Annotated in this window: 50 protein-coding genes and 1 pseudogene; 31 read left to right on the top strand and 20 right to left on the bottom strand. The window is 40.6% G+C overall.

What is annotated here, in order from left to right:
- Positions 1 to 330: 330 nt before the first annotated feature.
- Positions 331 to 558, top strand: coding sequence for a hypothetical protein (locus tag C5469_RS11210; protein WP_166306235.1), 228 nt, complete (start codon positions 331 to 333; stop codon positions 556 to 558).
- Positions 559 to 730: 172 nt separating this feature from the next.
- On the opposite strand, the gene degQ is transcribed toward C5469_RS11210, so the two are convergent.
- Entirely contained in the window at positions 731 to 2,107 is a 1,377-nt protein-coding gene (degQ, locus tag C5469_RS11205; RefSeq protein ID WP_166306232.1) for a serine endoprotease DegQ, read from the bottom strand.
- A 479-nt stretch (positions 2,108 to 2,586) separates the two neighbouring features.
- Positions 2,587 to 2,991 (bottom strand): Z-ring associated protein ZapG, encoded by a 405-nt coding sequence (gene zapG / locus C5469_RS11200; protein ID WP_166306229.1) that lies wholly within the window; start codon positions 2,989 to 2,991, stop codon positions 2,587 to 2,589.
- Between the two features lie 221 nt (positions 2,992 to 3,212).
- On the opposite strand from zapG, the gene zapE reads away from it, so the two are divergent.
- From zapE to sspB, 5 genes are all read left to right on the top strand, one after another.
- Positions 3,213 to 4,343 (top strand): cell division protein ZapE, encoded by a 1,131-nt coding sequence (zapE, locus tag C5469_RS11195; RefSeq protein WP_166306226.1) that lies wholly within the window; start codon positions 3,213 to 3,215, stop codon positions 4,341 to 4,343.
- A 260-nt stretch (positions 4,344 to 4,603) separates the two neighbouring features.
- A complete protein-coding gene (gene rplM / locus C5469_RS11190) occupies positions 4,604 to 5,032 on the top strand; it encodes a 50S ribosomal protein L13 (RefSeq protein WP_166306223.1) in 429 nt (142 codons plus the stop codon).
- 15 nt (positions 5,033 to 5,047) lie between these two features.
- The gene (gene rpsI / locus C5469_RS11185) at positions 5,048 to 5,440 is read left to right on the top strand and encodes a 30S ribosomal protein S9 (protein WP_015835738.1); all 393 of its coding nucleotides are present in this window, start codon (positions 5,048 to 5,050) and stop codon (positions 5,438 to 5,440) included.
- A gap of 295 nt (positions 5,441 to 5,735) precedes the next feature.
- On the top strand, positions 5,736 to 6,377 hold the full coding sequence (gene sspA / locus C5469_RS11180; RefSeq protein ID WP_166306220.1) for a stringent starvation protein SspA: 642 nt from the start codon (positions 5,736 to 5,738) through the stop codon (positions 6,375 to 6,377).
- Between the two features lie 4 nt (positions 6,378 to 6,381).
- Entirely contained in the window at positions 6,382 to 6,864 is a 483-nt protein-coding gene (gene sspB / locus C5469_RS11175; protein WP_166306217.1) for a ClpXP protease specificity-enhancing factor, read from the top strand.
- Between the two features lie 1,234 nt (positions 6,865 to 8,098).
- On the opposite strand, the gene C5469_RS11170 is transcribed toward sspB, so the two are convergent.
- Positions 8,099 to 8,707: a plasmid pRiA4b ORF-3 family protein gene (locus C5469_RS11170; RefSeq protein ID WP_166306214.1), complete on the bottom strand. Its 609-nt coding sequence runs from the start codon at positions 8,705 to 8,707 to the stop codon at positions 8,099 to 8,101.
- A 10-nt stretch (positions 8,708 to 8,717) separates the two neighbouring features.
- On the bottom strand, positions 8,718 to 8,906 hold the full coding sequence (locus tag C5469_RS11165; protein ID WP_166306211.1) for a hypothetical protein: 189 nt from the start codon (positions 8,904 to 8,906) through the stop codon (positions 8,718 to 8,720).
- A gap of 1,040 nt (positions 8,907 to 9,946) precedes the next feature.
- Here C5469_RS11165 and C5469_RS11160 point away from each other — a divergent pair.
- Entirely contained in the window at positions 9,947 to 11,521 is a 1,575-nt protein-coding gene (locus C5469_RS11160) for a sulfatase-like hydrolase/transferase (protein ID WP_166306207.1), read from the top strand.
- A gap of 560 nt (positions 11,522 to 12,081) precedes the next feature.
- On the opposite strand, the gene C5469_RS11155 is transcribed toward C5469_RS11160, so the two are convergent.
- Positions 12,082 to 12,657 carry a tyrosine-type DNA invertase gene (locus C5469_RS11155; RefSeq protein ID WP_166306204.1) on the bottom strand — a complete coding sequence of 192 codons (576 nt, stop codon included), beginning with the start codon at positions 12,655 to 12,657 and terminating at the stop codon, positions 12,082 to 12,084.
- Positions 12,658 to 13,342: 685 nt separating this feature from the next.
- Between C5469_RS11155 and C5469_RS11150 the strand changes: the two genes are divergently transcribed.
- The 10 genes from C5469_RS11150 (at position 13,343) to C5469_RS11105 (ending at position 21,337) form a co-directional block, all read left to right on the top strand.
- The gene (locus C5469_RS11150) at positions 13,343 to 13,882 is read left to right on the top strand and encodes a fimbrial protein (RefSeq protein WP_166306201.1); all 540 of its coding nucleotides are present in this window, start codon (positions 13,343 to 13,345) and stop codon (positions 13,880 to 13,882) included.
- Between the two features lie 77 nt (positions 13,883 to 13,959).
- Positions 13,960 to 14,511, top strand: coding sequence for a fimbrial protein (locus C5469_RS11145; RefSeq protein ID WP_166306198.1), 552 nt, complete (start codon positions 13,960 to 13,962; stop codon positions 14,509 to 14,511).
- A 19-nt stretch (positions 14,512 to 14,530) separates the two neighbouring features.
- On the top strand, positions 14,531 to 17,137 hold the full coding sequence (locus tag C5469_RS11140) for an outer membrane usher protein (protein ID WP_166306195.1): 2,607 nt from the start codon (positions 14,531 to 14,533) through the stop codon (positions 17,135 to 17,137).
- A gap of 37 nt (positions 17,138 to 17,174) precedes the next feature.
- Entirely contained in the window at positions 17,175 to 17,924 is a 750-nt protein-coding gene (locus C5469_RS11135) for a fimbria/pilus periplasmic chaperone (protein WP_166306192.1), read from the top strand.
- Between the two features lie 22 nt (positions 17,925 to 17,946).
- Positions 17,947 to 18,540, top strand: coding sequence for a fimbrial protein (locus C5469_RS11130; protein WP_166306189.1), 594 nt, complete (start codon positions 17,947 to 17,949; stop codon positions 18,538 to 18,540).
- Positions 18,533 to 19,099 (top strand): fimbrial protein, encoded by a 567-nt coding sequence (locus C5469_RS11125; RefSeq protein ID WP_166306186.1) that lies wholly within the window; start codon positions 18,533 to 18,535, stop codon positions 19,097 to 19,099. The genes C5469_RS11130 and C5469_RS11125 overlap by 8 nt, the downstream gene beginning before the upstream one ends.
- 13 nt (positions 19,100 to 19,112) lie before the next feature.
- Positions 19,113 to 19,604: a fimbrial protein gene (locus tag C5469_RS11120; RefSeq protein ID WP_166306184.1), complete on the top strand. Its 492-nt coding sequence runs from the start codon at positions 19,113 to 19,115 to the stop codon at positions 19,602 to 19,604.
- Positions 19,605 to 19,615: 11 nt separating this feature from the next.
- Positions 19,616 to 20,161: a fimbrial protein gene (locus tag C5469_RS11115; protein ID WP_166306181.1), complete on the top strand. Its 546-nt coding sequence runs from the start codon at positions 19,616 to 19,618 to the stop codon at positions 20,159 to 20,161.
- 24 nt (positions 20,162 to 20,185) lie between these two features.
- Positions 20,186 to 21,001, top strand: coding sequence for an MrpH family fimbial adhesin (locus C5469_RS11110; protein ID WP_166306178.1), 816 nt, complete (start codon positions 20,186 to 20,188; stop codon positions 20,999 to 21,001).
- 36 nt (positions 21,002 to 21,037) lie between these two features.
- Positions 21,038 to 21,337 carry a helix-turn-helix domain-containing protein gene (locus C5469_RS11105; RefSeq protein ID WP_235525384.1) on the top strand — a complete coding sequence of 100 codons (300 nt, stop codon included), beginning with the start codon at positions 21,038 to 21,040 and terminating at the stop codon, positions 21,335 to 21,337.
- Between the two features lie 866 nt (positions 21,338 to 22,203).
- Here C5469_RS11105 and C5469_RS11100 read toward each other — a convergent pair.
- The 4 genes from C5469_RS11100 to fdnG all read right to left on the bottom strand — a co-directional run bounded on the left by C5469_RS11100 (position 22,204) and on the right by fdnG (position 28,696).
- Positions 22,204 to 23,526 carry an SLC5/6 family protein gene (locus tag C5469_RS11100; protein WP_166306175.1) on the bottom strand — a complete coding sequence of 441 codons (1,323 nt, stop codon included), beginning with the start codon at positions 23,524 to 23,526 and terminating at the stop codon, positions 22,204 to 22,206.
- A 539-nt stretch (positions 23,527 to 24,065) separates the two neighbouring features.
- Complete coding sequence (fdoI, locus tag C5469_RS11095; RefSeq protein ID WP_166306172.1) at positions 24,066 to 24,710, bottom strand: formate dehydrogenase cytochrome b556 subunit; 645 nt, start codon at positions 24,708 to 24,710, stop codon at positions 24,066 to 24,068.
- Positions 24,707 to 25,630, bottom strand: a complete 924-nt coding sequence (gene fdxH, locus C5469_RS11090) for a formate dehydrogenase subunit beta (RefSeq protein ID WP_166306169.1) — start codon at positions 25,628 to 25,630, stop codon at positions 24,707 to 24,709. Before fdxH ends, fdoI begins: the two co-directional genes overlap by 4 nt.
- 18 nt (positions 25,631 to 25,648) lie before the next feature.
- Positions 25,649 to 28,696 (bottom strand): formate dehydrogenase-N subunit alpha, encoded by a 3,048-nt coding sequence (fdnG, locus tag C5469_RS11085; RefSeq protein ID WP_166306166.1) that lies wholly within the window; start codon positions 28,694 to 28,696, stop codon positions 25,649 to 25,651.
- Between the two features lie 794 nt (positions 28,697 to 29,490).
- On the opposite strand from fdnG, the gene C5469_RS24245 reads away from it, so the two are divergent.
- The 4 genes from C5469_RS24245 to C5469_RS11065 all read left to right on the top strand — a co-directional run bounded on the left by C5469_RS24245 (position 29,491) and on the right by C5469_RS11065 (position 33,214).
- Positions 29,491 to 30,966, top strand: a complete 1,476-nt coding sequence (locus C5469_RS24245; RefSeq protein WP_166306163.1) for a Fic family protein — start codon at positions 29,491 to 29,493, stop codon at positions 30,964 to 30,966.
- Between the two features lie 527 nt (positions 30,967 to 31,493).
- The gene (locus tag C5469_RS11075; RefSeq protein ID WP_166306160.1) at positions 31,494 to 32,165 is read left to right on the top strand and encodes a CsgG/HfaB family protein; all 672 of its coding nucleotides are present in this window, start codon (positions 31,494 to 31,496) and stop codon (positions 32,163 to 32,165) included.
- A gap of 21 nt (positions 32,166 to 32,186) precedes the next feature.
- On the top strand, positions 32,187 to 32,546 hold the full coding sequence (locus tag C5469_RS11070) for a DUF4810 domain-containing protein (RefSeq protein ID WP_166306157.1): 360 nt from the start codon (positions 32,187 to 32,189) through the stop codon (positions 32,544 to 32,546).
- Positions 32,543 to 33,214, top strand: coding sequence for a DUF799 domain-containing protein (locus tag C5469_RS11065; protein WP_166306154.1), 672 nt, complete (start codon positions 32,543 to 32,545; stop codon positions 33,212 to 33,214). Before C5469_RS11070 ends, C5469_RS11065 begins: the two co-directional genes overlap by 4 nt.
- Positions 33,215 to 33,305: 91 nt before the next feature.
- On the opposite strand, the gene C5469_RS11060 is transcribed toward C5469_RS11065, so the two are convergent.
- The gene (locus tag C5469_RS11060; protein ID WP_166306151.1) at positions 33,306 to 34,646 is read right to left on the bottom strand and encodes an MATE family efflux transporter; all 1,341 of its coding nucleotides are present in this window, start codon (positions 34,644 to 34,646) and stop codon (positions 33,306 to 33,308) included.
- Between the two features lie 965 nt (positions 34,647 to 35,611).
- On the opposite strand from C5469_RS11060, the gene C5469_RS11055 reads away from it, so the two are divergent.
- The 6 genes from C5469_RS11055 (at position 35,612) to C5469_RS23585 (ending at position 40,058) form a co-directional block, all read left to right on the top strand.
- The gene (locus tag C5469_RS11055; RefSeq protein WP_071823668.1) at positions 35,612 to 35,713 is read left to right on the top strand and encodes a pantocin A family RiPP; all 102 of its coding nucleotides are present in this window, start codon (positions 35,612 to 35,614) and stop codon (positions 35,711 to 35,713) included.
- Between the two features lie 46 nt (positions 35,714 to 35,759).
- Positions 35,760 to 36,881, top strand: coding sequence for a HesA/MoeB/ThiF family protein (locus C5469_RS11050; RefSeq protein ID WP_166306148.1), 1,122 nt, complete (start codon positions 35,760 to 35,762; stop codon positions 36,879 to 36,881).
- Positions 36,871 to 37,542 carry a 2OG-Fe(II) oxygenase family protein gene (locus C5469_RS11045; protein ID WP_166306145.1) on the top strand — a complete coding sequence of 224 codons (672 nt, stop codon included), beginning with the start codon at positions 36,871 to 36,873 and terminating at the stop codon, positions 37,540 to 37,542. Before C5469_RS11050 ends, C5469_RS11045 begins: the two co-directional genes overlap by 11 nt.
- Entirely contained in the window at positions 37,535 to 38,413 is an 879-nt protein-coding gene (locus tag C5469_RS11040) for a DMT family transporter (protein WP_166306142.1), read from the top strand. The genes C5469_RS11045 and C5469_RS11040 overlap by 8 nt, the downstream gene beginning before the upstream one ends.
- On the top strand, positions 38,410 to 39,846 hold the full coding sequence (locus C5469_RS11035; protein WP_166306139.1) for a carboxypeptidase M32: 1,437 nt from the start codon (positions 38,410 to 38,412) through the stop codon (positions 39,844 to 39,846). The genes C5469_RS11040 and C5469_RS11035 overlap by 4 nt, the downstream gene beginning before the upstream one ends.
- A 125-nt stretch (positions 39,847 to 39,971) precedes the next feature.
- The gene (locus tag C5469_RS23585) at positions 39,972 to 40,058 is read left to right on the top strand and encodes an aromatic amino acid transport family protein (RefSeq protein WP_339414215.1); all 87 of its coding nucleotides are present in this window, start codon (positions 39,972 to 39,974) and stop codon (positions 40,056 to 40,058) included.
- A gap of 131 nt (positions 40,059 to 40,189) precedes the next feature.
- On the opposite strand, the gene C5469_RS11025 is transcribed toward C5469_RS23585, so the two are convergent.
- Both C5469_RS11025 and C5469_RS11020 read right to left on the bottom strand, forming a co-directional pair.
- Positions 40,190 to 40,621, bottom strand: a complete 432-nt coding sequence (locus C5469_RS11025) for a bleomycin resistance protein (protein ID WP_166306136.1) — start codon at positions 40,619 to 40,621, stop codon at positions 40,190 to 40,192.
- Between the two features lie 480 nt (positions 40,622 to 41,101).
- Complete coding sequence (locus C5469_RS11020) at positions 41,102 to 42,322, bottom strand: Tm-1-like ATP-binding domain-containing protein (protein ID WP_166306133.1); 1,221 nt, start codon at positions 42,320 to 42,322, stop codon at positions 41,102 to 41,104.
- A gap of 235 nt (positions 42,323 to 42,557) precedes the next feature.
- Between C5469_RS11020 and C5469_RS11015 the strand changes: the two genes are divergently transcribed.
- From C5469_RS11015 to C5469_RS11000, 4 genes are all read left to right on the top strand, one after another.
- Positions 42,558 to 43,178: a TetR/AcrR family transcriptional regulator gene (locus C5469_RS11015; protein WP_166306130.1), complete on the top strand. Its 621-nt coding sequence runs from the start codon at positions 42,558 to 42,560 to the stop codon at positions 43,176 to 43,178.
- 100 nt (positions 43,179 to 43,278) lie between these two features.
- The gene (locus C5469_RS11010; RefSeq protein WP_166306127.1) at positions 43,279 to 44,163 is read left to right on the top strand and encodes a threonine/serine dehydratase; all 885 of its coding nucleotides are present in this window, start codon (positions 43,279 to 43,281) and stop codon (positions 44,161 to 44,163) included.
- A gap of 889 nt (positions 44,164 to 45,052) precedes the next feature.
- The gene (locus C5469_RS24240) at positions 45,053 to 47,863 is read left to right on the top strand and encodes an aldehyde dehydrogenase family protein (RefSeq protein ID WP_166306124.1); all 2,811 of its coding nucleotides are present in this window, start codon (positions 45,053 to 45,055) and stop codon (positions 47,861 to 47,863) included.
- 5 nt (positions 47,864 to 47,868) lie between these two features.
- The gene (locus tag C5469_RS11000; protein ID WP_166306121.1) at positions 47,869 to 48,045 is read left to right on the top strand and encodes a hypothetical protein; all 177 of its coding nucleotides are present in this window, start codon (positions 47,869 to 47,871) and stop codon (positions 48,043 to 48,045) included.
- Positions 48,046 to 48,212: 167 nt separating this feature from the next.
- Here C5469_RS11000 and C5469_RS24455 read toward each other — a convergent pair.
- The 8 genes and pseudogenes from C5469_RS24455 to C5469_RS10970 form a co-directional block, all read right to left on the bottom strand.
- Positions 48,213 to 48,390, bottom strand: a pseudogene (locus C5469_RS24455) (BrnA antitoxin family protein); the annotation flags it as partial.
- A gap of 68 nt (positions 48,391 to 48,458) precedes the next feature.
- The gene (locus C5469_RS23570; protein ID WP_423227323.1) at positions 48,459 to 48,581 is read right to left on the bottom strand and encodes a hypothetical protein; all 123 of its coding nucleotides are present in this window, start codon (positions 48,579 to 48,581) and stop codon (positions 48,459 to 48,461) included.
- 76 nt (positions 48,582 to 48,657) lie between these two features.
- On the bottom strand, positions 48,658 to 49,713 hold the full coding sequence (gene fbpC, locus C5469_RS10995) for a ferric ABC transporter ATP-binding protein (protein ID WP_166306118.1): 1,056 nt from the start codon (positions 49,711 to 49,713) through the stop codon (positions 48,658 to 48,660).
- Positions 49,714 to 49,728: 15 nt separating this feature from the next.
- Positions 49,729 to 51,807, bottom strand: a complete 2,079-nt coding sequence (locus C5469_RS10990) for an ABC transporter permease (protein ID WP_166306115.1) — start codon at positions 51,805 to 51,807, stop codon at positions 49,729 to 49,731.
- Positions 51,808 to 51,942: 135 nt separating this feature from the next.
- Complete coding sequence (locus tag C5469_RS10985; RefSeq protein WP_166306112.1) at positions 51,943 to 52,974, bottom strand: ABC transporter substrate-binding protein; 1,032 nt, start codon at positions 52,972 to 52,974, stop codon at positions 51,943 to 51,945.
- A gap of 17 nt (positions 52,975 to 52,991) precedes the next feature.
- Positions 52,992 to 54,323, bottom strand: a complete 1,332-nt coding sequence (gene uhpC, locus C5469_RS10980) for an MFS transporter family glucose-6-phosphate receptor UhpC (RefSeq protein ID WP_166306109.1) — start codon at positions 54,321 to 54,323, stop codon at positions 52,992 to 52,994.
- Between the two features lie 94 nt (positions 54,324 to 54,417).
- The gene (locus C5469_RS10975) at positions 54,418 to 55,956 is read right to left on the bottom strand and encodes an MASE1 domain-containing sensor histidine kinase (RefSeq protein WP_166306106.1); all 1,539 of its coding nucleotides are present in this window, start codon (positions 55,954 to 55,956) and stop codon (positions 54,418 to 54,420) included.
- The gene (locus C5469_RS10970; protein WP_166306103.1) at positions 55,953 to 56,585 is read right to left on the bottom strand and encodes a response regulator transcription factor; all 633 of its coding nucleotides are present in this window, start codon (positions 56,583 to 56,585) and stop codon (positions 55,953 to 55,955) included. Before C5469_RS10970 ends, C5469_RS10975 begins: the two co-directional genes overlap by 4 nt.
- Positions 56,586 to 57,671 lie beyond the last annotated feature (1,086 nt).

Raw genomic sequence — 57,671 nt, 5'->3', positions numbered from 1 at the left:
AACATAGAAATTAACAGATATAGCATTACACTGTATTTCGGATTACTGGCTTTTAGTGCTTCGATTATCACTGTTGAGTTTTCATCAATGATAAAACGAGAAACTTTGTACTGGTAGTTTACATGGTGATTAAATACCTTTGCATCGTATTTTTCTATCATTCATATGGGTTTTAACGCGGTTTTTACGGCCTTTAACCTTTATGGTTTAGTGCTTTTTATTTACCCCGTAGATCCCGACTGGCTCAGTTTAAATCATGTCTGAATGTGATAAATAGCCGCTAAGAAAAGCCGTTTATGGTCTATCAGTGTAGTTTTAAAATCTGGAAAAATGGCAAGCATATCGTTGATAAAAACTTTAATCATTAAAGGTCAAACCGAAATGATTAAGGATTTTTTGCAGAGGGTAAAAACTGTTAAAACTTTATGTCGATTAAAACCGGAAGTTAAAATAATGACTTTTAGTAATAGATTAAATCCTGCTCCTCATAAAGCTATCAATAAAAATGAAAAATTGGTTTTGTTAATGCTTATGTACCTCAAGAAAAAAGATAAATAAGAATAGGTTAATTTGTATTAGAGAAAGCTAATCAACCGCCAACATGTTATCTGAAATTTTCGATGATGCGAAAATACCCCCCATTTTTTAAATGGGTTTGTCAGCGGCATAAGACACAACATTACGCTGTGTCTTATGCTGGAACTAGATCGAATTTTTCAGCCTAAAAGTATTAATTTCTCAATAACAGATAGATACTTTCTTCACCGCGAAGAATATTCAGCGCTATTACTGGAGGTTTAGCATCAATGACTTTGCGTAGCTCATTAATATTCTGTACGCGTTCATTATTAATCCCAACAATCAGATCATTTTTCTGTAAACCAGACATTGCAGCAGGTGAATTTTGCATGACACTATCGATTTTCACACCGTAAGTACCTTTTACTTCACCATTGCTCAGGGTTGCACCTTGCAGGGCAAGAGTCAGGTTTCCTGCTTTGGTTGTTTGGCCTTCACTGTTTTCTAGAATAACAGAAACTTCCATTGGTTTACCTTTACGTAATAGGCCAATTTTAATTTCTTTACCTGGTACAGTCGTGCCAATTTTTGCCTTCAGCTCAGCAAAGCTATTGATCTTCTTACCATCAACGGAAACCAGGATATCGCCGGATTTAATACCCGCTTTCGCCGCTGAGGATTTTGGCAATACTTCACTGACAAATGCGCCGCGCTGAGCATCAATATTAAATGCCTTGGCGATATCGGAATTCATTTCGGTACCTTTAATACCAAGAATACCGCGTTTGACTTCACCATGAGCGATAAGTTGCTCACTTAGGGTTTTTACCATATTACTTGGGATAGCAAAGCCGATACCAATGTTACCACCGCCTGGGGCCAGAATTGCGGTGTTGATACCAATCAATTCGCCATTCAAATTAACCAGTGCACCACCGGAATTACCACGGTTAATAGACGCATCAGTTTGGATGAAATTCTCTAGTCCTTCCAGGTTCAGGCCGCTACGTCCTAACGCAGAGATAATTCCTGAAGTCGCGGTTTGACCAAGGCCGAATGGATTACCGACTGCGACAGCAAAATCACCCACTCGGAGTTTATCGGAATCGGCCATGGTAATTGCAGTTAAATTCTTAGCATCTTTCAGTTGCAGCAAGGCAATATCCGTCTGAGGATCGCGGCCTAACAATCTGGCTTCATATTCACGTCCATCGTTCAATTGCACACGGATTTTATCTGCATTATCAATAACATGATTATTGGTTAATATATAACCTTTAGCAGTGTCAATGATGACACCTGAGCCAAGCCCTTGAAATGGGCGGGTACTTTCACGGCCCATTGGCAAATTTGGACCGAAGAAGAACCTGAACTCTTCAGGTATACTCTGGTCCTGTTGTACCTGCGTACCGGAAACATGCACACTGACGACGGCAGGCAGTACTTTCTCAAGCATCGGTGCGAGGCTTGGCAACTCCTGACCAGCGATAACAGAGGGTAAAGCAGCGTTACTGACGGCAGGAACAGCCATGACAGACAACCCGATACTGATTGCTAACGCACTGAGGAATAAGTTTTTTCTTTTCATTTAATTTGGTTCTCTTGTATATCTAAGCCAGAAGGCTAACTGCCTATCCCAATAGGGCTATTTTATTTGCCCTTCTTTGTAATAACCGAGTGAATCTGGGCAGTGCTCAGACAAAAGCTTTAGCTTTTGAACGCACTTTAGCGCGGACCGAAGGGTGAGTGAAGCGAGTCATCCTCACGTACTACGTGTACACTTCGGTTTTTCCGCGCTGTCCGTGTTCGCTGTTCATTCATAAGAACGGCTTGCAACAATTACACCTATTAAGACAAGCTCTAAATAAGTTAATTTGGGTAAGTTGCCGCGATTACTCTATGACTCTTAATTATTAAGTAAAGTTCATCTGGTAAACAGAGTTCGTACATTTTTTTACAGGGATTTACATGATTGAGGAATAAAAAAACAAAACTTTTTGCAAGTGGGTAATAGATTTGGCATTTGGAGTTTCCACTGTGGCATACAATACGCCACAGCGGAGGTAGTTACTGGTTTTTTTCATTAATTGGACGGAATAAACCGGAAGCGCCATCAGAGTAATCTCTTGGTGGCATTTTAACCGGAGCTTGATCATTATCTGCTTCTGATTCAGTCAGTCGATAACTAAATGGGTTTTCTTGTACTGGCATATTAGGCATCAGTTCATGAGAACTTTTAACCATATGTTGATACAACTGGCGATAATCGCGGGCCATATTGTCGAGTAATTCTGCACTGTGGGCAAAATGGCTGACTAATTCTTTACGATATTCTTCCAGTTCTGATTTATTATTCTCCAGTTCAGTTTGTAAGGCTTCCTGCTGGCGCAGCTTAGTATTACCAAAGCGCATTACTAGCGCCCCGATAACAAAACCAACTACCAATCCAATCAGTGCATACTCCCAAGTCATAGCTACTCCTTCATCAACATCGTTGTTCAGCAGAATGTTTCACTTAATTATCGTCACTATAACCGTTAATCTAGTCAGAGTGGAATATTGATCATGATTTACATATTGTTTGTAGATCTTATTTTGACCCTATTGTAGACAATTGATCCGGTAATAAGGTCAATCTGAATCATAAAAACGACAAAAAACGGGCGATTATTTTTTTAAGGATTGTTATTGTCATGTCATCATCGATTACCCCTTCATCATTCTATCAAAAAGCCCTTGCTGAGGGTGAATACCAACCAGACGATGTCCAGCGTCTGGCCGTTGCTCAATTGGATGTCATTCACTATGCTCTGGCTAATGCTTTTTCCGGTAATCCAACCAAGCGACAAGGTCTGAAAGGGCGTCTGAGTAAGTTATTAGGGAAACAGATTCCAACAATTTGCACACCCGTTCAAGGTCTTTATATGTGGGGGGGCGTTGGCAGGGGAAAAACCTGGCTAATGGATATGTTTTATCAGAGTTTACCTGGTAAGAGGAAACTGCGGTTGCATTTTCATCGTTTTATGTTGAGAGTGCATGAAGAACTAAAAGAATTACAGGGACATGAAAATCCTCTGAATATTGTGGCTGATGGTTTTAAAACAGAAACAGACGTACTCTGTTTTGATGAATTTTTCGTTTCCGATATTACTGATGCCATGATTCTTGGAACATTATTGGAAGCTCTGTTTTTAAGAGGGATCACGTTGGTTGCGACATCCAATATTCATCCTGATGGGCTTTATCGCAATGGATTACAGCGGGCTCGTTTCTTACCGGCTATTGAACAGATTAAAAAATATTGTGATGTAATGAATGTAGATGCGGGTATTGATTACCGGCTGCGCACTTTAACACAGGCTCATCTCTATTTTACGCCGTTAAATGAAGATAACGAACGGGCTATGGATCAAATATTTATCCGTCTAGTGGGTAAAAACAGTGAACAAGCACCCGTGCTGGAAATTAACCACCGGCAAATGCCAGCAATTCGTAGCGCGGATGGTGTACTGGCAATTGGATTCAAAGTGTTGTGTGAAGATGCGCGTAGCCAGATGGATTATATTGTTTTATCAAAACTTTATCACACTGTTTTGTTATATCAGGTTCCGGTAATCCTGTCCGGTAATGAAAACGCAGCCCGTCGTTTTCTTGCTCTCGTTGATGAATTCTATGAACGTCGGGTAAAACTTATCATCAATGCTCAGGTGCCGATGGAGCAGATTTACCAGGGTGTTTTGCTAACTTTCGAATACCAGCGTTGCTTGTCCCGTTTACAGGAAATGCAAAGTGAAGAATATCTGAAATTACCTCATTTGCCTTAATCCTATGTTTACCCCGTATACGGGGGTACGGAATGAAAGCTGATTTTAAATATTTAAATTGGGGTCGATTTTTATTTATGACTTCTCTATAATCTCGCGACCCCACGTTACAGCAACGTTTTTTTTCCCAAAAAACTTGCATAGTGCCGGCATAGGCTATTCGAAGGGGTAGGTTTGCTGGACAAGAGTCGTGTGAACCTCGGCAGTTTCTGAACCTTGAGTGTTCACCAACGTGTAACTTATTTATTGGGTAAGCTTTAATGAAAACTTTTACAGCTAAACCAGAAACCGTAAAACGCGACTGGTATGTTGTTGACGCAGATGGCAAAACTTTAGGCCGTCTTGCAACTGAAGTGGCTCGTCGTCTACGCGGCAAGCATAAAGCGGAATACACTCCGCACGTTGATACAGGTGATTACATCATCATCGTTAACGCAGAAAAAGTTGCTGTAACTGGCAACAAGCGTTCTGATAAAATTTATTATCATCACACTGGTTACATCGGTGGTATCAAGCAAGCGACCTTTGAAGAGATGATTGCCCGCCGTCCTGAGCGTGTAATTGAAATCGCGGTTAAAGGCATGCTGCCAAAAGGGCCACTGGGCCGTGCAATGTACCGTAAGCTGAAAGTTTACGCAGGTAGCGAGCACAACCATGCGGCACAGCAACCGCAAGTTCTGGACATTTAATCGGGATCATAGGCAATGGCTGAAAATCAATACTACGGCACTGGTCGCCGCAAAAGCTCTTCCGCACGCGTCTTCATTAAGCCGGGTAGCGGTAACATCGTAATCAACAAACGCAGCCTCGAAGTTTACTTCGGCCGCGAGACAGCGCGCATGGTTGTTCGTCAGCCACTAGAGCTGGTTGATATGTTGAACAAACTGGATCTGTACATCACTGTTAAAGGTGGTGGTATTTCTGGTCAGGCGGGTGCAATCCGTCACGGCATCACCCGTGCACTGATGGCATACGACGAAACTCTGCGTTCTGATCTTCGTAAAGCTGGCTTCGTTACTCGCGATGCTCGTGAAGTTGAACGTAAGAAAGTGGGTCTGCGTAAAGCACGTCGCCGTCCACAGTTCTCCAAACGTTAATTTTTGGCCTTTATGGCAATGAGTTAATGTTCAAACCCGTCTTTATGGCGGGTTTTTTTACTTAATATTATCCATACACTTCCCCCAAAATGTACAAAATCTGGTAGACTAGTGCCAACTTTTGCCTCATCCATTTATCTGCCTACTATCCTGAACGATGATAATTGTGTTGAGTAGTGCATTCCGTATCTACAGTTGCGGCGCAGAAACATAAAGGGTGAGCATGAATGAGCAGGAATAGTCGTTAATAGAGTGGGGCTATTCGTTCTTTTTTTAGATAAACTTGGAGGTTTTCATGGCTGTCGCTGCCAACAAACGTTCGGTGATGACTCTGTTTTCAGGCCCGGCCGACATTTTTAGCCATCAAGTGCGAATTGTGCTGGCGGAGAAAGGTGTCAGTGTTGAAGTTGAGCAGGTTGAGGAAGGTAATCTGCCACAGGACCTTATCGATCTGAATCCTTATCAGACAGTTCCTACTTTGGTTGATCGTGAGCTGACGCTGTATGATTCCCGCATCATTATGGAATATCTGGACGAGCGTTTTCCTCACCCACCATTAATGCCAGTGTATCCGGTTGCCCGTGGCTCCAGCCGTTTGATGATGCACCGTATTGAAAGAGACTGGTATTCCTTGATGCACACTATTGAGAAAGGTAATTCTCAGGAAGTTAATGCTGCTCGTAAACGATTAGCAGAAGAATTGCTAGCAGTGGCGCCAATATTTAAAGAAATGCCATTCTTTATGAGTGAAGAATTCAGTTTGGTTGACTGCTATCTTGCCCCTTTATTGTGGCGTTTACCTGTACTAGGTATAGATTTGCCAAGTTCTGGCACTAAAGATTTACAGGTTTATATGCAGCGTGTTTTTGAACGTGATGCATTCTTGGCTTCATTAACAGAAGTTGAACGCGAAATGCGCCTGCAATCCAGGAATTGATTTTATGGAGTTGTCTCGAATGTCTCCCCGTCGCCCTTATTTGTTACGTGCTCATTACGAGTGGCTACTAGATAATAATATGACTCCATATCTGGTTGTAGACGTGACTTTACGTGGAGTTAATGTGCCAATGGAATATGCTCGTAATGGGCAGATTGTGCTGAATATAGCACCGAGAGCTGTTGGTAATCTTGAATTAGCTAATGATGAAGTGCGCTTCAATGCCCGTTTTGGCGGTGTTCCTCGTCAGGTTTATGTACCGATGGCGGCGGTTATTGCTATTTATAGCCGTGAAAATGGGGCGGGAATGATGTTTGAGCCTGAAGCAGCTTATAACGATGAGATTGGTACCTCTGCATCTGCGACAGATAACTTGGTACTCGTTACTGATACCCCTAGTGATGCTGAAGGTGATAGTGGAACTTCACCTGATGATGAGCCACCAAAACCGACAAGAGGACGCCCTGCTTTACGGGTAGTTAAATAATCAATTAAAAGGGGATAGGTGTGTTGCTTAATGGCGATACATTCATGACTGTCTCCACGAAAAGATCAAAATCCGGTGATGATTTATCATCGGATTTTTTTATGCATATTATTGCCTATATATCATATCACTGGACGGTTGTAGTTTGCTTTCCTTCTGACTTCGTATGGATAAAACTTGTTAGGGATTAGCCTGACATTTAATTTGAAAGACCTTGCCTAATAACTTGAATAAAGTAGAAGGTATCTATGATTGATGTTTAATATAAAATTGTAAAGAATGGGTATTTAAAGACTATAAACTATTTTGTTCAACCCCATTTTCTAATATCTTAGAAAACCATTTTATTTAATGTTCAAAATATATTGTTATTTAATAATATTATCATTGAATTAAATCAGATAATTAAAATAGGAGAAATTATCTAATAGAGAAATGGTTTCTGGTTCTAACATATATCTTTAGATGGTATTTTTGCTGCTTGCCAATTAAAGGCGGGTGCTAAAAACTATCTATTTTGAATAGTTATTTTCTTGGTGGATTTTGCGATTTGAGTATATTGATGTTTGAATATTTAAATCCACACCGGAATGATATTATTCTTGAAATGGGTTCAGGCTCTGGTTTTTTAGTGTTCCTATTGCTGATGCTCTGAGCGGCAGAGGTCATTTGTTTGCCACTGATCCTTCAGAGGAGTAATTGAAACCTATTTTGGAGAGTATTCGCCCTAACATGACAGAAGAGCTGAGAGAATTTCTCTTGGTAAAGATTAGACAATGACAAATAAAATTTTGCATATATCAGATTTTCATCATGCAATAATAAGGTGATATATTTTTTTAAGCTGATAAAGGGAGCGGGCATGATATGGAATTATCTGTTCCTGAATACCGAGATTAAGTTGTTATGGAAGGTATGATTGTCATGTAAAGTACAGGGTAGGATTCTACTTTGTACTAAAAACAATCAAAAACTGTTCTTTGATAGTTTTTTCCTTTCAATACTTCGTTATCAATAGAATCAAAGTGTGTTTTTTGAGTTTTATTTGGTTTTTTCACAACCAAATTAACCACGTAAAATGAGTTAGATCCCGCCTAGTGCAAAGACCTGTGCAGTTTGCCAGGGGTTAATTTGGAACACTAGCGAAACTGCACTCAATATATTATCTGCTCCATGAGAAAAAGCCGCTTAAATCAAGCACCAAGGTCCGTAATAGTAATTCATCTGAAATTTTTCAGTCCCACAAGGGTTGGTTACGATCGCGTGACCAACGATAATAAAGTGCTAAAAAGGCATTAATATAGTCTGGTGAGAATAGCTCAGGGTTGAAATGCCCACTTTCAGACAAATCAAGTAATTCACTTACCCATTGCAGTGTTTCTTCATATTCCTCGTGGGAAGGATCATTAAGTATTTCAATTAAATTCTCATATCCATAAACACCTCCGGTATCTTCAAGAGGGCAGGCGCGTGCGCCATCCAGACAATAGATAGGAAGAGGAAGATTATTCTCAGGATAATTACTGTTTTCTAAGATAATTTCATGCTCCCAATTATCGCCAAAATCATAAATATAGCTAAACGTTCTGCCTTTTTGTTTAATTAAATCCATCAGGCGATATAAACCTTCTTCCTTTCCATCAGATGGCTCTTCTGGCATTTCCGTTAGCCGTTGTTTGCCAATACGAAATTCATGTAAGTGGCTATCTTGCCATCCCATAACGATTTGTATCGCATCATGCAGTCTGTCGAGCGGGATCGAGGCAGGAACGACAAATCGTCGCCAGATAGCGGGTTGTGAATCTATGAGGGTAATTTTTAACTGATAGAATTTCTCGTTCATTACTTATCTCCTAAGGGTTTCGGAATGATTCTTTCAACGTGTTCCATCTGTTGTCAATATTTCGTTGAATCTTTTTAGTTAAAACTGTAGGAATACCGACATGTTTAGCTTCCTTATGAAAGTCTTTGGCGATGTCATAAATTTCAGTAGCTATATTGATAATTGCTTTTGCCCCAGATAATCCGGCTTGACCTGCCATTAATTCCATTATTTTTTTGTTATTTTTGAGCCGCAGCCGTTGAAGGCTGTCATATGTTCATTATAGCGCGGTGGGCTATATATAATGTCGTAGAAAGGAGAGATATTCCAGTTGTTATTGTCATCAGCCAGGAAAGATGGTCATCTTGGTTTACTATCAGATAGTTAATATAACATTTTGATTTATATATAAAATTAATCGTTGCTTTTAAAAAAGGTTTTTTCACTTTTTATTACTATAGCTCTTTAATAATCAGCGGGTTAACGTTAATATCTAACGTTGCACTGCCGTACAGGCAGCTTAGAAACCAACCCGCAAATGGCTATTTATCTGGGAAAATTGTACTGCCGTACAGGCAGTTTTATAAGTAGAAAAGTGCGATATATTGGAATTCGGCTATTGTTTCGGTCTTTTAGTGACTAATGATGTGATAAAAGGAGCTAAGGGTCTTTTTGGTTCCTTTTGTTTATCACTGGGTTACAATTTTTCTCTCTTCATTTCACCAAAGTAGATAAAGCATACTTTAAAGAATGACGTATTTCTTACTATAGTTAATATTGGTATTAACTTTGTAATCTGTGAATTACTTTGCTTTTCCTTTGATAGCGAGTGGCATGATTAATCGGGTATTCATTTCGGCTTTCATGATCGGGACTAGAATATCCCAATGTTCTTGCTATTAATAAAAAAATGCATATCATTTACATCCTGTTTACCAAATATTGAAGATTAATCATTGTAAATTTTATATCCTATTTAGGGTAATCATTAACAAAATTATAGGTAGATTTGTAAGGTGTTTTTATGTGTTCGTTTAACCTTTTCGTGTAGAAGTCTGAGTGACCTTGCTTAAGGTTATCTAAAGAATAGATGAAATTTTGAACATGATTTTTTGAATAAAGATATGAGTGGAATTGATCTCATGCAGGGTAATGGTTAATTAGCTAAAGGTATTCTCATTTTGCAAAATAACCCATCTTGATAAGATATAATCATTAATGCTTTAGTGTTTTCTCCGTAGATTAAGGAAACGAGTTAATATGCCGTTGAGTAAGAAAATTCGAGAAACTTTCATTTTAATGTGCCTATTTGGTTTTATTACGCTGGCTCATTTAAGCCTTGGCTATCAGTTAAAATTTATATATGTATTCAGTGCTTTTTCAATCTTAATATTGTTATCCAATTTTAGCTATTTAATATATTATACCTTTATATTTGCTATTGGATTAATTGGAGTGGTTTATTCTCCAGTAGGATTGACTTATGGTTATCCTGATATAAATTCAATAGGGTCTTTAATATATACTAATAAAAATGAGACTATTGAATTTATCAGTGGGCTGCCTTTGTTTACATATTTAGTAGTATTAGTAACCATTATTTTAATGCTTTTATCTTTAAAGGTAAAAGTAACATTGAAGAAGAGTTATATAGGATTTCTTTCCCTGTTTTTTATTTTGTCAGCTTTCTGGTCACCAGTAAGAGGATATATCCAGTCTGATTTCGATCCGGATTTTAATCTATTAGCATCTGGATTACCGGAAGTTAGGTTTTTTAGTGATATAGTTGAGAGCTATAATGAGGTTAATTCAGAAAGGGTCAGGTTTTCTGAAATAATAAAACAGAAAGACTCTTGGCAGCCTGTGGTAGAAGAAAATAAATATGAAACATATATCATGGTAATTGGGGAAAGCGTCAGAAAAGATTTTATGAGTACATATGGTTTCCCTTATAATAATACGCCGTGGCTGAATAAAGCCAATGCTAAAATATTTACAGATTATATCTCTTCAGCGGCATCGACTCAGCTATCTTTAACGAATTCACTTGCTTTAAGAAACGACAATAGCATCGATTTAAACAACAGTATCATAACGCTGGCAAAGAAAGCGGGTTTTTATACCTATTGGATATCTAACCAGGGTATAAAGAGTGCTTTTGACTCTCCGGTTGCTTTAATTGGGCAACAGGCAGATAGCTTTAATTTCCTTAAAAGTGGAAGTTCTGATGACCGGCGTTATTTACCTGATGATAAGTTAATGCCTTATATAAAAAAAGCGTTAACGTCAGAGAAAAAGAAAAAATTTATTGTTATTCATTTGATGGGTTCTCATCCTCAAGCGTGTGTCAGAACGAATGGGAAATATGATCTGTTTTTGCAGTCAGAAGAAATTTCCTGTTATGTAAAAAGTATCGTTAATACAGATAGTCTTCTCTCTGAAATTGCGTCAGAGGCTAATCATCATTCTAAATGGACTATGATGTATTTTTCAGATCACGGGCTTTCTTATATCGATAAAGGGACAGAACAGGAAAATCTGACGCATAATGATAGAAACAAACAGAGTTTTCAGGTGCCATTTTTTATCACCGGCAGCGATTACCATCACCGTGAAGAAATAACGGAACAGAGAAGTGGGTTACATTTTTTGACGTTATTTTCTCAATGGCTTGGAATAAAAGAAAAGAATATTCCTGGTGATTGTAATATGCTTTCTAATGAGAAATGTAGTGGGCAAGATAATATTATTACATTTAAAGGTGAAGTGAAAAATTATGATAAATTAGGTGAGGATTTCCTAGATGTACAATTCTCATCGAAAAAGACTCATTAGTCTATTTATAAATCACTTTTAATAGTCATGATAGTGATAGTTTTATCATTAATTATTTGACTGCTCGGTGAAATTGAATGGAATAAGAGCATCTTCTCCCTGAAGAAAATTCAGGGAGAGTAAATTCCCTTATAATCTCCCATGTTTTTTAATAACTAATCCACTTGTGCTGTTTTTTCTTGTTATCTCAGTACTTAGCCAATATCCATACTCAGGGCGAGAAAATGCACATTCCCTTTAGTTGCTTGTAGTGACTGTCATTATTGCGACCAACGATCTATCCACGCCCGGAGAGAATGTAGATTGATTATTAATTTAATTATATATATGCTAAATACACATTTTTATTTAATGACATCATCTATTAATTTCCAAAAAATTTATTTTAAAATTATTTATAAGAAATAAAAATAGCACATTCATAATGTTAATAATCATCTTGGAAAATAGAAAAATCCTCATCAATGTATGGACGAGGATTTTTAATAATTAAATGATATTTTGGGGTTTTAAGATGAATAACCGCTTATATTACAATGTCTTTTATCAAAATAGATATTTTAATCGAGTAGCCTTTTTGCAGGAACTTCCCATATTCTGGAGAACCGTTTTACATTGCTTGCTGTATAAATAACGGTATGGGATATATTGCGGTGACCGAGATAATCTTGAATAAGGCGTGTATCCCTTCCCAGATCAGCGAGAGCATAACCGCAGGCATGTCTTAACATATGTGGATGAGGTGAAATACTGATTAATGCTTGCCTGCCATAGCGCTTTAATAAACCATAAACTTGTTGGCGTGAAATAGCGCCTGATTTTTGTGATAAAAAGACCCACGATGTATCTGATTCTCGCCAGCTCTTTCTGATATTAAGCCATTGATTTAATGCATTAAGTTCTTCGGGTACTAATGGGTGTGTTGTTGATAATCCCCCTTTTAATCGCCTGACATGAATAATTTCCGAGCTAAGATCAAGATCGGATAGTGTTAGATTGCATAGCTCACTGACTCTAAACCCATGAATGAAGCACATGAGTAACATGCAGTAATCCCGTTCAGCATGACGACCCTGACGTGCTTTTTCTAAAATCGCATCAATTTCATGTCTGGTTAAGAATTTACGCTTCTTCATGAAAATAGTTCCTGTGAAATTTGAGCAGATAGTTATGGGTAGAAAATAATATTAATCTACCGGAATATATCAGTTGATAGAACTTTTATAAAATTATTGGCTGGTAATTCTATTTATTTTGGACAAAATCTATAAATACCGTTTTCAGATAGTCATAAATAGTCATTTTGTAATAGAAAATATCAGCTTGTAAGCTTTGTAATTATATATTTGGAAACTATTGGGTAATAAAAAGAAACTAAACAGAATGCACCAAACTGTAAATATGTTCCTACAAAACCACCTCTTAAGTCAAATTTTGTGTAATGCCAGATTGCCAATATTTAACTATTTATAATATAGATAGTTTTTTCAGTATTTTTTACTATTTTTCATATTTTATGATTTATTGATTGTAAAAAAATAGTTGGTTCATCTGAATTCAATCAGATATTAGTTAATGACTCAGATTATAAATTCAAAATTTAATTAAATTTTGGATAATTATTTTTAATTATTATTAATGTTTAGTATTTTTAACCAAATAAAACAGTTTGGTGCATTTTGTTTGGTTTTAAAAAATATTAATCCGAGATTTTGAAACCCTATTTTGCGCTGGATATCTGGTGCATGGAGTTGAAATCCTGCACTGCTATTTTTTTATGGTTATGGGTGTTTTATCCTTAAATTCAAGGAATTAACTTACATGAAATTGAATAAATTGGTTATGGCTCTGGGATTGGGTGTGGCTTTAGCTGCGGGTTCTGTTAACGCAGCTAACCCTAGTCAAGGTCATGGAACTGTGACTTTTACTGGTTCTATCATTGATGCACCTTGTTCTATCACACCGGAAACGGTTGATCAGGTTGTACCAATGGGCGCTATTTCTAACGCATCTTTGAAAAACGGTGGCCGTTCTCCCTCTAAGTTATTCAAAATTTCTTTAGAGAACTGTACTACCGACACGATAAGTACAGTGACAACGACATTTGTTGGTGCCAAATCCAATATAGTTGGCGGTGATGGTCTGTTGGGTATCGAAGGGACTGCTAAAGGTGCCGGCATTGCGATTACTGATGCGGGTGGTAATAAGATCAAACTGGGTACGCCTTCTCCAGCTGTAGCGCTGCATGATGGTAATAATGATCTAAACTTTGCTGCTTATCTTCAGGGCGATACAACACCTGATGCAATTGTTCCGGGTGAATTCACTGGCATTGCCAATTTCCAACTGGCTTACCAATAACTCTTTTCATGCATGGAAACGTTTAAGGGAGTAGGCGTTTCCTAATCAAAGGTATTGGGTTTAGCTGGAGGAATATCATGAGCCGATATGTTGCCGTTGTTATGGTGCCCTGCCTGCTAATGTTTTCCTGCATTGTTGGTGCTGTTGAAGTGACTGCTCCACGAGGAACACAAGGGTATGGCCGCGTTAGCATGCAAGGAGCCATCATTGATACGGCCTGTGCTATTGACGCAGGTAGTCGTGACCAGACGATTGAGTTGGTCACTATTCCTGTAAACCGGGTGATACGTGACGGACAGGGGCCGGAGCGTCCCTTTTCCATCCGTTTGATTAACTGTGTACTTACCCCTGCTACATCGGGTAAACCGGATTTGCGCCACTTTCAGGTGACGTTTGATGGTGTGCCGGATGGCAACAATTTCCTGTTATACGGTGTGACACAAGGTGTAGCGTTGCAAATTACTGACATACAGGGCAATCAGGCTTATCCCGGAACCCCACTACCGGTTGGAGTTTTACAGGAAGGGCACATGACTCTTAATTACGCGATGCGTTTGGTGGGTAATCACCAGTTATTGCAGGCGGGGCAGTATCGAACCACCGTTCGGTTCAGGCTGGATTATTACTAATCACCGATCAGAGAATGTTATGGCTTTGTTTTTGGATTTGACCGCTGAATATGACAGGGTGGTCTCGGTTCGGTATGTCCTGAAATCTCTTACTGTTTTGGTATTGTTCGCTTTGATGGGTACGCATGTTGCGTATGCGGAAGAAGAAATTGAATTTAATACGGATGTATTAGATGTTCAGGATCGTTCGCGAATTGACTTAAAAGAATTTTCCCGTGCTGGTTATATCATGCCAGGGGATTACCAGATGATGGTACGTCTGAATAAAAGTGAATTGTCGGAGATGCCGGTGACTTTTATGGCCCCACCAGATGATCTGAGGGGAAGTGTGGCATGTCTATCGCCTGATTTGGTGAAACAACTGGGGCTGCGGGCGGAATGGGAATCAAAGATCACTTGGTGGAATAACGAACAATGTCTGGAGGTTAAAACGCTACCCGGCATGGTGGTGCGTGGAGATTTGGGCAGCGATACGTTATATCTGAGCGTACCGCAGGCTTATCTTGAATATAGCTCGCCAGATTGGGACCCGCCGTCGCGTTGGGATGAGGGAATATTGGGGATGTTGTTTGATTACAACGTCAACGCCCAAGTATCCAAACTGGCTAAGGGAAACAAAAATCAGAATGTTAGCGCCAATGGTACAACCGGAATAAACCTTGGGGCATGGCGTCTACGGGCGGACTGGCAGGCACAATATAACCACGTCACTGGCCGGGCAGGTAGCACAGAGAAGAATTGGGACTGGAGCCGTTACTACATGTACCGGGCGATACCCCATTTGCAGGCCAAGCTGATGCTGGGTGAGGATTATCTCAATTCAGGTATCTTTGACAGCTTCCGTTTTACCGGGGTGAGTTTGGTAACTGATGACAATATGTTGCCACCGAATCTTCGGGGTTATGCGCCGGAGGTGACAGGTGTGGCGAAAACGAATGCTAAAGTAACCATTCGTCAACAAGGGCGGGTGTTGTATGAGACTCAGGTTGCGCCGGGTCCATTCCGTATTCAGGATATTAATGATGCGGTCAGTGGCAAACTGGATGTGCGAGTGGAAGAGCAGGATGGTGGTGTACAAGAGTTTCAAATTGATACCGCAAGTATTCCTTACCTGACCCGTCCTGGCCGTGTGCAGTACAAACTGGCAGCGGGTAAGCCGACCAATTGGAAGCATCACAGTGAGGGCAAAGGTTTTGGTGTCGGGGAGTTCTCCTGGGGGATAAATAACGGTTGGTCACTCTATGGCGGGATATTGGGTGCTGGAGATTATAACGCATTGTCGCTGGGGCTAGGGCGTGATCTGATGGCCTTCGGTGCACTTTCCTTTGACGTCACCGAATCCCGTGCTCATTTACCGGATGAGGATCAAACCCTGATAGGAGGGTCTTATCGCCTGAGTTATTCCAAACGTTTTGAGGAGTATGACAGCCAGGTGACTTTTGCTGGTTATCGCTTCTCGGAGCGTGATTTCATGAGCATGAGTCAATATCTGGATCGCCGTTATCACGATGGTGATGCAGAGAGTGGAAAAGAACTTTATAACATCATGCTGAATAAACAGTTCACGACTTTGGATATCAGCACCTACCTGAACTACAGCCATCAGACTTACTGGAATCGGCCGAATAATGATCGCTATAACTTATCTGTATCGCGTTATTTTGATATTGGAACCTTTAAGAATATTAACCTGAATCTGTCGGCTTATCGTAATAAATATGAAGGTAAGAATGACGATGGCATGTATTTGACGTTGTCCTTGCCGTGGGGACATTCAGGAACTATCAGCTATAACGCAATGGTCAATCGGAGAGGTAATTCCAACACAGTTGGTTATTACGGGCGGATTAATGAGAACAATAACTATCGTTTAGCGGCCGGTACCAGTATTGACGGCAAGGCGGCGGCTAACGGTTACTTCACTCATTACGGTGACCGCGCCCAATTGACGACAAGTGCGAGTTATCAGGATGGACGTTACACCACGGCAGCACTTTCTGTTCAGGGAGGAGTGACCGCTACAACGGAAGGAGCGGCACTGCACCGCATCAATATGCCGGGGACGACTCGCTTAATGGTGGATACTGAGGGTGTGGGGGGTGTACCGGTGAAAGGTTTTGGCGCGATAGCCCATACCAATATGTTCGGTAAGGCGGTGATTCCTGACGTGAATAACTACTACCGCAACAGTGCGAGCATTGATTTGAACAAACTGCCCGACAATGTGGAGGCAATACGTTCAGTACAACAGGCAACACTGACGGAAGGCGCAATTGGTTACCGTAAATTCCAGGTGATATCTGGGGAGAAGGCAATGGGATTGATCCGTCTGTCAGATGGGAGTACGCCACCGTTTGGTGCGACAGTGCTGAATAAGGATAAACGGGAAATTGGTATCGTCAATGATGGTGGGAGTACCTACCTGAGCGGGATAAATCCGGGTGAGAAGCTGGATGTGCGTTGGGATGGTGAAGTGCAGTGTGTGATTGAGTTGCCACATAAGTTACCGGCAGTAGAAGAGATGGCTTCGTTGTTGCTGCTGTGCCAGTTGACCAGCAGTAATAACGACCACAGTACGAATACCGTGTCGTCGTCGTCAGAACTGATGGCGGCGACCCTTAACTAATTCTGAAATGACATATTCTGAGAATGAGTACTTGAGCATGAAATTGAAGAACATGATAAATGCAGCAACGATCGCGGCTCTGAGTCTATCAGTGGTCAGTGAAGCAATGGCAGCCATTGCGCTGGATCGTACCAGGATAGTGTTCAATGGTGAGGACAAATCCACCAGTATGGACATCAGCAACCAGAACAAGGAGTTGCCGTATTTGGCTCAGGGTTGGATAGAGGATGAACAGGGCAACAAAATCAATGGTCCGTTAGTGGTGACACCGCCAGTACAGCGGGTTGAACCGGGAGCGAGGAGCCAGGTGAAAATACAGTCATTGCCAACAACGGTGCAGTTACCACAGGATCGGGAGAGTCTGTTCTATTTTAACCTGCGTGAGATTCCGCCACGTAGCAAGAAACCGAACACATTACAGATTGCGTTGCAAACCCGGATAAAACTGTTCTACCGACCAAAAGCGATTTTTGCTAACCGCGTCGATCTGGGTAACCCATGGCAGGAGAAAATGACACTAACGCGGCAGGGTGACCAGTATCAGGTAAATAACCCGACACCGTATTACATCACCGTAGTGGATGCGTCGAACCAACTTAAGGGACAGACTGTGACAGGTTTTCAGCCATTGATGGTGGCACCCAAAAGCAGTGCGGTGTTGAGCGGTAGTGCGAGGGCACTGGGGAGTGCGCCAGTGTTAACGTATATCAATGATTATGGAGGCCGACCACAACTGACTTTTAGTTGTGCAGGGGACCATTGTCAGGTGGCTAAGCGTTCGTCGTGATGGGCGAAGCGAGGGAGAGACCATGAATATAACACGGACTGGCTGTGTGCTGGTGTTGGCAATTCTGCTGATACCCGTGACGGTGAGTCAAGCGGTGGATAAGCGGGCAGTGGATCTAAATGGTCACCATGGTGAATTACATGTGTTTGGTATGCTGACTGAGGCAGCATGTCATCTGGAGATGACCTCTGAATGGCAGGAAGTGAATCTGGGGATGACGCCGAATAGTGATTTACGCCGACCAGGGGATAAAGGCACATCGATACCATTTACATTGAAGTTCCGTGACTGTCTGAGGACTAAAGGAGCAGTACGTGATACACGGACAGGTAATCTGACGTGGAGTCATTTGCAGCCGGTGGTGACGGTGAGTTTTGTGGCACCAGCGGATCGGGATTATCCTCATCTGGTACGAGTGATGGGGATTTCCGGGCTGGGGTTACAGATAACGGATACTGAGAATAATGATATCCGGTTGGGGGAACGAGGGCGTCCGCATTTTGTCGCGGTGGGACAGGATAGTCTGGAATATTACGTGACGCCGGTACGGACGCCGAGAGCTCTGGGAACCGGGCAATACCGGGCAGTTGTCGATTTCAGGGTGAATTATGATTAGGTCCCCGCTAATAAAAAGACCGTATTGCCGGCACAAAAAACTGAGCATATTACTGCTTGGTGGTTTGCTAAGTGTCAGTGCTCTGGCTGATTTACCGACAAAAAGGATAAATGTAGCGGCAATACCGATAAACGATCCTTCAGGTAAAACACCGGTCAACATTTATGGGGTTGTTATCGCTCCCCCACCTTGTGAGATTAATAATGGTAATACCATTGATGTGGATTTTGGTGAAGTGATGATTACCCAGATTGATGGGGTCAATTACATGAAGCCAGTTAAATACACGGTGACGTGCGAAAAGATGCCGGCCAATGCCATGAAAATGATGATATCGGGCAACACTGCCAGTTTTGATCGGACAGCATTAAAAACTAATCATGCTGGGCTTGGGGTTGCTGTTATTCATAACGGACGGAAATTACCCGTGAATGACTGGATGAAATTCACTTATCCCAATTTTCCTGAACTCCATGCGGTGCCAGTAAAAGAGATGACTGCGGTATTGAAAGGCGGCAGTTTTGGCGCTGGAGCCACGATGATGGTTGAGTACCAGTGAACAGGAGATACGGATGAATCACTTGATTTATCGTGCTTTTTGGACTGTTTGCCTGGGTTTGATCAGTGTAATGCCGGGGCAGGCAGCAGATAATATGTGGTTTCACGGCACATTACTTGAACCACCCCCTTGCGTTATTAATGACGGCAATATGATTGATGTTTATTTTGGTCACAATGTTGGAATACATAAGGTGGATGGGGTGAATTATACCCAGCCAGTGAATTATCAATTGGTATGTGTGCCTAATACCTCCGGCTGGAGTTTAGGATTGACCGTGATTGGACCACAAACCTCATTTGATGATGCCGCCTTGAAAACCAATATCACTAATTTGGGCATCCGTCTGACTTTGGATGGCAAAGCATTCACGCTTAACAAGCGAATTCCAGTTACATCACAGAAACAGCCGGTAATACAGGCTGTACCCGTGAAAAGGCCGGGAAGTACATTGCCGGAAGGGGAGTTTGAAGTAACGGCGACATTACTGGCGGAATACCAGTGAAAGGGAACCCAATGAAATATTTTAAGTTATTCGTGTTGCGTGTTGGTTTTATGGTTATTGCTACCACGGTCTACTGCAATCAGGTGGTACAGGCGGAGGATAATATGCGTTTTTATGGTGCATTAGTTGAAGAACCTTGCACGATTCAAGCGGGTGACGAAGACATCAAACTCGATTTTGGAACCATTGCCGAAAAATACTTGTACCAGCATGGCCGGACTAATAGCGAGCCTTTTCAGCTAAGGCTATCTGGATGCGATATCAGTGTAGGGAAATCTATTAAGCTGACATTCAGTGGCACAGAGAATACACAATTACCGGGTCTATTAGCGTTAGGAGCGGGTAGTCAGGCTTCCGGGATTGCTATTGGTATGGAAACGGCTGAAGGCAAACGGTTGCTGCTGAATAAAGAAGGGGATACATATCCGCTAAAAGAGGGTGAAACCTTGATTGTATTGAAAGCGTATGTGCAGGCTGAACCGGCGGCAATCGCCAATCAGACGATTAAGCGTGGTGCATTTCATGCTGTTGCAACGTTTAATCTGGATTATGACTAATTGCACTATTATTAGGTAACTTAAATGAAAAAGTTATTCCCTGTTTGTTTGGTGCTTTTATCGCTGTTCTCATCAGAGGCTGTGGCGTCAATATTTTCGTATATCACTAAATCTGAAGGTATTCCGACGAATGCATATTATACCTTTGTCATTGAACGCTGGGATGAAGAAGACGATTTTACGCCAAATCCTTGTTATGGCTATTCTGCCTGTTGGATATCGATTAACCATCGTCATAATGTAAATGGTTATTCAGGGCAACCATTTAGGCTATTCAATATTCGTGTAGAAAGATACCGGACAATGAAACAAGTTCAGAAGGAGATATTGAAACAAACAAGTTTTCCGATCACTGGGATTGCAAAACATGTTGGTCCGGCGATTCAGTCTCACCAAGAATGTGTCGGGCTATTTTATGAAACAGATCGCAATGGTTTTAGGGGAGGGCTGTTGCCTGGTTCTTTATGTGGTATTGCACCCCCGCCGATTGGTTTTTGTCAGGTCAGCGAAGGATCAGTTGAACTTAACTACGGCAACATTGATGAAGCAAAATTGGAAGGTGCAACCAGATCTGAAAATATCAATGTCACTTGTAATCGGGATATGAATATTGTCGTGACCGCGACTGGGCCAGATAGGGGAGTTGTACCTTTGAGAGGTGATGGGAGCTTGAAAGCTCAATTATTATTAAATGACCGAAAAGGCGAACAAGGTGTTCCTATTTTTGTACCGGCTGGAGGAAATGTACCCGTTACAGTGAAATCGATTTTACAGAAAAACGGCAGAGTGGAAGCCGGACCATTCTCAGGATCAGGAGCAATTATTTTGGCAATGCCATAAATGGGGTGTTTTTTTAAGCTAAAGGCTAGGTTGAAAATGAAACAAGATCATCTATTAGTAGGGAAGCGTATTCAGAAAAGAAGGAAAGAATTAGGTATGACCGCAGTAAAATTGGCGGGACAAATTGGTATTAGCCAACAACAACTCTCACGTTATGAGAGGGGGATAAACCGAATTAATTTGTCCCATTTGGTGCAGATAGCTTCAATATTGGATACACCGATAAACTGGTTTTTCCTTGATTGTTGTTCCCCTGTAACCAAGATTAATATTAATAAATTAACAGACCAATATATCCCGATTGCGGAAGCAACATTGGGTAAATTTGGTTGTTAATTAATTACGGCTTAAATAGAAGGATATATAAACGGGTTTACGGCTGAGTTGCGTGACCGATGGAGCGGTCACTTTCATGGTTTATTTATTAATTAGCGATGTCATCTCTGGAAATAAATAGTTCGTTCTTATCTATTAATATTATCTTTATTGCTTATCATTCAGTCCCTTGAGTATGGCTTCTACGGAGTGATAACGATGCTCTGCTTTTATTTCTAGTTCCTTGGCTTCTTGTAAGGCTGTCAGTGTGTGTACGATTAATGATATAACTGAAAGATTTATCGAGAACGTAGGTGAATGAAAAAATGAAGTATCTTATTAACTTAATTTTTGAATTTATAGAGACAATTATTGGTTTTTTTATTGGCGTTTCTATTTTTTTCTTCTGTTTTTCTTTCTTTATTTTTTCATCAATTAACAGGTTGATAATCTTTAATGTGACAATGGTTGTTATTTTATGTGTTGGTTTAATATTGCTAAAATTCCACGATAAAATTAGAGCGTTTTTAGTTTATAAAGGTTTTTTGGATAAATGATATTTTTATGCATTTATCTAAATTTCCTTTATAACGGCTTTGCGGATATTTTAATTCCTGATGATAGATGCATCTTTAAAATACAGATGCTTCCGTATTGATAAAATACTCATCACGTAAAGTATTAGTTATACCCGTTATCTTTCAAGCCCTATGGCATAAGGCGCTGAAAATATCGACAGGAAGTTAAATAATCGCAATCAAACCAATTTAGGATTGATCCTTATTTTTAACTGAAATATAAATATGAAAATTCAATAATGGGTTAAGTTTAGAAAGCGCAGCTTGTTATCAGACTGCGCTTTGCTTAATCAATATCTTTATTTCAATTCAGGAAAATGCCAGCAATGGTGAGATGCATAATAGGAATCCGGTGAAAATAATCAGGATCAGAGAAACACCTTTATATTTATGCAACATTGGCACTTTGTAGACCAAATAAGCCGGGATCAAGCAACCGACCATACCGAAGATTGGGCTACAGATGGAGGTAAAACTCAGTACCGGTGCATTGAGGATGATTGCTCCCCAAGCCAGCAGAATAGCGAAAACCATGATGCCTTTTTGTACCCAGTTTTCATTGATTTTTTCTGTCGGCATGAGACGTGCCAGAATATTCATAACGATGCCTTGGGTCGCTTCGCGGAAACCAAGGTAGACACCAAAGAAGGCGGTCATCACCGCAAAGATGTTCAATAAGACACTGATAACCGTTACCCAGCCACCGGGGAGGAATTTTGCGGCAATCGCCAGAGCGGAGATATTTTGCTCATAAGCTTGAACGGCTTCATCATGTCCCATTGCTAAGGTGAATGAAACTGCATAGAAGAAGACCGTACAGAACAGGACGCCAAAGGCGATATTCATCGCTCTTAATGCCTTGTAACGGGCGACTTCATGATTTTTCTCGTGATGGCGGTAAGAGATAACCATTGGGCTTAAGGTCTGAATAAACAGAATGGAAGTCAGGGTAAATGGCAGTGTAATGATCGCCTGTTTTATCAGCGTTCCTGGCGGTGGCAGCGCGCCGACATTATATAAGTGCCACATACCGATCATGGATAAGCCCAACGCCGCGACTACAAATAGTTTGGACAGCACCATAACGCTGGATAATTTGAACAGCAGTCGTTCACCAAGGGATGAGAGTGCGACCAGAATACAAATCAATACCAGCCCGTAGAGTGGGTTGTCAGACAACAAACCTTCCGTGACACCAAAAGTCTGTAGATAGGAAGCGCTGTCATTGGTGATGGCTGTTGAGTAAACGAACATCCAAATCACCAACATCACGAAGTAGAGTGCGCCTAGCAGAATACCCCAGTTTTTACCGAGATAACCACTGATAACACTAGGATAATCTTTACATTCAGGGGATTCCGCCAGCGTATTGATAAACAGCCGTTGGAACAGATACATTGCCGGATAACCAATCACTGATGACAACAGGAAAACCCATAATCCCATCAAACCGACTTGAACTGGCAGGAACACAATACCTGCACCAATTGCCATACCGATGCTCATAATGACCCAGCCAACATCAATATTGTCGAACTTGATGGCTGTTCGCCATTCACTTTCGGTCATGTTTGCCCGCTTTGCTGCGGGAGAATCTGAGATAATGGCATGATTATTTTTTGCCGTTTCCATAATGGCTCTCGCTTATTATTTCCGTTAAAAATGTAGGTGTTATGGGGAAGAGATGCTGCACGATGTGATGCAGCAACCTTATTTTTTGCAGGTTTTTCATTATATATGGATGGTAGTCCACTATGCAGATAAATCTCTTTCTTATTTGGCATTGTTAAGAAGATAGATGGAAATAATTTTACCTTTACAGAGTAATTGACCAGCTATGTGCGGAAAATAGAAATCGTTTTTTAATAGCATATATTGCATAGTGAAGTACTGTAATTAATTGATTTTCATTTCTTTTCATTGTCTGATAAACAGCGAAAAGGAAAATTTAAGTGAAAAAAACAAGCAATTGTAAAAGAATAATGGTGAAGTTATTACATTAAATAGGCGAGACAGGAATATAACAGAATAAAATAATTATTTATATTGATTAAATGTAAAATATTGAAGCTTTTCACTACCTTTTTCTTTACAGATAAAAGAACCATGCTGGAATATCGCTATTGGTTATTCAAATAGCATGGTTCAGGTAAATTCAGCAGGAACATGCGTTAAGGATTTTTCTCTTCCTGTTGTTCTTTCTGACGGATTTCTCTATACCAGCGAGGATGATGTTTTTTCGCCCAGCCGCGAGTTACCCAGCCTTCAACCATTGCCCTGATAGAGCCTTTCACCCAAAACGCAGCATAGGCATGTATCAGAATAAGCAGGATCAGGCCAACGCCAGCCAGAGAGTGTACCAGAAGCGCAAGCCGGATCACCGGGATAGAGAAGAAATCAGTAAAGTAGGGACGCCAGATAATCACTCCGCTAATTGCCAGTAAGATTAGGCAGATGCTAATAGACCAGTAGATCCCTTTCTGACCCAGATTGTACTGACCGATATCACCGGCTTCTTGGTTTCTTAGGACTTTATGGATGTTTTTCAGCCAAACAATATCCTCTTTGTCGATAAAGTTATGTTTGAAGTATCTGAAAAACATAAAGGTAAATAAGAAAAACATGACTGAGCCGATGAACGGATGCAGTATCCGAGCTAACTGGGGCGTACCGAAGATATTCATCAACCAGTTAAAAGATGGGAAAAAGAATCCTAACCCACTGATCCCAGTAAATAGAAAACAGAGCACTACCGCCCAGTGATTCACTCGCTCAATGGGTGAGTGGCGGAGAATAACATTCTGCCTCTTTTTCATCTCTGTTCCTCCCCATGAGTGTATTTCTCAGACACTTCATCATCCTGACGAGCACGTTCTTCGTCTTCTTCGCTGGTGCGGTTTGGGCCAATACCAACATAGTGGAAAATGCTGGCGGCGAAGGTGGCGGCAAAACCCACGGCGGCCAGTGGTTTCCAGATTCCTTTCCAGAAAGTCACGGTTGGGCTGATGGTTGGATTATCAGGCAGGCCGTGATAAAGCTGTGGTTTATCTGCATGATGTAAAACATACATCACATGCGTTCCACCAACGCCAGCAGGATCGTATAAACCTGCATTTTGATAACCACGACCTTTCAACTCAGTAACCCGTTCGGACGCCAGATTTTTCATATCTTCTTTAGTGCCAAAATGGATGGCCCCAGTTGGACAGGTTTTCACACAGGCAGGTTCCTGACCAACACCAACCCGGTCAACACATAAGGTACATTTGTACGCTCGGTTATCCTCTTTATTGATTCGCGGCACGTTGAACGGACAGCCTGCGATACAATAACCACAGCCAATACAGTGCTCTGATTGGAAATCCACAATGCCGTTAGCATATTGAATAATAGCACCTTCTGACGGGCAGGCTTTTAAACAACCCGGATCAGCGCAGTGCATACAGCCATCTTTACGGATCAGCCATTCCAGTTTGCCGTGTTCTTCTACTTCGGAGAAGCGCATCACGGTCCAGGATTTAGCCGTCAGATCAGTAGGATTATCATAAACACCGACGTTAAAACCCACTTCATCACGGATATCGTTCCATTCTGAACAGGCCACCTGACAGGCTTTACAGCCAATGCAGGTGGTGACATCGATCAGTTTTGCCACTTGTTCCTGATGATCGCGGACACGAGGGGCCGGAGTAAAGGAATGGGTGGCGGATTTACGAATAATGTCTTGAGATTGCATGGTTAATTTTCGCTCCTGTTATACCTTTTCCACATTCACTAAAAACGCTTTGTATTCCGGTGTATGTGCATTGGCATCACCCACGGAAGGTGTAAGCGTATTGGCTAGAAAACCTTTGCGGGTTGCCCCGGCAAAACCCCAGTGGCAAGGAATACCAATGGTTTCAACTGGCTTACCGTTAATGGTCAGTTGCTGAATTCGCTTGGTGACAACGGCTTTGGCTTTGATAAAACCGCGTTTGGAAGACACTTTGACTTCATCACCCTGAATAATGCCTTTTTCTGCCGCCAGCTTTTCACCGATTTCAATAAACTGTTCTGGCTGAACTACGGCATTAAGCTGGGCATGTTTTGTCCAGTGACGGAACAATTCGGTAATGGAATAAGTAGTTGCAACATAAGGAAATTCATTGGCTTCTCCCATATAAGCGACATCAGAATCAAAGATCCGCGCAACTGGGTTAGAGATAACATTTGGATGAAGTGGATTTGTGCCGATAGGTGATTCAATGGGTTCGTAATGTTCAGGAAAAGGGCCATCAGCCATTTTGTCAATGGAGAATAAACGAGCGACCCCTTCTGGATGCATGATAAACGGGCCGACATGAGTTCCCGGTGCGGCATTGCTGTAATCAACAACGTCAAAGCCACTCCATTTATTACCATCCCATTTGATTAACTGACGGTTTGGGTCCCACGGTTTGCCTTGTGGATCAACCGATGCACGATTGTAGAGCACTCTGCGGTTTTGCGGCCATGCCCAGGCCCAACCCGGAGTACAACCCAGCCCGGAGGGATCTGAATTATCGCGGCGTGCCATTTGGTTGCCTTCTTCGGTCCAGCAACCAGTGTAGACCCAGCAGAAGCTGGCTGTGGTGCCATCATTTTTTAGTTGAGAGAAACTGGAAAGTTGCTGGCCTTTTTTCAGCATGATATTGCCGTTTTCATCTTTAATATCGGCTAAGGTTTTACCATTGGCTTCACGGGCAACTTCTTCTGGTTTTGGATCTTCAGGATCTTGATAATCCCATGACAGATTCATGATAGGTTCAGGGTAAGCGCCACCTTCTGCTTGGTAAAATTCACGCAGACGTAGCAACAACTTGCCAAGAATTTTACCGTCGTGCAGCGCTTCTCCCGGTGGTTGTGCTCCTGCCCAGTGCCATTGTAGCCAGCGACCTGAGTTAGCAATTGATCCGTTTTCTTCTGCAAAACAGGAGGAGGGCAGACGGAAAACTTCGGTCTGAATATCAGCCGGATTGACATCATTCATTTCGCCGTGATTCTGCCAGAAGTTAGATGACTCCGTGACCAACGGATCGATCACTACCAGATATTTCAGTTTTGATAGTGCCTTACTGGACTTGTTTTTATCCGGAAATGCCGCTAGCGGGTTAAAGCCTTGGACAATGTAGCCATTCATTTTACCCTGAGCCATTAACTCAGCTTGTGTCATGATATCGTAGCTTCTGTCCCATTTTGGCAGCCAGTCATAACCCCAGTCATTTTCTGCTGTGGCGTGCTCCCCCCAGAAGCTTTTCAACAAACTGATAAAGAAATTCGGTGTATTTTTCCAGTAATTAACTTGGTTTGGCACAATGGTTTTCGGCGTTGTTTGCGCCAGATAGGTTGTGAGATTCTCCTGTTTTTCATTTGGTAAAGGCAGATAGCCGGGCAAGTTAAGAGACAATAAACCAAGGTCACTGTAGCCCTGAATATTGGAGTGACCACGTAATGCGTTAACACCGCCGCCCGGCATGCCCACGTTACCTAACAGTAATTGCACCATAGCAGCTGCGCGGATAATTTGAGCACCGCCAGTATGGTGAGTCCAGCCGAGTGCGTAGAGAATGGTTGCGGTACGGTTGGTGACTGCGGTACTTGCCAGTTGGGAACAGATGTAGAGGAAATCTTTTTTTGAAGTCCCACATAGGCTGGAAACCTGTTCTGGGGTATAACGTTCAACGTGATTTCTTAGTAAGTTCCATACACAGCGTGGATGAGACAGTGTGTCATCTCGTTTTGCATAGCCTTGCTCATCGGTTTCGTAATGCCATGAGGATTTGTCATAGCTTTTGGTGGCTTGATCAAAGCCACTGAATAGGCCATCTTCGAATTGATAATCTTGACGAACGATTAAACCGGCGTTGGTGTAAGCTTTAACATACTCAGATTGGATAGCATTATTCTCTATCAAATAGCGGATCATGCCCAGTAAGAAAGCGGTATCTGAACCGGCACGAATTGGCGCGTAGAAATCCGCTACCGCAGCGCTGCGATTGAAACGTGGATCAACCACAATCACTTGGGCGTTGTTTTTAATTTTAGCTTCAATAACCCACTTGAACCCGACTGGATGCGCTTCAGCCGCGTTTCCGCCCATGATCAGGACAACATTAGCGTTTTTAATATCGACCCAGTTATTGGTCATGGCACCACGGCCAAATGTTGGCGCTAGCGCAGATACCGTCGGGCCATGGCAAAGACGTGCCTGACAATCAATGGCGATCATGCCCATCGCGCGGGTGAATTTCTGATCGAGAATACCGGTTTCATTGCTGGCGGCAGAGGAGCAGAGCATACCGGTTGTCAGCCAGCGGTTGACGGTGACATTATTTTCGTTTTTCTCAACAAAATTGGCGTCACGGTCATCTTTCATCAGACGAGCAATTTGTTCAATGGCTTCATCCCAACTGATACGTTGCCATTTATCAGAACCTGGAGCACGGTATTCAGGGTATTGCAGGCGGTTTTTACTGCGAATATAGTCAAGCACCCCGGCACCTTTCGGACACAGAGAGCCACGGCTGACGGGGTGATCCGGATCACCTTCGATGTGAAAAATGCTTTCTTTGGCGTTTTTTGCACCATCACCCAGGCTGTACATTAGAATGCCACAGCCAACAGAGCAATAAGTGCAGTTATTACGAATTTCACGTGAGCGCAGTAGTTTGTACTGGCGAGTTTCAGCCAGCGCAATGGATGGAGCAAATCCCAGCGCGGCGGCTGTTGTTCCCGCCATACCACCTGCGCAGATCTTGAAGAAACTTCTTCTGCTGACCTGCATCGGTCTTCTCCTTTATTTTTTGAATGACGACATTGCTTTACTTTTGATGCAATAACACCTTGAGGAATAAGGCGAAATTGTTTTCATAGCCCGGCTCGTTTTTCATTCAAAACATTCCTGGGTATCAGGAGAACCCACTGCATTGATGAGTTATAAACTACCTGAGGTTATTATTATCCATATTATCATAAAGAGTATTTTGTTGCTAAATATGGGTAATTTTGTTTCAAAATCAAAAATGATATTAAAATTTTTTTATTATTATGTTATGGAATAATTGATAATAAGATGGTGATATATTTGCATCGGATTAATTTTTCCTTAATTAATATTTGATTTGGCAGAAATTAAACCGCGATAATTTATTTGTGCCCGTATTTGTAATATTCAAAATTATTCGTTGATTTCGTTCAGGATAGATATTAATAAGCTGACTGATTGATATGAAATGGCAAAATAGCCCCCGATTTCTTATCTATTCTATCTCTTGATCGGAAGCTCGCGTTCAGCGCACATCCTTTGCAAATTCTGATCGGATACTTTCATCAGTTCGGTTACCCGTATACTCAATAAATCCTTTGTTTACTTGAGGTTGTCGCAACAGATAGAAATGCAAGTTCATAAAAGCTAGAAATGCAAGAGCGTAAAAGCTATAAATATAATCGCGTAAAAACTAATTTTGCATTCTCATAAAAACTAATTATTGATTATCTGACGGGGGAAATATGGCAAAAACTGGAAACGAAAGGTTAGCAGAAGCCCTGAAAGCTGCGAGTGATGCAGCTGTAGGCAATGTGCTCAGCTCCAAATCAATCACTGATAAGCAACGTACTCTTCTCGTCAAGAAAGGCTATTTCAAGCAAATTATCAGGGGATGGTATCTCCTCGATGCGGACCTCACGACTGAAAAAGTTGGCGATTCAGTACTTTGGTATGAATCCATCTGGTCGTTTGTAGGGCAGTACGTTGAAAGCATCTTCGGGGATGATTATTGGCTGAGTCCAGAAGCTTCTCTCGACTTACATACGGCAAACAACGCCTTACCAAACCAAGTGATTGTCTACACCACAGATACGACGCCGCGCGTGCTTAACTTGACTAATAACATGAGCATGATGATCATCAAGGGAAAAATGCCCTGTAAGACTGTCAAGGTGAATGGTATTAATGCTCATTCATTGGAAAGTGCACTAGTTGAAACTGGTCCACAAACCTTCAGAGCTAACCCCTTAAATATTCAGTTGGCTCTCCAAAATGCTGATCTGAGTTTGCTTTCAGAGGCGTTGCTGACCACCAAGAACCTTGCATCGGGAAACCGGTTAATTGGCGCTTATGAACAGTTAAAGATGAAAGCCGAAAGCCGGAAATTACAAACCATCATGGAGGGGGCCGGTTTTGAAGGCGTTAAGCGGGTTAACCCATTTGACCATGCTCCGATAATTGTAGGTGCTAGTCGAGGAGAATCTCCAGGCGCAGTTCGTGTGCGGATTTTGTGGCAGGAGATGAGACAGGACGTCATTGAAGTGTTTGATGACTTCCCACCCCGTTTTGACTTCTTTGAACGCTCAATCGAAGAGATACATGCGATGATGAGCAGTCTCTACGTGAGTGATGCCTACAACTCGTTATCTATTGAAGGTTATAAGGTTACGCCAGAGTTAATTGAGCGTTTATCTCATGGTGACTGGTCGCCAGATACAATTCAAAGGGATAAGGAGCAAAAGGACGCACTGGCTGCCAGAGGTTATTATGATGCGTTTAATAAGGTTAAGGAGCTGCTACGTGAGGCTCATGGGGATAGAGAGAGCCTGGACATCCGCTATCTGGTCGATGTTGGCTTGACTGACTGGTTCACGGCATTGTTTAACCCCTGTGTGGATGCTGGAATTATCAACAGATTGGATTTAGCAGGATTCCGCAAAGGACCGATCTATATCCGTACTTCAATGCATGTACCGCCAGCCAGTGAGCAGCTGATGGACTGTATGGAAGCACTGAAAGAGTTGATCGCGAATGAAGAGTATTTTGTGGTAAAGGCTATCTTGGGCCATCTTTTTCTGGGTTATATTCACCCGTTCCCTGATGGTAATGGCCGTACTGCCAGATTCTTAATGAATTTCTTGCTGGTAATCGGTGGATACCCCTGGACGGTGATTAAGCTTAAAAATAGAACTCAGTATCTATCGGCATTGGAATCGGCCTCGGTAGGAAAGAATGCAAAGCCATTTGCGGAATTCGTGAAGCAATCTATGCAAGAGGTAGCCGGGTAACTAGCAAAAATAATGTATTAGACGGCGGAGAGAAAGGAAGTTTAAAAAAATTCTAAGCCTCTGGCGATTTTTCATAAGTGGAGATAGTGAAATCAAATTGGATAACGATTTTCCTTTATTCATATTTGTCTCGATTATGTTATTACATGTTGAAAAATGCTTTTTTACGTGTTTGACTTAATTAACTGGTTATTTTTGAATGATATTTATTCATTAATAAACAGATACTTATGGCATTGGATGCGAAAATTTTAATTAACGATATAAACATTGATGAAATATTTAAATGCCAATTTAAGTTAATGTGACTTTATACACTAGGTGAATAAAAGTAATTAATACGGATGTGATATAACAGATGTTTTTTTACTGTTTTGGCATAAAGTGCTGGTCACATAACACAGGCTTATTCATAATAATTTCTGATGTAAACGAATTTTAGTGGAAATGTTATCTGCCAGTTTTTGCATCTTATCGTTGAGATCAGGCAGGTAAACGAATAATTTTTTATGCAGGAATAGGTTTTTATGCAAGGTAAATTGGTTTTATCTTCAATTTGTTTGGCTTCAGCAATATTAACCGGATGTGCAACTGAATCTTCCAATACCGTTCAGGTACAGAAAGTTAATTCTTATAACACGGTATATCAAGGCGTTCGTAGCCCAATAGCTATTGGTAAGTTTGAAAATCGTTCCAGTTATCAAAACGGGATTTTTTCTGATGGCGTTGATCGTCTGGGTAATCAATCTAAAACGATTTTAATCACGCATTTACAGCAGACCGGACGCTTTACGGTTCTGGAACGTACCAATATGGCGGAATTGAGAGCTGAAGCGGGCTTACAAGGCAAGTCGCAGAAGCTGAAAGGGGCTAACTACGTTATTACCGGCGATGTGACTGAATTTGGCCGCAAAGAAGTTGGTGATCATCAGTTATGGGGCCTGCTCGGACGGGGTAAATCCCAAGTGGCTTATTCAAAAGTCATGCTGAATGTGGTTAATGTGGAAACTTCCGAAGTAGTTTTCTCTGTAGCGGGTGCAGGTGAATATAAATTATCCAACCGTGAAATTATCGGTTTCGGTGGTACTGCCAGCTATGATTCTACGCTAAATGGTAAAGTGCTGGATCTGGCAATTCGTGAAGCGGTGAACCGCTTGGTTGAAAGTATTGAAACCGGTGCATGGAAGCCATCTAACTAAGAAATATAGGGATATATTCTCATGGTATTAATGAAAAAAGCGGGCTTATTACTGGCAGCGACGGTCCTGGCGGGTTGTGTCAATCAACCAAAAACGATTTATGAGTGGGGTCAATACGAACCTACAATTTATCAGTATTATCAGCAGGATAAGATGGGATTTGAGGAGCAGCTCCAGGCTTTGCAGCAAGTGATTGAAAAAGCAAAAGCGAAAGCTAAACCTGTACCACCTGGGTTGCATGCGCAGATGGGGCTGCTCTATAGCAAGACCGGTCGTGTTTCGGACGCGTTTCATCAGTTTGAAGCAGAGAAAAAATTGTTTCCTGAATCAGCGCCGTTTATGGACTTCTTATTAAGTAAAAATAAAGGACCTATGCAATGAACCGTATTCTTGTGGCGTTAAGTTTATTGGCTGCATTTGTGCTAACAGGGTGTAGTAAATCTGTCCCTTATGATTACACTGCATTTAAAGAGAGCAAACCAAAATCCATTCTGGTGTTGCCGGCGGTAAATAAATCTCTGGAAGTTAAGGCAGGACACAGCCTGATTTCTCAAGTGACTTATCCACTGGCAGAATCTGGCTACTATGTTTTACCGGTTGCTGTTGTGGAAGAAACATTGCAGCAAAATGGCGTGACAGTGGGGCAGGATGCTCAAAATATCAGTTATAAAAAACTGCATGAAATTTTTGGTGCAGATTCAGCGCTCTATCTGGATATTGAAGAATACGGTACGCAATATCAGATTATTAACAGTGATACCCGGGTAACCGCTTCAGCCAGGTTGGTGGACCTGCGTAGTGGCAAGCAACTGTGGAGTGGCCGGGCTGTCGCTTCATCGACTGAAAATCAAAACAATTCAAATAGTAGTCTTGTTGGAATATTAGTGTCAGCGGTAATTTCACAAATCGCGAATACCATTACAGATAAAGGTCATGAAATTGCGGGTATTACAAGTTATCGCCTACTGACAGCGGGTGGTAACCGAGGTCTACTCTATGGACCACATTCTGAACATTACGGTAAAGAAAAGCATTTAACCGCTAATTAAATGTATGAATGGTGATAATGAGCAGTTAGCAACATCCTGCTTCTTATCACCATTATTTTTTTATTGTTTTTTGATGATTAGTGATTATTGATTAAATATCTAATCGTTTGGTTTGCCATTTCTTAGATTTCCAACGCCATGTATTAATGAGCCCACGGAGCCATTCATCACAGAAGAAACCGATCCAAATACCTAAAATACCCATTTCCATCTTGATCCCAAGAAAATATCCCACCGGAATAGCAACACACCACATAAAGAACATGGCAGTATATAACGGGAAACGGGCATCACCGGATGCGCGCAATGCGTTCACCATAACGATATTTGCAGTACGGATAGGTTCCATAAATACAGACAGTAAGAATAATGGCAATAAAAGTTTGATAATGGATTTGTCTTGCGTTAGAAAATGCAAGATCGGTATTCTGAACAGCCAGAAAGCGGTGACAACACCAACGGTCACGATACAGCCAATTTTCAGGCTGTTGAAGCCACGAATATAAGCGTCTTCAAACCGTTTGGCACCGACCAGATGGCCGACCATGATTTCATTACCAATGCTGATGGAGATACCAAACAACATAACAAACAGCGATAGCTGGAAGTAGAGCGTTTGGGCTGCCAGTGCGGTTTCACCCATCAAGCCAATAAAGGCTATGGCAGCCATATATTGTAAGATCCACACTACGTTTTCCCCCGCAGCGGGTAAACCGATATGTAAGATTTTGCCCAACATACCCTTTGACCAGAGCAGGAAACCCGACAGCGTAAATTTAATCCGCAGGCCGTAACTGAGCAGACAGAATAACAGGATTACAGCAACAATCCGGCCAAAAACCGTAGACCAGGCGACACCTTCCAGACCATATTTAGGCAACCCGAAGAAGCCATACAGGACAATCATATTACCCAGTATAGTCAGCAAGTTAGCAATTAACGTGACATACATTGCTGCTTTGGATTTCCCATAAACGCGCAGACAAGCTGCCAGAATAATCGAGATCGCTTCAGGGATCAGACAAATACCCAGAATGTGCAGATAGCTAAAACCATCTTTCATTAGATGCTCTGGCATGTTCATGATATGCAAGATCTTATAGCCGAAGAAGATAGTAATCAGTGCACAACTGAACCCAAGTAAAAAGTTAAATGCAATAGAAATATGGATCGCCTGACTTGCTTTATCTCGTTTGCCGGCACCAATGTACTGAGCAATAACGACACTGCAACCGACGCTGATAAAATTGAAGATAGTGATAAACAGGTCAAATACTTGATTACCGACTGCCATAGCGGCTAGGTAAGAAGTAGAAACATGGCTCACCATGTAGGTGTTAATTAATAAAGTGACCAGATGGAGAAGAATATCAATAAAAATCGGCCAGCTTAATGAAAAGAGCGAACGCTCAGTAACATCGGTTTGATGCATTTGAAAAACCTGCTGATTGAAAAAGGTAAAATTAATTGTTTCTTGAGATGCGGCGTACTCAGAAAATATTCATCTATTCTACATGGTTTATTCAATGGTTAACAGTGAGGGAATAAAGATAATGTGTTTGTAGCCATAAAACAGTTTGCTGATGTGTATACTTATGATTGAGATACCGCCACTATTTACTTGCAAGGAGATTTAAGTCAGATGATAGTTGAATATTTAGTTCCATATTATAGTGTTAAATACTTAAATGAATGTCTCAATTAATAGAGAAGTCGAATTTTTTCATTATAAAATATCATTTATATAATTTTTTTAATCAATTTATAATGTTTGGGGATATGTATGTCAGATGGATTTATTCAATCTGCGATTGAATTATTATCTTGTTATCTCTTTTGATGTTGTTATGTTTGACCGTTTTATTAAATTTTATTCGAATGGTATTTAAGGGTGTTTTTTTAAACTAAGTCAATCCTAAAATCAGCGTAATTGTTGCGGCCAGTTCGATTATCTTTGATGATAAAGAAGGGTAAATAAAAAATACCTAATAGGATAGGCAGTAAGTTTCAGATATATTTTAAAAAAGCTATAAAGCGATTTATTATTTCTGTATTGAAGTCATAAGGAGATATATTTCGATTATTAATATCTTGTTTTTAATATTAAATGGGAATAGCTTATTTAATAAGATTATGTTAGATGAAAAACTATTTACCATCATGATGATTGGCATTTGTAATTATTAGGATAATTTAAAGAGTTAAGTGTTAGATAACTAATTATAAATTATCATGTTTTTTTGAAAAGAAACTATCATGACTTAATATTTTTTCTAGAGTTTAAGAAAAATTCTTGACTTTAATTATTTTTATATTATTAATTTATTTGTTAGCTAATTGTAATTAAATGGTTAACTCTGGGAAACATAACGTAATAATCTAATTGAGGTATATACCATGAATCAAGAAATGTCTTTCGTAGAACTCGAAGAACGTATCTCTTCTATCAGTGAAGAAAAAGCTATGTACACTGAAGAAGAATCTATTGAACTTGAATAAGAACTAGACAAAAGCCGCCGTTAGGCGGCTTTTGTGGGAAATGAATATGAGAATTACTAAGCCGTTAATTAAGCGCTCTCATCACATCATCCTTTCCGATGATGGTGATATTTGTATTGGTGAAATACCTAAAAAATCTCGAATAATTAAAAATCCGCCAGAATGGGTGAAAGTTGTTTTATCTAAACTTGATGGTTTTCATACGATCCCAAGAATAATAAAAGAAATTTCACATATGGGGTATGAAATAAATGAGAATGAAATCGTTAATTTTATTGAAAAATTAAATTCATTTGGGCTTGTGGAAGATAATGCAATATTTTCCGATGTCCTTACATCTCAAGAAATTGAATTATACGATAGGCAACTTCTTCAATATTCTTTAATAGATAACGAAAATATAAATTCGATAAAATATCAAGAAAAATTAAAAAAAAGCAGAGTTTTAGTTCTTGGTATGGGAGGATGGGGAACGTGGTGTTCATTACAATTGGCATTAGCAGGTGTGGGAACATTAAGAATTGTTGATGGTGATGATGTTGAATTATCTAACCTGAACAGGCAAGTTCTTTATACTTTTGATGATATTGGAAAAAATAAAGTCGATGCTGCTGAGGAAGGGATAAAAAGGCACAATAAATACACGAATGTAGAAAAATATTTTGAGTTTGCTACAACAGATGAAAATAGACTTAAAGAGATGTTGGATGGTGTTGATTTGGTCTTACTTGCATGGGCCAGCCTGGGTTATTTCAGGAAAAATACGGTTGAAGGAATAGTTCATGAATTGGCTTGTAATAAAAATATACCCGTCATAGAACTGGGAGGTGATCCTTTCGAAATATCCGTTGGGCCAATTTATTTAAATAATGGGCAAGAGAAGACTTATTTTGATGCCAAGAAAAGCATTAAAAAGCAATTTTATAGTGAAAATAGTGATGTAAAGAAATTCCAGGAGGCGAGGATGAAACAACAATTCTTAGACGGTAACAGAAAGGTTAATGCGTGGCAAAGTGCACCATCATTAGCTGCAATGTCTGGGTTGGTTGCTGATCAGGTAGTAAAAATAATCACGGGATATGACGAACCTGCTCTTGTCGGTAAAAAGCTTTATATCTCGCTTAGAGATTTTAAAACCAGAGAGGAGCACATATTTGATGAAAATTAAAGATCTGCACTCAGCATTTAAGAATAAAGGCTATGTGAGTTTTCTAATAGATGAATTTTTTCCTGAGTTTGCTTTTTTTTCAGATAATTTTAATTCAATTAGTGACAGTGAGTGGTCTTATATTATAAAGAATAGGTATGGAGAGTATGATTTTTATTTGAGTGAGAATAGTATAGAGGAAATTGAAAGGGAAAAATCAATTTCAATTGAAGATTATAACAATGGTATTTTTTCATTCTCTTTCAGGCGACTTCCTGATAATGACAGGAGTGAAAGAATAACCTATTTTTCTGAGATAAAAAACATAGTAGATAGCGAAAAATTTAAGTCATTTCTTACATCAATAACAGGCAGAGAGATAAAGAAAATGGCTTTATTATATTTAAACAGATTTGATAAAGGAGATTTTTTAACGACGCATTGTGACCCGGGAGAAAGTTTTGGCATAGTAATAAATTTGACTGATAATTGGAATCCAAACCATGGAGGATTAACGGTTATTCTGGATAATGAGCGTAAATTTATCACGGATACGTTAGTTCCATATAATTTGACGACATTGATTTTCGATACCAGTGAAAAGGAAATACCTCATTTTGTATCTATGGTGACCGCTGAGAGTAAAAAAAGGAGAATGGCTTTGGTGGTTAGATATGACTAGAAATAAAAAAGTACTTTCTTCCGCAATCCTAATAGCAATGTTATGGGGAGGCGGATTCCCTATTTCAAAAATAGCTATTGAGCAAATTGGGGTATGGCCTTTTCGTTTTTACTCAACGATTACATCCGTATTAATATTAATCTTTCTGGTTTTGATTTTATATAAAAATAAACCGAGTTTTTATGATCTGTTATTTTGTATACCACTGGGTATTTTAAATGTTTTCTTGGTGCCTGTTTTAAATAACATATCACTAAAATATACAGATTCTGTGAAAGCATCTGTGCTTATATACACAATGCCTGCTATTACCTCTTTTCTGACAATGATAAGTAGCAAAAGGATCAGTTTTAGATCAATTACTGTGTCTATACTTTGTATATCCGGAGTTTTGATATTCATATCCTTAAAAGAAATAAGCTTTGGTGAGTGTGTCATATTAGTCAGTGCCTTCGTATGGGCATTAGGAACCTTTTTATCAGAAAAAATACCTACTCAGTTAGATATATTTTCCAAGGTTTTATATCAAAATATTGTTTCATTTTTATTAATGATAATTATAACGCCATTTTTATCTACAAACCTTAATATATTTAACTTTAATGGTGAGTTTTTTCAGGCAGTTACCCATATTTTTATACCTATTCTATATATGGGGATAGCGAGTGGTGTTCTTGTCTATATTTTATGGTTTTACATGATAGAACGTGGTGGAGCAGAGTTAACCGCTTATTCTGCACTTATATCGCCTATATTTAGTGTGTTGATATCTTATTATTTTCTAAATGAATCAATAACTAGCAATATGTTTATTGGCATGTTGTTTATATTTTCCAGTGTCATAATAGCATTTATAGGGAGAAAGAAATGAAGGAATTGTCTGATATAAAAGAATACTATCGTTCAATATATAATATCGAACATTTGATGGATATATGTTATTGGGATCAAACTACTATGATGCCTGAGAATAGCTTCTTAGCAAGGGCAGAAGCGCTTTCAGAGGCAGAATTAATTATTCATGAAAAAAAGACATCACAAGCTATTTTTGATGCCGTAGAAAAATCACTCTTAGATAATAGTCTGGATAATATCACAATAATGGCTCTTCTCTCGGCTAAAAAAGAAATTGAACAAAAACGACTACTTCCTATTTCATTAGTAAAGGAGATAAAGAAGGTTACCTGTCAGTGTGAATATTCATGGGTTAAAAATAAAGAAATAAATAATTGGCAGGGGTTTTCAAAAGATTTGACACAATTAGTTGAATTAGTAAGAGAGAAAGCCAATATTTTATCTGAAGCTTCAGGTGTCAGCCCCTATGAATCATTATTGAATGAGTATGAGCCAATGATGAAGACGGATATGTTAGATAATCTTTTTGAAGAGATTCAGATATGGCTACCTGGTTTAACAGAACGGTTTAAATCAAACTCATTAAATAGGAATATAAATCAGAAAATTCCAATTAGAACGCAAATAAAGATAAATAAAGAGATGCTTTCTGAACTAGGATTTGATTTTTCCAGAGGGAGATTAGATGTCAGCGCTCATCCTTTTTGTGGTGGAACCAGAGATGATATAAGAATCACGAATAGATATTCAGATTCTAATTTTATGGGTGGAATCTATGCTTCTTTACATGAATTTGGACATTCTTTATATGAAAGGAATCTTCCTAATGAATTTTTAGGCATGCCTGTATCTTATCCTTGTTCTATTGGAATACATGAAAGTCAGAGTTTATTCTTTGAAATGTGTTATGGTTATTCTGATTCTTTTATTAATTATTTATCAAAAAAAACAGTGAAATACGGACTAAATATATCAGCTGGCAGTATAAGAAAACACTTGCTGAAATTAAAACCTAATGAAACCAGGATAAATACAGATGAAATACATTACTTGCAGCATATTTATCTGCGTTATTTAATTGAGAAAGATTTGATTAATAAAAATATAGCGGTTAATGATATACCTGAATTATGGGATGAACTTTCTCTTAAATTATTAGGTATAAGTTCAGGGAAAGATCATAAAAATGGATGTATGCAGGATATCCATTGGGCAGCCGGTTTTTTTGGTTATTTCCCATGCTATATGCTCGGTTATATATATGCATCACAGATACATAAAAAAATAGGTAATTTAAACTATGAAGAGACTCTTCTTTGGCTAAGAAAAAATATTTGGTTAAAAGGCGCCTTTTTTTCACCTGTTGATATCATCGAATCTGGCACAGAAGATAAAATAATTACATTATACGCAAGAGACATGATTATCGCTAAATATGAAAATATTTAATAAGAAAATGTAGAGTTGATAACAGGACGGCAGGATTTTATTGAAATGACAGAAAATAGAGCGAATATTAATGCTTTGGTTCTGTCATTAAATGGTAGTCTGAACAGTTCGGCACTGAATCTATTTTGACCCTATGTTCTAACTTGGCTGTCGCCAATTCATTCCCTGGTGTCACTCTTGGGGTATTTGATTATTTGGCTGATTGTTTGTAATCCGATGATACTAAATTGGGTTGTTTTAACAAAACTGCGGAATTCTCCCCCTAAATTCTCATTGAGAACGAAGCGAAATATTATATATTGGAAAAAGTGAGGAGATTATCCGGTATAACAGAATATTATGTTCAATATGTCATTATATTTTCTATAAATTGACTGAATCGTAGCAGATAGCCATCAGGATCTTGCACCAAAAATTCTCGTTGGCATGCAATTACTTCATTAATATAATAATGATTATCTTTAACTTCTCGGTATAGTTTTATCGAATTAGCTTTTAAGCTGTTCAATAAAGGAGTCAAATCATCGACTTCAATCTGAAAATTCACACCTCTTCCTAGGGGATAATTTAATGGGGCTATGTTCCAGCCATCATCATGTAGTGCTTCAAGCATGAGTTGTGCTTCGCCTAATTCTAAATATGCAAAGTTTGGTTTATCTCGACGAATAAGTAACTGGAAGCTGAGAATTCTTTGGTAAAAATCCAGAGATAGAGAAAAATTAGTAACGGTAAGTTCTGGAACCATACGATTCCAATAAGGTTCGTTTTGAGCCATACGCTATTCCTAAGTTTTGATTCTGTTGTTTGGTGTATTGAATGCCACTATCCATATCTTATCAAGTTTTAATTGCCCGTATATCCATAAAAAAACTCCTGCGGTGGGGGCCGCAGGAGCCTGGTGTTGACGGAAATATGCTCCGAAAGGAAGAAAACAAAGCAGGTATATTTATGTTTTAATTTAGTTTGTTAACTTCCAACATGTTACGGCTCAGTTATTAACAGGAAGTTCTTGTGGCTTCCCTTTGGAACACGAATATTTGGTTACTTTTACTCTTTTAGTGCGATTACTCGACAGACGTACCGTAGAAGTCGCGGCTAATAGAACAATAGCATCAGAATGCCCTATTTGGGCAACTTTTTGCCTAGTCATTAATTAGTTGTACATAATCTTTCAGTGTCAATACTGCTTCTGTACTGGCATTATCGCCAGTGTTCTGGTTCATTAAGTTTTCCTCCTGTTTTGATTTTGAACTTTCTATACAACTGAATTCATCATTTGCTGATATTCGCTGATCACTTGTTGGCAAAATTCAGATGAATTCACGTGATGAGAACTTTTAATCAGTTGTCTATTTTCCATTTCTATAAATGTAGACTCAAAAGCGTTGATGAATGCTTGAGTCGCTTCAGGGTTCCAGAATGGTCCATTTTCAATATCCAGAGCAGAAAAACCACCTTCAGGAATAATAAATTTCACTTTTCCTTCGCACTGATTAAGTTTTTCAGCAATCCAAATCCCCATTTGATAATTCTCTTCTGGTGTGGTGCGCATTAATGTTACATGGGGATTATGGCGGTAAAATTGCCTGTTTTTATAGTGTCCCGGAATAGTATTCGGATGGCCGAAATTCACCATATCCAACGCCCCGCAAGAACCAATATAAGGTGTTTTTGTGCGGGCTATTGCACTCAAACGGTCAACATCACAGGCCAGAATACCGCCAAATAAATAGTCACAGACTTCAGTTGTGGTTATATCAAGCAGACTGTTAAGCAAGCGACTTTCGGCCAGTTTTTCCATGGTTTTGCCACCGCTGCCGGTTGCATGGAAAACCAAACAGTCATATTGCTGTTCCAGCTCTTTGGTCAGCAACTGTATACAAGGTGTTGTCACACCAAACATTGTCAGGCCAATAGCAGGCTTATCTTCGATATTGCACTCTTCATGAAAATAAACTGCGCCAGCAATTTGGTTGGCCGCATTCTTTAATACCTGACGAGAGATGCGGTTAAGGCCAGATACATCAGTGACTGAATACAGCATAGCGATATCACTAACTCCAACATACCCAGAAACATTACCGGAAGCCATGGTAGAAACCATAAGTTTTGGTATACCTACAGGTAAAGACTGCATGGCGGGTGTGATCAGTGCTGTCCCGCCAGAACCCCCTAGCCCCAGAATAGCTAAAATATCAGTTTGTCTTGATAAAAAAGTTTTAAAGGCGATTGCCATTGCGGAAATTGCTTTACCCCGATCACCACAGAAAACGGCTTCTTTGCCTTGTGGATGATGCTCTGCTACTGTTAGTGAAGTAATATCCGCACCTCTTTCCAGTGGGCTAGGTTTAGTAGTCAAGTCCACAGTGCGAACGGCAAGGCCAGTTTTTTCTATCAGATCCCTGACGTAGAGGATTTCTGCACTCTTGGTATCAAAAATGGTGGTAATATAAACATAGCCCTGGTTATTTTTCATTATAATTATGAATGCTTCCCCTAGTGCTGACTACTAACTTATGGATAGATTATAGTCAATATGAGACTTGAGTATCACTGTTATATCATCAAATTGAGACTATCATCTCATTTTATTTGTAAATAAATTGAATCAATTTGGGCGTTTTGTAGGTAATTAAGTAGAGTGATGATGTCGAAAAAATATTTTAACCATACGCTTATATAGAGAATCTTATTGTGAAAGAGTTGTGGCAATGATGGACTCGAATACTAAACCTCATTTTACTGGTACTCGGAAAAAAACTTATACATTGCTGATAAATGCTGCATTGGAACTTTTTGAGCAGAGAGCGATACCTTCAGTTTCCGAATTGGCAATATATACAGGGGTTTCCAGAGCAACGGCATACCGCTATTTTCCGACGCAAAGCGATTTAATTGATGCAATCGTTAGTGCTAGCCTTGGGCCGATCCTCACCTGGAAGCCTTCCAGTGAAAATACTGAGGAGCGGATTATTGAATTATTGGATTTTGCCTATCCCCGGATGTTCCAACATGAAGGTGCATTGAGAGCTGCTCTTTTAGTTTCATTACAGCAATGGGCTCAGGGGCGTTCATCTGAGGATAAACAGGAAAAGAAACTGGTTCGTGGGCACCGTAAAGAGATCCTTTCGATGGTTGTTGAACCATTAAAAGGGCATTTTCCACCGGACACTCTGGAAAACGTCATTCGTTCTTTTTCCCTGATTTATGGTTCCGAAGTTTTTTTAGTGATGAAAGATATCTGGCATATGGATGATGCAAAAGTTATTGAAATCACTAAATGGATGGCAAAAGCCATTATTAATCAGGCGCACAGAGACTCTGAATTATAGTTATTCATGATAAATCGTTGAGTAACAACGCCTTATTATTGACGAATTATTTTATAGTGGATATTTTGTCTATAATTTCATTTAACTGATGGTGATTCCTATGCAAAATATCCCTGTATACGATGATGTGGTTGCCGCCGCCAGGCGTATAGAAAACTATGTTTACCGTACTCCAGTCCTGACTTCCCGTACTGCGGATGAAATGACAGGAGCCAGGTTATTTTTTAAATGTGAAAACTACCAGCGAATGGGGGCGTTTAAATTTCGTGGTGCTTTTAATGCGTTATCAGCCCGTATATTGAATATTCCAGCCACAATCATCATGCCGCACGATGCACCAGCCGCTAAGGTGGATGCGACTAAAGGCTATGGTGGTAAAGTGATTTTTTATGATCGTTATGTGAATGATCGTGAACAGATTGGCCGTGAATTATCAGAAAATCAGGGGCTGACCCTAATTCCTCCTTATGATCATCCGCATATTATTGCCGGGCAAGGAACTGCAGCAAAAGAGTTGTTTGAAGAAGTTGGTGAGCTGGATGCGTTGTTTGTCTGTCTCGGTGGTGGTGGTTTGCTTTCAGGGAGTGCACTTGCTGCCCGTTATTTATCTCCCGGATGTAAAATTTATGGTGTAGAGCCGGAAGCGGGTAATGATGCCCAGCAGTCATTTCGTCAGGGGAAAATTATTCATATTGATACACCTAAAACGATTGCTGATGGTGCGCAAACTCAGCATATTGGACAATATACTTACGAAATTATCCGAAAAAATATTGATGATATTTTCACTGTTTCTGATGAGGAGTTGGTGGAGACAATGCGTTTTTATGCAGAAAGAATGAAGATGATTGTTGAGCCAACAGGGTGCTTGAGTTTTGCTGCTGTACGTCAAATAAGTCAGCAATTGCAAGGGCAAAACATTGGGATCATTGTTAGTGGAGGGAATGTGGATATTGCACATTATTGCGCTTTATTGGCAAGATAATCTCAGACGCGATAAAAGTTTCATATTTTGATATTTCCGTGAAAAAAAATTTTATTATTCAATCGTACAGAATGTAGGCCCAATAAAGGAGGTTATCATTTAATATTGTGCGTTAGCGTTTCCGGCTTGCCTAATTCTTTCTACTTTTTGAAGTTTGGCTTGTTATTTTTGTCTTGTGATGTCTTTATGGCTTTCAATACACTGTCAGGATTCTATTCTGGATATACCCAATAGATTTCAAATTGCAGCGCGGCGGCAAATGAACGCATCCCCAGGAGCATAGATAACGATGTGGCTGGGGTAAGTGAAAGCAGCCAACAAAGCAGCAACTTGAAAGATGAAGAGTATAAAAATATTTAATGAATATTGAATATTTTCTTTGTTATTAAAGATAAAAATTCACTTTCAGTCACCTCATTGCATTACTTTCCATAGCTTATTTATTTCACCTATGCAAATCTATTAGCATTTTTGGTGAAAAGGATTTAGTACAAACATGTTAATCAAAATAATTTATAAAGAAAGGGAGAAAAAATATAAAAAAATTATGAGTACTGCTTGACCAGAAACAACAATTACATTAATTTTGTTTTTTCCTAAAAAGGGCATTATTAAACTTCATCACTTGTTACTCTGGTGGCAGTGGAAGGAGTTTAGAGTGAATTTAACTGATAGTTATAGTTGATTAAATTAATTAACTAACGTTAATTGTTTGCTTTTTAAAAGTAATATATAAGGTTAGTGGCTTACACAAAAAACAGAATAATTTAACATCTTAAATAGTTTTTCTATCAGGATTATTAGTGGTTTCCTGTCAACCTGGCAGCACTACCGTATTTATCACCATTAACCCTAAATAAGCATCATGTTATGAAAGAGGTAATCGTAAGTGAAATGGTATGTCGAGGAAGCATTCAAAATTAATCAGGCTATACCGTCTGGAGAATCAATCAATATTGAAGCTGGTTTTGGACCAACAGGACTTCCACATATAGGCACCCTTTGTGAAATTCTTCGGGCCAATCTTATACAAACTGAATTGGAGAAAGCCGGCAGAACAGTTAACTTTTATCTCGTTTCAGATGATTTGGACCCTTTTAGAAAAATTCCTTTGAATGTTCCAAATCCTGAAAAATTAACTCCCTATTTAGGCCGACCGGTAAGCCAGGTGCCAGATCCTTTCGGGAACTTCCAGTCATTTTCTGAAATGGCTGAATACCAATTAATGAAGCTTGCCGCAGAATATGAAATAGATTGTCAACTGGTAAGAAACTCGTTAGCTTATCGAAATGGAGATTACAATGATGAAATTAAATTGTTTCTCCAACATTTTCCGGTGATAAATCAGATATGCAAGGAGTCTACAGGGTCTTTAAGACAAAGAACATATAGTATGATAATGCCCATTTCTGAAAAGACTGGGGCAGTACTTGAGCATATTGTTGTGACAGGAGTAAACTCAGAATCTGGCGAAATTACCTATTACATACCGGGTGATGAAGTTGTTAATAAACCCGGTTATGAATACGGAGTAGAAATTCGGGAACTCTATAAAAATGAAATATTGGATCAAGAGCAAACTATTTCAGTACTGAATGGTAAGTCTAAACTACAGTGGAAAGCAGACTGGGGGATGCGCATTCTTTCCAGAAATATTCATTTTGAAATGCATGGTGAAGATCTGCTAGCCTCTGCATCCATTGTTCGTGAGATCGCGGCTGCATTAGACAGACCGGGTCCACGTTTTTACAAGTATGGGCTTTTTCTTGATGTTTCAGGTAAAAAAATATCAAAATCAAAAGGGAATGGCTTTTCTCTGGATGATGTTCGTAATCTGCTTACACGGGATGCAATCCGAATTTACTTATCAAAAGAGCCACAGAAATCTTATAAATTTTATGTAGAACAGGCGCCACTCTTAAATGATCAAGTGAATATTGCGAAAAAAGACAGGAAAAGATTGTCTTTTTCGAAGATAGCAAGAATATTATGCGCATCAAAACCGGCGAGTAAGTTCGCAGCTGGAAATTTCCTGAATCTATATAAAAAACAGGGAGAGTCGATTTCAGATCAGGAATTAGAAATAAGTTATAACTATTACATAAGGACGCGTAGCAATACAAATGAAGGGTTAAGAAATATTAAAGAGGAAAAATATTTTTCAGCCATTTCTGACTTGATAAGCTCCGGAGAAATATCATCTAAAGAACAACTTTTCCGGCTTATAACTAAGATGTATGAAGAATATTTTCCGGATAATGAATTATCTCAAATATGGTCGCTGCTTTATAGAGGGTTATTTGGCGATATAGAAGGCCCACGAATTAAAACATGGTTAGATTTAAATTGTATGGAGAATATTTTAACTCATTTTGAAAATCCATATAAAAATATAGTGACTAGTAAAAATAATATGGCTCAGAAAGATATGTTAATAAAAGATATAATCGAGGAGAGTCAAATACATATGACTAAGTTATACGGTAATATTGATTTCAGCGAAATCAAAAAAAAATGTGACGAACTTTCCTCTGCTTTACAGAAGAATTGTGAAGCTTTGGTGAATGCGCTCTCCGGTTATCAGTGTAAAAACGTGACCGAGGATGAAATTCTTCGCTCAGTAGATGTCTTAAGTAATATTGAGAAAAACAGTAAATATTTCCAAAAGAAAATTTATGGTGTTACATCGTTTCTTCCTCTTAACCAACCTATTTACGCATCTGTGTGCTTTGGTTTTATACCCTCGCTGATGGCAGAAAACGTATGTATACGCCCGCCTACAGCAATGCATATGCATTATAAGAAATTTGCGGAGATTCTTAATTTATCTGAGTTTTCTCCAGCATTATCTATTTCTTATGAAGACAAAGAGTTATTTTTAAGTCAGCGAGTAAAAATAACGGATGCTGTAATCTTTACAGGTACACCAGAGAATGCCATCAAAGTACGTAAGCATTTTAGGAAAAACACATTATTTATCCTTAATGGCGCTGGCCATAACCCTCTGATTATCTCAAGAGATGCAGACATTGATCTGGCAGTTGAAAGTGCGAAGCGAGTTGTTCTTTATAATCAAGGGCAGGATTGTGCTGGTCCAAACACCATATTAGTGCACAATGATATATACGATCTATTCAGGGAACGATTAGTCTCTGATTTGAAAAATATTGAAGATAAAGTTGGACCTTATAGCAATTATAAAAATATAGTTGGTCCCAATAGCGATATTGATCACAGTGTAAAAATTGCATCGGTATTTAAAGATAACAGGCCATATTGTACATATGGAGGAGAAGTCAATCCTATAAATGGCATGATAAAACCCACTATTTTCGAGAAGGCGTTATCGTTAGGTGGCAATTATAAAGAGTTTTTTGCTCCTGTCTTTTTCTTACAAAGATATTATCATGATCAAGAATTGACTGATTATTTTTCTGATCCTTTGTATGCTGCTAATGCGATGTATATCTCTTTGTTTGGTACAAGTGACTATATTCATAATCAATTAAGTGAACGTTTTCATTTGCCAGATAGCATTCTTAATAATACTGACTTACATCGGGAAGAACACGGTTATCTTCCATATGGTGGCCAGGGACCGGCAGCGTCGTGCCTTTGGTATGAAGGAAATCGAATTAGTGGAAGTACATTGCCGCAGCGTGATATATATCAGTATTTGGTTGAACCTTATAACGGATAAAATAAATGCAAGCCAGCTTCAAAACGACAAAACCATATATAATATCAATTGTATTAGGTGCATCTCTCGTAGGATTAGCGATGGGATATACATTACCTATGGTCAGTTTGAAGCTGGCAGGTCAAGAGCATAATCCGGCTACGCTGGGTATTATGTCAGCGCTCCCTGCTATTTTCTTTTGAAGTCAGTGTTACAAACATCACATCTACTTGGCTTAAAGATCGCGCCAAGAATCATCAATAAAATTATTCCACCAATCACCCATTCCACGAGCTTCACTCCATTTTATTTAATCAGGTCTGCCAAGGTTAATAATACGATTAATACTAGCAAAGAAAATTATGAACACTGGTTCTTTAAGCCAAGCTAATACATCAACATCAATCCTGACTGATGCCTGTGTTTTTACCGGACGATAGAACCGTCCCCCGTGCAGCTTTCTTCCAGAAATCTTCATTCAGCCGTGCGATGTCACTATAATCAATATCATTATCAAGTTTGCTGGACAGTGCTTTAAGTTCAGATTCCTATTTTTCAGTCAGAGGCGGCAGTTCGCTTCGGTTGTATCTAACCATGTTCATAACGTTTCCTCTCATTACGTTCTGCTTTTCGTACATTTGATAATACGAATAACCTTCGTACCATCTTCAAACCGTGTCGTGTGAGCGATCAGAACAACCACACATTCTTTCACTGTTCCAATCGTCTGCCAGCGCATGCATAACTAGGCTCCCCATCCCAGGCCGCCGTATGGCGGCCTCCTGATCTAAAAGTCAGGATTTTTTGCAATTAAATTAACGGTTACTTTTCTCTGCCAAAATAAACATCCCAAATGGATGAATTTCCAGATAATAATTATCACCAACATTAGGTTGCAATTGGGTGGCATTGATTTGTAGTAGCAAAGTTTGATCTTGCCAGTCTACAGTCACTTCATATTGTGGCCCCATGTAAGCCACATGGCTGATGGTGCAGAGCTGGCTTGCATGTCCGTGATGACTTAGAGTCACAGCTTCTGGCCTGACGCCTACAGTTACGGCTTGCTGGTTACTGGTGAAGTTTTCTGGTCGTGGCAGGCGATAATGGAAAATTTCTACATAATCAGCGCCCAAAGTAGCAGGAAAGATATTGGCATCTCCCATGAAACTCGCCATAAACTCAGATGCTGGCTGGCGATATAGCGTTTGTGGTGCGCCAATTTGCATGATTTTGCCTTTATTCATCACCAACACGGTATCGGAGACCGCAAATGCTTCACTTTGATCATGAGTAACATATAGCGAGGTGATGTTAAATTGTTGCTGCAATTCGCGGATTTTCTCGCGCATATTGCGGCGTAAGTTAGCATCAAGGTTACTCAGTGGTTCATCGAAAAGCAGTACTTTGGGCTTAAGGATTAAGGCGCGAGCGAGGGCAATACGTTGTTGTTGTCCGCCGGAGATTTGATCGACATAACGATCTTCAAAACCACCCAGATCGACCAGTTCCAGAGCTTCCTTAACTCGCTCGCGTATCTCCGCTTTAGGTCTCCCCAGCATTTTTAAACCGTAGCCAATATTTTCTCCCAGCGACATATGCGGAAACAGGGCGTAGGACTGGAATACCATACAGATATCTCGTTGCTGAATAGAGCGATCTGTAACATCTTCACCATCAATGAAAATCTTGCCTTCGCTGGGTTTTTCCAGCCCGGCAACTAAACGTAATACGGTGGTTTTACCGCAACCAGATGGCCCCAACAGTGTGACCATATGTCCTTGTGGGATAGATAGATCCAGATTATCGATCACGGTGTTGCTACCGAACCGTTTAGTTACATTTTTCAGTTCGACAAAATTTTGGTGTGTCATGTCCTTACTCCGTGATTACTGTGCATTTTTGGCTTTAGAACGGGAAACCCGAGCTTCACCAATCAAATAGTCAAATAGGAAAATAATGGCCAGCATGACCACAATCAGGATAGAGCCATAAGCGATAGCAACCCCATATTCACCATCTTCCACCCGGTTCAGAATATAAGCGGTTGCTACACGGGTATCAGGTGTGACTAAGAATACAATAGCGCTGACGGTGGTAATGGCACGGACAAAGCTGTAAATCAGTGCAGACAGAATTGCTGGGCGCAGTAACGGCAACAAAATGTGGAAAATAGTTCTCATCGAGCCGGCTCGCAGGCTCAGCGAGGCTTCATCCAATGATTTGTCAATCTGTCCAAGACCGGCAATACCTGCGCGGATACCTACCGGTACGTTTCGCATAGTCATGGAGATGATGACAATAGCTGCGGTTCCGGTGAGATAAAAAGGTGAATCATTGAAGGCCAGAATGTAGGAAACCCCTGCAACTGTACCCGGTACGGCAAAGCACAGCATAGTGGTGAATTCGATAGTTTTCTTACCACGAAATTCCTGCCTCACGACAATATAAGCGATCAGCAGACCGAGGATCGCAGTGATGGGGGCGGCGATACCGGCGTAGAGTAGGGTATCCAGCAATGAAGGCCATGCGCCGTCATGCATCCCTTGACCGAACAGCTTGATAAAGTTGTCCAAAGTCAGGGTGTAATCCACTCCCCAGTTGACGGTGAAACTGCCGTAGAAGATGCTGCCGTATAACAGAATGTTGGATACAACCCAGATAAACAGGATGGTACAGACACCCCAAACCAGCGAATTTGGCAACGGTTGTACATCACCACGATAGGATTTGCCAGAAACCGTGACATAGGAGCGTTTACCAATCCACATATACTGGACGCAGAATATCAGCAGAGAGAAAACCAGAAGCGAAGCACCGAGAGTACTGGCAGCTTGATAGTCAAGTTGAGAGCCGGTGATATAGAAATAAATTTGAGTCGCCAGTACATCAAAACTACCACCCAGTACCAGTGGGTTACTGAAATCTGCCAGTGATTGAACAATCACAATTAGGAAAGCGTTCGCCAGTGCGGGTTTCAGCAGTGGTATGAATACATTAAAGAAAGTCTGATAACGATTGGCGCGCAGAGTATAGGAGGCTTCTTCCTGCGAGGGATGGATGGTTTTGATGGCACCATCAAGGATCATAAATGCCATTGGCGTAAAAGCCAGTACCTGGGCCAACCAGATACCGGTAAAACCATACAGCCAATTGGTGTTGGTCAGGCCGAACCAGGTTGCCATAAACTCAGTAATGTAACCGGAGCGGCCCATCATCAATGTGACGCCTAAACCGACAACAAATGGCGGTGTTACGATGGGCAAAATAGAGAATACCCGGCCAATAATGGCGGAGCGGCGGGCAATTCTGGAGGTGTAAATTGCCAGCACCAGACCGAAGAAAGTACAGCCTATAGCAACGGACACAGAGAGCAAAATAGAGTTAGTGATAACCTGAATAATATGTGGCTGCCCCAATATCGATATAAAAGCGAACGGAGCAAACTGACCGGCATCATCGGTAAACATCGGAATAAAAATGGCGATACTGGGATAAAGGATAAATACGCCGATCAGGGCAACAACGGTGACCAGTGAGCCAATGACAAAACTGTCCCCCCCTAGCCATTCAAGGCGAGTCAGGGCCAGAGTGATAATCGCGCCCAGTGAGATAAACAGGATAATTGTAGAGTAGCCTAGTCCACGTCCGATAAGGGCCGCACTGATAATGACCAACAAAGCACATAATAAGGCATAACCCGCATCAAAATAGTGGCGGTTACGCTGATTACAGTTTGCTGGTGTCAGTGGACGCAGTAGTAGTACTGATGGTAACAGGAACCACAGTAAGCTAAAGTTTAATCCGTTCCAGCCATAGGAGGAGAGAATTTCATCTTGAGTAGAATCGAAGAGGCCGTAGTCCAGGCTCCATGATGGTAAAAGGGCGAAAGACAACCACGCCAAGGCAATCCACCAGAACACAGCATCCCGCTTCTGTCTGATAGGCAAAATAAAAGTGTGAAACATAATTTCCCTCTTTTTTATTATTATCGTGAGATAGCAGCAGTAAGAATTTATCCCTGCAGGCGTTATTAATGTGGAAAAATCGAATAAGCCTGATGGATAGTTTCTAAGGGCGGAGTGATCCGCCCTTGATTGACCTTATTTAGCCATTTTCACTTCTGTCACCCATTTGGTGATTAGCTCTTTACGCACATCACTGGCGCCGAATTTGTCCATGTCGTAATTGATCAATTTTAGATCGGACAATTTAAGTGCCAAAGGAGAAGCTTTCGCTGTGGTATTGGTCAGGATTTGATAGGCTTTACCTTTCTTCCAGCTAAGTTCCTGTGCTTCTTTGGATAGTACCCAGTCAACGAACAGCTTAGCGTTGTCCATATTGCGGGCATTTTTGATGATGCTGACACCACCGATTTCATAACCTGTACTTTCACATGGTGCGATAAGTTTCAGTGGTGCGCCATTTTCGACTTCCAATGAGTAATCATGCAGGAAACCGATGCCAATGGTGGATTCACCCCGGGCTGCGTTCCGCGCCGGGGCGACACCGGATTTAGTGTACTGAGAGATGTTGGTGTTCAGTTTTTTCAAGTAATCAAATGCCTGATCTTTGCCCCATAACTGGACAAAAGTTGCCAGTGCGGTGTAAGCCGTGCCTGAGCTTTGAGGGTCAGCAATTTGAATTTCACCTTTATATATCGGTTTGGTCAGATCTTTCCAGCAGGTTGGGATCGGGATCTTTTTCTCTTTCAGGCGTTCGGTATTGACGCCATAGCCAAGAATACCGACGTAAACTGCGGAGGTGTAGTTGCCTTTACGTTTGGCGGGATCGCGAAACTGCGGCATGATTTGTGTCAGATTAGGGGATTTATAGGCGGCTAGCAGATCCATCTCACCCGCCTGAGAATGTGGGTCAAGCGTACCGCCATACCAAACGTCAGCCTGTGGATTACGCTTTTCTGCCTCAATTTTTGCCAGGGTGCTACCTGAACCATTGCGGACAAAAGTTGTTTTTACATTGTATTTTTCACCGAATGCTCTGGTTTCAGCTTCGCATAAGGCGTTAGTTGCACTGCAATAAACGATCAAACGGCCAGCGGCCTGAGCATTGCTGGTAAATGCAGCAATGACCAGACCCGCTGCGACGAGTGTAGAGAGAGGTTTCAGTTTCATTATTTTGTCCTTTTTATTCAGACCTTCTTATCATTGGAAAATGGCGATGTTATCCCTGCCATATGTTCCCTTTTACTAACGTCTGCCATTAACAGAGGCATTAATAGCAAACCCATCATGGCAGATGCGACGGTGAGCAGAGCAAATATTCCTGACCAACCGTAGTGTGCAACCACCTGGCTCAATGGCCAGCCTGCCATTGCAGCGCCCAAATAGGCGTACAATCCCAAATAACCAGTGACCGTGCCGGCGGCTTGTTTATGGCAATATTCTGTGGCTGCCAACCCAATCAGCATTTGCGGGCCAAAAACAAAAAAACCGATGCTGAAAAAACAGACTGCTAATAGTGCATAGTGATGAATGGGGGTTAGCCACAATGCGGTGACAGAGATAAATAGCCCCAGTGCGAATAGAAGAATCATTGGAGCGCGCTGACCACGGAACAGTAAATCCGATCCACAACCAGAGAAGAGCGCTCCTACCAAACCACCGAGTTCAAACAGTGAAAGTGTTGCATTGGCACTGAGCAGATTAGCGCCATGTGTTTCTGACAACCACAGATTCCCCCAGTCATTAATCGCCATTCTGATGAGGTAGACCAGAATGTAGGAGAACCCCAACAGCCAGATAGTTTTGTTAATTAGAATCGTATCCCGCAGTATCTGCATCATCGGCATGGGCGGCGATAGCTGTTCGTGCCGAAGTTCCAGTAAATCCTGTCGCCAGCGCCCTATACTGGGTAAACCTTGTTGCTGTGGTCTGTCACATAGCTGATAGCAGAGCCAGATACCCAGTAAAATACCGATAACTCCAGGCATCATCAAAGCAGCCTGCCAGCTGTAAGTTGTTGCCAGAAAAGCTGACAGCATCGGGATTGTAATGCCGACAATATTGATGGAGATATTCCAGCATCCCCACCAAAAACCTCGTTCATTGCGGGAGTACCAGTGTGTCAGTAACCTTGCACAAGGGGGCCATCCCCAGCCCTGAAAGAAGCCGTTCAGTGTCCAGATGATCAGTAGGGCAGAAAATGATGAGCAAAAAGCGAACATAATGTTCAATGCGCCTGTCATCATTAATCCAGCACCCATAAACCAGCGATAGCCGGTGCGATCATGAAATACACCGGAAACAAATTTTGAGCCGCCATAAGCCAGATAAAACAGACTGGTTATCCAGCCGATATCTCCTTTATCTAGCCCTAATTCCAGCTGCATAACTGGCATGACAAAATTGAAGCTTTTTCGCGTCAGATAAAATGCGGCATAGCCAATGATCATGGAAATCAGCAAACGGCTACGCCAGTAGCGATAGTGTTGTGAGATCTGTTCCTGGCTGGTGGCTGGCATGGGCGATTCCTCCATGAAAAGAGAATGTAAAGAAAAATTAATGAAAATGGATGGGGTAAGGTTTTAGGTAACTAAGAATAATTCTTAGTTACGTCTAATTTTCATCAGAATTTGTGGGCAGGTTAACAATTATGCGTGTGCCGTTATCATTGCTTAACTGCCAGTCTCCGCCTAGCGCCCGGATACGTTCTTCAATGCCTTGAAGACCAAAGCCGCTTTTCCTTTTATCTTCAGTGATACCGATTCCGTTATCACTGATTCTGAGTTCAATCACATCTCTGCGTTGTCGCAACGTAATATTGATTCGGCTAGCGTTAGCATGTTTACTGATATTGTTCAGCAATTCCTGAACCAGACGATAAAGGGTAAAAACCACCGTTTCATTCGCTGGATTTTGGGTGAGCAGGTAATTCAACTGGCAATCAATATCCTGCTGTTTGAATGCGAATTCATTGATCAGATGGTGGAGTGCTTTTTCTAAAGACATCTCTTCCAGAACCGGAGGTCGCAATTGGCGCAGTAATTGACGGGTGGATTGATGAATTTGTTGAGCCAGATGATTGATCTGCTCTGCGATCATTTCTGTTGCTGGGGAAGTGGCAGTCCGTTTTACTAACGTTGCCTGAATCTGAATGGCAGTAATATTCTGACCAATTTCATCATGTAACTCGCGGGCAATACTTTTACAGACATCCTCTTCTGTATGAACTAGCTTCTTCATCAGGATATGGCGGGCGGTTAGCTCCTGCTCCAGTCGTTCACGATAGCGTTGCAGGTTTTCGGCGAGTTGCTGCTGACGGCTGATAGCTATCCCAAGCCCGATTCCCAATAGCGCTTGAATGGTCAGGAACATTTCCAGTTCACCTAAATCGTCAAAAGCCCCGTTGAATTGCCGGGCTGATGTGATCATCAGACTGCCCAATAAAGCAGCCAGTACGCCACCTTGCCAGCCATAACGATAGGCCATAAATACATTGGGGATAAATATCAGTATTACCAAAAGACTCTCAATTTCTGGTGATATAAAGATCTGGGCACTCAGCCCTAGCAAGCAGAACAGGCAGCACCACATCAGCAGGGAAGTGCGTAACTGTGGATCAGAATAGTCAGAATCCAGCATATTTCTCAACTGTTGCTGACGCAGATATTCATAGATCAGATAAACAAAAGGTGACAGCAAAACACCACCCGTTAGTGAGGTAAGAAATAAGTGGTTGGTTCCGGCGGTCAGAGTCAATCCCAAACAGGCTGCCTGTAATACACTGTTGGTGGCGATGCCTGCCAACAGAATAGAGAGCCGTTGCCAATACAAGGTATAGCGCCACCAGATCCGCTGGACCATAAAAGTGGGTATCAGGCTGAGAAATGGCGATAACAGCATGATATTGTCAGTAATAAGCTGTTCGCTGCCGAGCCATAGTAAGATGATAACCTCAGTGACTAATAAGGTTGGCAGGTAGCGACGGCCCAGTAGAATAAACAGTGCCAGCCGTAATCCTTGTGGCAGAAGCAATGTGGCTTGTTGCCCGTTATCATTCAGGTAGAAACTGATGGTCCACAGAGCAAGCCAGCTCAGTGAATAGAAAATCAGCAAAAACAGTGATAACAGGCTAAATCGTAGTCCAACGCTCATGGGTTCCCCGTTAGAATCTGGTGTTGCAGGGCGTAATGAACCAGATCGATAGTGCTATCGCACTGTAATTTGCCAAGAATGTTGGCCCGATGAACATGAACGGTTTTGGGGCTGAGGCTGAGTTGCTCTGCGATAGTTTTAACATTGATGCCATTGATAAGCAGATCAAATATTTCTCGTTCTCTGAGGGTCAGAACTTGCAGCGCTTTAATATCTTGTGGTGTCTGACGCAGTGCTTTCAGCGCATCAGCACACAGATAGCAACCGCCTTTATGGACGGAGCGTACTGCCTGCACCAACTCTTCCGGGCCACATCGTTTGGTGAGATAGCCGCAGGCACCGGCATCCAGCGCACTTTGTACAAATGCCGTGGTGTCATAAATACTGAGAATAATGGTACGGAAATCGGGCCGTTTTTGCCGTAACCGGGTCAGCAAGTGCAAACCACTTTCATCCGGCATCGCGATATCCATCACTGCAACATCAATAGGATTCCTGAGTAAATCCAGCCAGGCTTCGTTGGCGCTGCTATATTGCCCGGTAATTTCAAGATCATTTTCAAGAGCCAGTAATTGGGCAAAGCCGGAACGGACAACTACGTGGTCGTCAATAAGTGCAATTCTAATCATAATTTTTGTTATTAATCATAAACACAATAACTTACATGATGTGCAGGAAAGGCAGGTTGTGCAAATTAATCAACTAAATCTGCAAGAAAGCTAACAAATTTAGTAAATTGTTGGGTGATAATTGAATAGATTCAGTGGAAGAGCGGGTTTGTTAGCCTTGAGTTTGTGATCAACCTACATAACGTTGAGTTTGACATCCACCCCCCCCTCGTACTTGGTGACTCAGGCGAGGGTAGGTGACAATCTGATTGCTCAGGTGCCGGGTTCCTGCTGCTAGCAGCTCGAACCTGTGTGGATTGCTGTACTGATTTATCCCTCACGATGCTGTGAAAATAATTACAGCGGGAGGTCACCGATAAAATAGGGGATCAACTTAGTCGATATTGTAATAATATTCTGATTGATTTATTTAGCCTTATTCTTGGGCGGTTGACCTCCTGATAATAAAACTATTTATGTCCTGTTTTAACTTGTATAAGCGCATTTATTCTTATTTTCTTAACCTAATTGATAATCATTCTTTTTTTACCTTTATTTTATTATCGATTGTCAGTATGAAGATAATGCGTCTTATTCGTTGTTATAAAATAGCTCATTGTAAGATAAAGGTAATGATATTTACATCATCACTGAACTGTCCTGACATAATAGAATTTTCTATCCCTGCCATTTTGTGAAAATAAATGCAACTCTTTTGTTTAACAAATGCCGCATCGTTTAAGTTAGGTTTATATATTGTGTACCCTATATTGAGTTCTTTGGTTTTTATATCCGATTTAGATTAAACAAAAAGTGCTTTATGGCAAAAAATAGCTTGATTTTATGTCAAACTGTTTAGAAAATCGCCTTGGTTAAGAAATGACTCGTTTGGTCAATTTGAATATTTGTTTGAACGCACCTTGTCGGTTTCTCTTATTTTATGCCCGGCTAATGGCCTGTTCGGAAATAGCGGGTTCCGATTTTTCATTTCTGAAATTTGTGATGACATGACACTCATGTCTTTCGTTCTATTTTATTATTGAGGAGCGGCTTGTGATACCGAGCTTTCAAAACGAAATGTCCCCATCTCGTATTCATAATATTCAA

Source organism: Photorhabdus cinerea (assembly GCF_011189575.1).
In the GTDB taxonomy this organism is placed as follows: Bacteria; Pseudomonadota; Gammaproteobacteria; order Enterobacterales; family Enterobacteriaceae; genus Photorhabdus; species Photorhabdus cinerea.
The sequence above is the reverse complement of the archived record's forward strand: the minus strand, read 5'-3'. Positions and strand labels throughout refer to the sequence as shown.

Bases quoted from the DNA above. Each gene is read 5' to 3' on its own strand.
- C5469_RS11210 (WP_166306235.1), top strand. From the start codon at position 331: ATGGCAAGCATATCGTTGATAAAAACTTTAATCATTAAAGGTCAAACC.
- degQ (WP_166306232.1), bottom strand. From the start codon at position 2,107: ATGAAAAGAAAAAACTTATTCCTCAGTGCGTTAGCAATCAGTATCGGG.
- zapG (WP_166306229.1), bottom strand. From the start codon at position 2,991: ATGACTTGGGAGTATGCACTGATTGGATTGGTAGTTGGTTTTGTTATC.
- zapE (WP_166306226.1), top strand. From the start codon at position 3,213: ATGTCATCATCGATTACCCCTTCATCATTCTATCAAAAAGCCCTTGCT.
- rplM (WP_166306223.1), top strand. From the start codon at position 4,604: ATGAAAACTTTTACAGCTAAACCAGAAACCGTAAAACGCGACTGGTAT.
- rpsI (WP_015835738.1), top strand. From the start codon at position 5,048: ATGGCTGAAAATCAATACTACGGCACTGGTCGCCGCAAAAGCTCTTCC.
- sspA (WP_166306220.1), top strand. From the start codon at position 5,736: ATGGCTGTCGCTGCCAACAAACGTTCGGTGATGACTCTGTTTTCAGGC.
- sspB (WP_166306217.1), top strand. From the start codon at position 6,382: ATGGAGTTGTCTCGAATGTCTCCCCGTCGCCCTTATTTGTTACGTGCT.
- C5469_RS11170 (WP_166306214.1), bottom strand. From the start codon at position 8,707: ATGAACGAGAAATTCTATCAGTTAAAAATTACCCTCATAGATTCACAA.
- C5469_RS11165 (WP_166306211.1), bottom strand. From the start codon at position 8,906: ATGGCAGGTCAAGCCGGATTATCTGGGGCAAAAGCAATTATCAATATA.
- C5469_RS11160 (WP_166306207.1), top strand. From the start codon at position 9,947: ATGCCGTTGAGTAAGAAAATTCGAGAAACTTTCATTTTAATGTGCCTA.
- C5469_RS11155 (WP_166306204.1), bottom strand. From the start codon at position 12,657: ATGAAGAAGCGTAAATTCTTAACCAGACATGAAATTGATGCGATTTTA.
- C5469_RS11150 (WP_166306201.1), top strand. From the start codon at position 13,343: ATGAAATTGAATAAATTGGTTATGGCTCTGGGATTGGGTGTGGCTTTA.
- C5469_RS11145 (WP_166306198.1), top strand. From the start codon at position 13,960: ATGAGCCGATATGTTGCCGTTGTTATGGTGCCCTGCCTGCTAATGTTT.
- C5469_RS11140 (WP_166306195.1), top strand. From the start codon at position 14,531: ATGGCTTTGTTTTTGGATTTGACCGCTGAATATGACAGGGTGGTCTCG.
- C5469_RS11135 (WP_166306192.1), top strand. From the start codon at position 17,175: ATGAAATTGAAGAACATGATAAATGCAGCAACGATCGCGGCTCTGAGT.
- C5469_RS11130 (WP_166306189.1), top strand. From the start codon at position 17,947: ATGAATATAACACGGACTGGCTGTGTGCTGGTGTTGGCAATTCTGCTG.
- C5469_RS11125 (WP_166306186.1), top strand. From the start codon at position 18,533: ATGATTAGGTCCCCGCTAATAAAAAGACCGTATTGCCGGCACAAAAAA.
- C5469_RS11120 (WP_166306184.1), top strand. From the start codon at position 19,113: ATGAATCACTTGATTTATCGTGCTTTTTGGACTGTTTGCCTGGGTTTG.
- C5469_RS11115 (WP_166306181.1), top strand. From the start codon at position 19,616: ATGAAATATTTTAAGTTATTCGTGTTGCGTGTTGGTTTTATGGTTATT.
- C5469_RS11110 (WP_166306178.1), top strand. From the start codon at position 20,186: ATGAAAAAGTTATTCCCTGTTTGTTTGGTGCTTTTATCGCTGTTCTCA.
- C5469_RS11105 (WP_235525384.1), top strand. From the start codon at position 21,038: ATGAAACAAGATCATCTATTAGTAGGGAAGCGTATTCAGAAAAGAAGG.
- C5469_RS11100 (WP_166306175.1), bottom strand. From the start codon at position 23,526: ATGGAAACGGCAAAAAATAATCATGCCATTATCTCAGATTCTCCCGCA.
- fdoI (WP_166306172.1), bottom strand. From the start codon at position 24,710: ATGAAAAAGAGGCAGAATGTTATTCTCCGCCACTCACCCATTGAGCGA.
- fdxH (WP_166306169.1), bottom strand. From the start codon at position 25,630: ATGCAATCTCAAGACATTATTCGTAAATCCGCCACCCATTCCTTTACT.
- fdnG (WP_166306166.1), bottom strand. From the start codon at position 28,696: ATGCAGGTCAGCAGAAGAAGTTTCTTCAAGATCTGCGCAGGTGGTATG.
- C5469_RS11075 (WP_166306160.1), top strand. From the start codon at position 31,494: ATGCAAGGTAAATTGGTTTTATCTTCAATTTGTTTGGCTTCAGCAATA.
- C5469_RS11070 (WP_166306157.1), top strand. From the start codon at position 32,187: ATGGTATTAATGAAAAAAGCGGGCTTATTACTGGCAGCGACGGTCCTG.
- C5469_RS11065 (WP_166306154.1), top strand. From the start codon at position 32,543: ATGAACCGTATTCTTGTGGCGTTAAGTTTATTGGCTGCATTTGTGCTA.
- C5469_RS11060 (WP_166306151.1), bottom strand. From the start codon at position 34,646: ATGCATCAAACCGATGTTACTGAGCGTTCGCTCTTTTCATTAAGCTGG.
- C5469_RS11055 (WP_071823668.1), top strand. From the start codon at position 35,612: ATGAATCAAGAAATGTCTTTCGTAGAACTCGAAGAACGTATCTCTTCT.
- C5469_RS11050 (WP_166306148.1), top strand. From the start codon at position 35,760: ATGAGAATTACTAAGCCGTTAATTAAGCGCTCTCATCACATCATCCTT.
- C5469_RS11045 (WP_166306145.1), top strand. From the start codon at position 36,871: ATGAAAATTAAAGATCTGCACTCAGCATTTAAGAATAAAGGCTATGTG.
- C5469_RS11040 (WP_166306142.1), top strand. From the start codon at position 37,535: ATGACTAGAAATAAAAAAGTACTTTCTTCCGCAATCCTAATAGCAATG.
- C5469_RS11035 (WP_166306139.1), top strand. From the start codon at position 38,410: ATGAAGGAATTGTCTGATATAAAAGAATACTATCGTTCAATATATAAT.
- C5469_RS11025 (WP_166306136.1), bottom strand. From the start codon at position 40,621: ATGGCTCAAAACGAACCTTATTGGAATCGTATGGTTCCAGAACTTACC.
- C5469_RS11020 (WP_166306133.1), bottom strand. From the start codon at position 42,322: ATGAAAAATAACCAGGGCTATGTTTATATTACCACCATTTTTGATACC.
- C5469_RS11015 (WP_166306130.1), top strand. From the start codon at position 42,558: ATGATGGACTCGAATACTAAACCTCATTTTACTGGTACTCGGAAAAAA.
- C5469_RS11010 (WP_166306127.1), top strand. From the start codon at position 43,279: ATGCAAAATATCCCTGTATACGATGATGTGGTTGCCGCCGCCAGGCGT.
- C5469_RS11000 (WP_166306121.1), top strand. From the start codon at position 47,869: ATGCAAGCCAGCTTCAAAACGACAAAACCATATATAATATCAATTGTA.
- C5469_RS23570 (WP_423227323.1), bottom strand. From the start codon at position 48,581: ATGCGCTGGCAGACGATTGGAACAGTGAAAGAATGTGTGGTTGTTCTG.
- fbpC (WP_166306118.1), bottom strand. From the start codon at position 49,713: ATGACACACCAAAATTTTGTCGAACTGAAAAATGTAACTAAACGGTTC.
- C5469_RS10990 (WP_166306115.1), bottom strand. From the start codon at position 51,807: ATGTTTCACACTTTTATTTTGCCTATCAGACAGAAGCGGGATGCTGTG.
- C5469_RS10985 (WP_166306112.1), bottom strand. From the start codon at position 52,974: ATGAAACTGAAACCTCTCTCTACACTCGTCGCAGCGGGTCTGGTCATT.
- uhpC (WP_166306109.1), bottom strand. From the start codon at position 54,323: ATGCCAGCCACCAGCCAGGAACAGATCTCACAACACTATCGCTACTGG.
- C5469_RS10975 (WP_166306106.1), bottom strand. From the start codon at position 55,956: ATGAGCGTTGGACTACGATTTAGCCTGTTATCACTGTTTTTGCTGATT.
- C5469_RS10970 (WP_166306103.1), bottom strand. From the start codon at position 56,585: ATGATTAGAATTGCACTTATTGACGACCACGTAGTTGTCCGTTCCGGC.